The sequence below is a fragment of the Streptomyces sp. NPDC056361 genome, from assembly GCF_042262805.1.
In the GTDB taxonomy this organism is placed as follows: Bacteria; Actinomycetota; Actinomycetes; order Streptomycetales; family Streptomycetaceae; genus Streptomyces.
Map to the genome: position 1 here is coordinate 1 of NZ_JBHJQI010000050.1, position 52,601 is coordinate 52,601.

Here is a 52,601-nt window from a genome sequence, read left to right on the forward strand (position 1 = left end):
CGGTCGCTGGAACGTGGGTTCCGGCGACCGGGGGCACAGGGAGATCAGGATGGCGTCAAGCCACCGGCTCAGTCGATGCCGGGCAGGATGTGGGGCTCGGCGAGGTCGTCCTCGTAGCCCGCGAGCCGGATGGGGGCCGAGCGGGCCCACACTTCGAGGCTTCCCAGCTCGCCCTTGCGGCGGGGCCGGTCGACGGGTTCGGCCGGTCGCGGATCCTGCTTCGTCAGTTCGGGTGTCACCGCGCACTCCTTTGTGTCGCGTACCTGTAGGACAAGTGCCGGTCGGTCGCGGTGGCGCCGTTCGTCGGGCGGGACCGCGGCCTTGGTGGCAGGCCAGTCCCCGGGCCGGCTGTGAGGAAGGTGTGGCTCCTCGTGTCCGACCGTGGACATCAGACTAACCAAATGAGCGGATCCGCGCTCTACCGGGCTCCAAAGTGTGACGCGATCGGGTGACACAAGTCGAATGAGCGCCCTACCGGTCGGTAGAACGCTCATTCCAGACGCCTGCGGGCCGTGCGGGCCGGCTACCAGTTGGCGGGGGCGTAGTCCTTCAGGAAGCAGCCGTACAGGTCCTCGCCGGCCTCGCCGCGCACGACCGGGTCGTAGACCCGGGCCGCGCCGTCGACCAGGTCGAGCGGGGCGTGGAAGCCGGCCTCGGCCAGGCGCAGCTTGTCGAAGTGCGGACGCTCGTCGGTGATCCAGCCGGTGTCGACGGAGGTCATGAGGATGCCGTCCGTCTTGAACATCTCCTCGCCGCTGGTCCGCGTCACCATGTTCATCGCGGCCTTGGCGGCGTTGGTGTTCGGGTGGCCCGCGCCCTTGTAGCCGCGGCTGAAGACGCCCTCCATCGCGGAGACGTTCACGACGTAGGACCGGCCGCTCGCGGCCTTCCTCGCCGCCTCGGCCATCACCGGCCGCAGCTTGCTGATCAGGATGAACGGCGCCGTGTAGTTGCACAGCTGGGTCTCGAGGAGCTCCACCGGGGAGATCTGCTCGATGCTCTGCACCCACGTGTTGCTCTCGACGACGTCCGGCACCAGGCCGCCCGCGTCGATCGCGGTGCCGTCGAGGTGGCGGGCGAGGGAGGCGTTGCCCGCGACCAGGGCGAGGTCGGCGACCTGCTGCGGTTCGAGGCCGCTCACGCCGACGGGCAGCGACGAGCCGCTCACGAGCTCGCCGACCGCGCCGGAGTTGAAGGCGCCGATGACGTGGTGGGCGGGCAGCTCGCCGGCGGGCAGCGGCGCGTTCTCGCCGTCGACCAGGGCGGCGTACGCGGACGGCAGCCGGCGCACGGTCTGGGTCGCGTTGTTGATGAGGATGTCGAGCGGCCCGGCCTCGGTCATCTGGTCGGCGAGGGCCACGGCCTGCGCCGGGTCGCGCAGGTCGATGCCGACGACCTCGAGGCGGTGCATCCAGTCCGCGGAGTCCTCCATCGCCTGGAAGCGGCGGATGGCGTCCTTGGGGAAGCGGGTGGTGATGGTGGTGTGGGCGCCGTCGCGCAGCAGCCGCAGCGCGATGTACATGCCGATCTTCGCCCGGCCGCCGGTGAGCAGCGCCCGCTTGCCCGTGAGGTCCGCGCGGGCGTCCCGCTTGGCCCGGTTCTCGGCGGCGCACTTCTGGCACAGCTGGTGGTAGAAGTAGTCGACCTCGACGAACCGCGTCTTGCAGACGTAGCAGGAGCGGGGGCGCTGGAGTATGCCGGCGATCCGCCCCTCCTCGGTGACGGAGCTGGGCAGGATGCCCTCGGTCTCGTCGTCGATGCGCTGCGCGGAGCCGGTGGCGGTGGCCTCGGTGACCGCCTTGTCGTTGGCGGTCTTGGCCGCCCGGCGGTCCTGGCGGCGGCGCTGCTTCACGGTCCGGTAGATCCCGGCCGTGGCGCGCCGGACGAGGATGGCGTCCGGGTGGTCGACGTCGAGCTTGTCGAGCTCGTCGAGGACGCTCAGGCAGACGGCCAGGCGCTCGGGGTCGACGCCCGGCCCGTAGTCCTGGGTTTCTTCGGTCACCGTCATGGCCTTCGGGTTCCTCGTTCGCTCGTACGTCGCCGTTCGCGGGGCTTTCGAAGAAGCAACTTTACGGAGCGGGGGGCCGCCCCTCCAAACCCGTACGGGGAGCGTGGTCGAAGACACAGTCGCCGCACAGGCCGCCCCCGGCGCAGCGGTAGTACAGGCAGCAGCTGGCACGGCGCAGTCGCGGCCCGCGGACCGTGCCGGCGAGGTCGGGGTGGGCGAGGAGGCCCGAGACGAGCTCCGCGGCCCGCTCCGCCGCCTCCGGCCGCCGGCGGGCGGCCGCCCACCGGGTCAGCTCCCGCAGCGCGCCGGCGAGCGCCGAGCCCGCGTTGCCCCACAGCAGCCGGGGCGAGATGCCGCCGTCGCGCCGCAGCGCCGCGTGCAGCGGGACCAGGTGGGACTCCAGGACCACGGCGGCGAGATCGTCCACGGTGGCGGGACGGGTCGCGGAGCCGGACCACCACAGGTCGTCGGGCGAGGTGAGGGCCCCGTCCCAGTGCAGCTCGCCGGGGGCCAGGTCGGGGAAGCGCCCGGACAGCGCGGCCGGCCCGAGGGCGGTCGACCAGAGGCGGGCGGCGAGTCCGAGGTGGGCGATCGAGGCCGCGACGCGCCGCTCGGGGCCGCCGAGCCGGGCGGCGACCCGGTCCACGCGCGCGGTGAGGGGCCCGTCCTCCCCCGCGTACAACCGCGCGAGCGGGCGGTGTGCCCCGCCGCTCTCCGGCGGGGTGGTCCGCAGGGCGAAGAAGCCGCCCACCGCTCCGCTCTCCGCGAGATCCACGCGTCTGCCCCCGGTCCGTCGCCGTGCGTTCCGCCCGGGCCCTGCCGCGCGGACGGAGCCCCTGCCCGGGGCTCGCCGCCCACCGTAGCCGGGGAACTTCCGCACACCGGCTTCCCTGTCGCCCACATGATCGACAAGAGGACCGGAAAGCGGCTTTCCACCCGGTCCGACCTGCGAAGGCGTACATCCCGAGTCGTACGCGGGCCGCGTGTACTGCGCCGGTGGTACGTGCGAAGACGTCCCCTGGTACGACGACGCGATCGGCCGGGAAGAGAGATCGTGGAAGGTATGAGTCCTCTCATGCTGTCCGTCCTCCTGGCCCTGGTCTCGGCGGTCGCCTACGCGTCCGCGGCGATCGTGCAGGAGCGGGTCGCGGCCTCCACCACGGGCCGGGGCTACGCACCGCTGCGGAGTCCCGCCTGGTGGGGGTCCGTCCTGCTCAACGGCGTCGGCGCGGCGCTGCACGTCGCCGCCCTCGCCTACGGGCCGCTCAGCCTGGTCCAGCCGCTCGGCGCGCTCACCATCGTGTTCGCGCTGCCCCTGGCGGCCCTCTTCGTCGGCCGCCGGGCCGGACGGCGGGCCTGGCGCGGGGCCGTCATGGCCACCGCGGGCCTCGCCGGACTGCTGAGCCTGACCAGCGGCGCCGAGGCGCAGTCCCTGGCCGACGACGAACGCTGGCTGCTCGCGGCCGCGACGTTCGGCGCGGTCGCGGTCCTGTTCACGGTGGCCCGCCTGGTGGGCCGGTCGGTGCTGCGCAGCATCGCCCTGGCCGCCGCGGCCGGCGTCTCCTTCGGCATCGCCTCGGTCTTCACCAAGGCGGTCGCCGAGGAGTGGACGCCCGGCTCGCCGCTCGCCGAGTGGACGGCCCTCCTCGTCCTCTCGGCCCTCGCCGTGACCGGCCTGCTCCTCTCCCAGGCCTCGTACCGGGGCGCCGGACTCGCCGCCCCGCTGGCCACCGTCACCGTGGTCAATCCGGTGGTCGCCGCGGCCGTGGGCCTCACCCTCTTCGGCGAGAGCTTCCGCTACGGCACGGCCGGCACCGTCGCCGCCCTGATCTGCGGCGCGGTGGCCGCGGGCGGGCTCGTCCAGCTCATGCTGGACCGGATGACGGCCGCCCCGGACGCGCCGTCCGGGCCGTCCCCGGCGCCCCGTCCGTCGTCCGGGGCCCCGGCCCGGGACACGGGTGCCCGGGATCCGGCGCTCGGCCGCGAGCGGGTCGCCCGGGAGTCAGAGGGTGACGCCCCGGGCCCTGAGGTAGGCCAGCGGGTCGATGTCGGACCCGTACCCGGGACCCGTCCGCACCTCGAAGTGGAGATGCGGTCCCGTGCTGTTGCCGGTCGATCCTGAGCGCGCGATGCGCTGACCGGCGCTCACCCGTTGGCCTTCGCGGACACTGAGCGCGGACAGGTGCGCGTACTGGCTGTAGCGGCCGTCGTCGTGTCTCAGGACGATCTGGTAGCCGTACGCCCCGGCCCACCCGGCGGAGACGATCCGCCCGCCCGCCACGGCCTTGACCGAGGTCCCGGTGGGCACGGGGAAGTCCACGCCGGTGTGGTAGCCGCTGGACCAGGAACTGCCGGGCTTGCCGTACCGCGTGCCGATGCCCGCGGACACGGGGGCCGAGTAGCGGTCCTCCTCGGGCGCGGCGGCGGGCCGGGGCCTGGGGGTCTGCTTCGGGGCGGGCTTCTTCGCCGCCGGCTTGGCCGCCGCCGGCTTCGAGACCGGCTTGACCGCCGGTTTCGGCACCGGCTTGTGCACCGGCTTCGGGGCGGGCTTCGTCGAGGCGGCCGGCGCGGGGCGCGGGGCGGTGGGCCGCGTGACGGGCGGCTTGGCCGGCCTGGTCCCGGGGCGTGTCGCCCCGGCCGGCTGGGCGGTCCCGGCCGGTGGCGTGGTCGCGGCGGGTGGCATGGTCGTGGCGGGTGGCATGGTCGTGGCGGGCCGGGAGGTCTTGCCGGTGGTCTTCGCCGGGGCCGCGGTCTTCGCGGGGGCCGCGGTCCTCGCCGGTGCGGCGGCCTTCGCGGCCGGGGCCGTCTTCGCCCCGTCCGCCTTCCTGGGCGCGGCGATGCGGAGGGTGAGGCGCTGGCCCGGGTGGATGAGGTCGGGGTCGTCGCCGACGACCGACCTGTTCGTCTCGTAGAGGCCCTTCCAGCCGCCCTGGACGTGTTCGTCGCGGGCGATGGCCGACAGCGAGTCACCGGGTGTCACGGTGTACATCTCGCGGACGGTCGGCACGGCGGTGGGGCCGACGTTCCTCGCGGGCCGCTCGGGTAACGCGCGCTGCCCGGGCAGCGAGGCGGTCCGGGGCGCGTTCCCGGCGCGGGACGGCTTCCCTTCCGCCCCCCGCCCGGGCGTGACGTCGGGCGCCTGCCCGCCTCGGGTCAGACCCGCGTTCGGACCGCAGGACGGCCAGGCGCCGGGCCCCTGGCCCTTGAGCACGCGTTCGGCGACGGCGATCTGCTGGTCCTTGGAGGCGAGGTCGGCTCGCGGCGCGTAGTGCGTGCCGCCGTACCGCTCCCACGTGGACTGGCTGAACTGGAGCCCGCCGAAGTAGCCGTTCCCCGTGTTGATGCGCCAGTTGGAGGAGGACTCGCAGGCCGCGACCTTCTCCCACACGTCGAGCGACGCCGCCTGCACCGCACCCGCCCCGATGAGCGGCAGCGCCATCCCGGCGCCTCCCGCGGTCACGGTGAGCGAAGCACGGTTGATCCGGCTCGGCTGGTGGCGGCGATGACGTCCGCGTACGGCCATGGGCCCCCCTTGAACACAGCAGCAGCCGTCCAAGTTAGGGGTGGCACACACTCCGTGACAAGGCCTTCGCCCAACCCCAAGCCCCCAGCGTCAGCCCCCTGTTGACGCCCGCCCCCTCCCCGCCGGCCCCGGCTGCGGCTGAGGCTCCGGCTCCGGTACGGGCCCGCCCGGCTGCGGCGGCGGCGTCGGCGCGGGGTCCGGCGGCACCGGCACCGGGTTCGGCGGCGGCACCGGCGGCGGCACCGGCTGCGGGATCGGCGAAGGCGGCAGCGGATCGGGGTACGGCGGGTGCGTCATCACGGACCTCTCGCTCGACGGGTCCCCCTCCCAGAGTGGCCCGCCGAACGCACCCCCGCCCGCCGGATCCCGCCGCTCGGGGTCCACACGCCGGGGACCGTCCGTTCGGCCCTACGCCTCGGCGCCCGGCCGTTCGGGTGCAGCCCCGGAGGCCGGCCGTTCGGTCCCACACCTCGGAGCCCGACCGTTCGGGTCCCACGCCTCGGGGACCATCCGATCGGGCACCACGCCTCGGGAACCGTCCGTGCGGGCGCCGCGCACCCGGCGGGTCAGGCCCGGAGGCCTGACCGGCTCACCACAGCCCCGGGGTGGCCTTGAGCTGGAGCTTCGCCGCGCGGACCACGTCCGCCGCAGGCACGGGCGCCTCGTCGGGATGCCGCTCGGCCCACTTGGCTGCGTACGGGCACAGGGGCACGACGGGCACGCCCTCCCCGGCGGCGATCCCGTAGAACTCGCGCACCAGCGCCCCGGCGATCCCCTTCCCCTCGTGCCCGTCCTCGACGACGGTGTGGACGGCCACCAGGGCGTGGGGCTCCGTGTCGAGCACGAAGTAGACGATGACGCCCACGAAGGTCTCGCCCTCGAACGCCTCCAGACGCCCGTTCGCCCGGTCGTCACGCATCCTCAGCCCTGCTGCCACGCGGAGCTCTCCCTCGGCTCAGACCTGCACCGGCACGGCGGCGGGCACCGCCCCCGCACCGGGCACGGCGTGCGGGGCGCGCACCGTGTCACTCCCGGGAACCGGCGCGGACGCGTCGGCCCCCAGCTCCACGATGCGGTTCTCCGCGTCGACGTGCACGACACTCGGCACGAACGTCCGCGCCTCCGCGTCGTCCACCTGCGCGTAACTGATGAGGATCACCAGGTCCCCCGGGTGCACCAGGTGCGCCGCCGCCCCGTTGATCCCGATGACACCGGACCCGCGCTCCCCCTCGATGACATACGTCTCCAGGCGCGCCCCGTTGTCGATGTCGACGATGTGCACCAACTCGCCCGGCAGCAGGTCAGCCGCCTCCATCAGATCCGCGTCGACGGTGACCGACCCCACGTAGTGCAGGTCCGCCTGGGTCACGGTCGCCCGGTGGATCTTGGACTTGAACATTGTGCGTATCACTGAGGTACTCCTGGACATAGGCTCCCTGCCTGCGTTTTTGCAGGTCAAGGGCTGTTTCCACACCTTACAACGAGTCGCAAGTTCGGGCAGCTTTCCCCAGGTTTTTCAGGACTCATGCTGACCACTTGCTGACTTTCCTGACGCATCATCACGCAATGCCGGGGAACTTCGCCCACTCTCCCCGGCTCCACCGCGACGACCCCACAAGCCTACGCAGCACGCGCTCAAGAGCCCTCGTGATCACCGTCACTCTCGCAGAGCGGCGACGCCCGATCCGCGCGTGCACGAGGACTCGTCACCGCAAGAACCCTCGAAACGGCGCGACGACTTAGCAGCGAATCCCGGGCCAGCGAAACCGGCACTTCTCACGACCATGGCCATAGCCCGCCCGGTGACTCTTGGTAGTGACACAGGGCGGCCGCCGAGGACCTCGGAATCCGGCCAGAGCGGAGCTCGACTCGGCACTGCAATCACCCTCAGCCCAGCCTCGAAGGAGCCGTCTCACCCATGGAACCGCAACCCTCCGAAACCGTCCGACCGCGACGGCGCCAACCCGTCGATCCCGTCCTCATGGAAACTTCCGAGGTCGCCGTGATGCTCAGCATGTCAACGAGCTGGGTCTACAGGGAGGCGTCGAAACTGGGCTTGAAGGGGTACAAGCTCGGCCGAGGTAAGAACGCCAAAGTCCTGTACAAGAGGGCTGACGTCTTCAAATGGCTGGAGCAGCAGAAGATCCACTAGTATCCCGAGTCGAAAGTTCCTCGGTGGTTCTCCCCTTGGGAGCCACCCTTGCTTTGGGCCGGCGCATTCTGGCTCGACGTCGCTGGCGTAGGCCAGGGGTCGTTCCTTCAAAGCGGAGATCTACCGAGAATCTCCGGCTCAGGCCACTAGACCACCTCACCTGCTTCGTGGCGCCGCGCCCGTCTGCGATCAGAGAGAAGGCTCCGACGGACAAACACCGTCCAGAAATCGAACACCTGTCCGGGCTCATGCCTGTCATGAATCCAGTGCGTCAGCTGTCGGACCCGCTCGGTATCGCTCAGACAAACGCCTGGTCCCAATATCGGAACTACCAGGGGCCAGGCGTTTCGCGTCCAACGGCCGCCTACGCATTCGGGGCAGCCTTGGCCCGGTACTCCTCGACCAGGGCCTCCATACCGGTCAAACCGGCGTCCAGGCCAAGCTGCCGGAGCCAGTCGTCCACCTGCTCCTGGCGCTCGACGGCGACGCGCAGATCCAGGGCGGGGTTGGCGCGGAAGACGCCGCCGGCCGATGCGCCGGCATCCGGGATCTCCTTCAGCCCGCCAGGGTGGAGAAGGTTCTTGACCTGCCGGCCAGCGACGAGGTGAAGCTCGCGCGGCTGAGCCACCAGGGCAGCGTCGATGTCCGTGATACGGGCGATCTCCGTGACGACTTTGAGGTCGGCAACGGTCTGGAGGAGGCCGTCGAACAGGATCGCCAGGTTCGGCACCGGATACCGGTATTCCTCGCCGGGCAGGCCCCCTTTCTCGAAAGTGTTGGCGTACTGCCGGAGCCGGGAGATGACGTCGATGGTGACGGTCGCCATCAGAGCCGTGGAGGCAGAGCCGTAGACCTCGGGCAGCTTGACCGTCACAACGGCCTCGAGAGGATGCCGCACCAGGGTGCTGCTGACCGCCTGCCACACCAGCCGGGCCGTCCGTGACCTGTTGTGTCCAAGCGGCTGGAAGCCCATGAACTGGTCGAGTGCCCCCTGCTCAAGGTTGAGCAGGGCGCTGGGAAGCGCGGAGTCGTTCAGAGCCTGGGCAAGAGCGTTGATGGACCGCTCGGACAGCGGGCGCCAGGCGCCGGCCTCACCCATCGGGAGGTTGATGCCCGTGCGCAGGATGAAGTCCTCCGCGGGGTCCCCCTTGGTGTCCCGGCTCAGGTTCGGGGCCATGACGTTCTGGCCCATGGGCAGCACACCCGCGGAAGGCTCCTCACGGGCGAGCTGGAGGAGCCGGGCGCGGTCGGCGGTGGAGTTCTGTCCGCTCAGCCGGATCGGCGCCTTCAGATCTATCAGCAAAGGCCGTGGAGCGACGTTGGGGTCCACCCGGATGGCCACCACACTGAGCCCGGAGTCGTCGTCGAACGGGATAGGAATGACAGTCGGCTCCCAGGGCGGGTCGAACTTCTCGCGGCAGCTGCTGGCAATCTTGTCGATCGTCTCTTGGGCATCAACGCCGACGACGCGCTCGATGCCCGGCTCCGCCTTGTCAGCGATGCCCACCAGGATCATGCCGCCGTAGGTGTTGGCCATCGCCGCAATGGTCGTCACCAGACTCTTGGAGTACTGCTGCTTGAACTCCAGCGTCAGACTCTCCACCTGGTCCGGACGCGCGGCGAGGGCACGGATGCGATCGATCGTCAGATCCGCCGCCGAGGCGGCGAACAAAGAGTTGGTCATCCCCTCATAATCCATCAACCACCCGACACCCACACCGAATTACCACTTCACCTCAGACCCCGTCCGTCCCGGCCCTGCGCGACGGACCGCAGCCCGCCGGCGACCTCCTGCGGACGTCGCCGGTCGGTTGCGACGATCTGCTGGATGTCTTTGGCCAGATTCACCGGTTGGCCGGGCCCGGCCAGGGCGGACCGTTCGACCTAGGCCGTGTGTCGAAAGTGGGTCTTGGACTGTGGATGATCACGGTTCATGGGTCGGGGAGATCTCACGGACGAGCAGTGGGCGGTGCTGGAACCGCTGTTGCCGAAGGGTGCCAGGGCGGGGCGGCCACCCGTCTGGGCCTCGGCGGCAGCTGATCGACGGCATACGGTTCCGGGTCTGGACCGGAGTTCCGCGGCGGGACGTGCCCGTCGAGTACGGGCCGTGGAACCGGGTCTACGACCTGTTCCGCCGGTGGCAGCGGAACGGCACCTGGCAGCGGATCCTCACCCGGCTCCAGTCTCTGGCCGACGCGAAGGGCGCGATCGTCTGGGACCTGAGCGTCGACTCCACGGTCCGCCGCGCCCACCAGCACGCGGCCGGGGCCCGCAAGCAGGGCAACCTGCAGAAGGAGCCACCAGGCGGCATCTTCACCGAGCCCCATGATCACGGGCTGGGACGGTCGCGCGGAGGGTTCACCACGAAGCTGCACCTGGCCGTCGAACAGGGTCAGAAGCCCATGTCGATCGTGGTCACGGCAGGACAGCGCGGAGACTCGCCGCAGTTCGAGCCCGTGCTGGAGAAGGTCCGCGTTCCCCGCATCGGGCCGGCCACACGTCCGCCCCGACCGCGTACGGGCCGACAAGGCGTACGCCTCCCGCAGAAACCGCGCCTACCTACGCCGACGCGGGATCCGCTGCACCATCCCCGACAAGGCCGACCAGGCCCGCAACCGCCGGAAGCTCGGCTCCCGCGGCGGCCGACCACCGCGCTTCAACCCGGCCGACTACCGCCAACGCCATGCGGTCGAGCGCGGGATCAACCGACTCAAGAGACACCGCGCGGTCGCCACCCGGTACGACAAGCTCGCCGTCCGCTACGAGGCGACCGTGCTGATCGCAGCTCTCAACGAATGGCTTTGAACGGAGGTGGCCGCCCTCCCGTCCTGGTTCACCAGTCCCGGCCGGCGGTCAGCTCCTCCGCATCCGCTTCCGCGAACCCGTATGCCGACGCGACGAAGCAGAACTCGTCACAGATCCACTCCCGCGCCACCGTCTCGATCTCACTCCCGGCCACCACGAACTCGCTGTCCAACAGATTGAACTCCTCCGTCGCAGCCTGGGTGAGTGCATACAAACTCTCCAGGTCCGACGGCCGCTCTGCCTCGATGCGCTCGCACAGCCCCAGCAAGATCGCCTTCCCCTGGTCGACCACGTGATCAGGGAAGTACGAGTCGTCATACATCTGCCGCAGGAACGCGTGTCCCGCTACCTGCTGGTTTGTGATCGGCATGGCACTTCCCTACCTCCGCGAAAAGCTGATGCGCCGATCATGCACAGCACCACTGACAACGACGCCCCCACGGACGCCAGACCTCACGCGACCAGGACTTTCACAACAGGCCCTAGCCGCGCTCGACGGTCCGGCCGACCGCGCGTGAGCTCCTGGAGGGCGTCGGCATTGTGCCGGAGCTGAACGAGAAGCACGGAAGCGGCCGTCGCGGCGTCCTGCGGGCCCTAACCTCGGGGCCAGCAACATTGAGTGTCCGACCTCGCCGGTAGCGTCAGGTCATGGACCAGCTCAGAGCATTCACCACCGACCAGTGGGCGGTCATCGTCGCCGCCGTCGCGGCGCTCGTCGCTTCCGTCATCGCCCTCTGGCAGGCGTCCATCGCCAGGAAGGCTGCCCACAGCCAACTGGCACTTCAGAAGCGCATTCACCGGGAGCAGAACGAGCCGTACGTCATCGTCGACATCCAGCCCGACCCCTACGGGCCAATGCTGCTGGTCGTCGAAAACACCGGCCCAACCGTCGCCCGCGACGTCCGCATCTCCTGCGACCCGCCCCTGGAGTCTGGGTGGGCTCCCGAACCGGGCCAGCCGGACCTCACCCAGGTGCTCCAGGAGGTTCTGGGCCAGCCCATCCCCATGCTCCCGCCGCGCCGCCGGCTCACGTTCCTCTTCGACAGCGAGGAGCGCTTCCAGAACTCCAGCCTGCCCCGTCGTTACACCTTCACGGTGAACGCGAACGGCCCCGCGGGGCAAGTGGAGACGGCGCAGTACACCGTCGACCTCGACGCGGTGAAGTGGTCGCTCATCGCAGAGCGCCCCACCAAGAAGGTGGAAGACAAGCTGGCCAAGATCGAGGACGCGATCACCAAGACCGAGAAAGCGATCAAGGGCCTGGCACCCGGCTCCGAGCAACAGGGGCCCCGTCGGAGGACTCGCCCCCTGCCAGTGGGGCAGCAGCGCCAGGACCCCACCAGCGAGGCATAGCCCGTCTCAGCGTCCTTCGAGCCCATCGCACCCGTCGACACCTCTGTCGGCGCTTCCGCCACGTCCGCGGGGGGGGCGCAGTGGCGGCGCTGGGGCAAACTGCTCAAGCGGCGTACACAATTCCTGGAGTTCTGCCGATACCTGCGCATCGAGGAGACCGCGGGGTTCGAGGAACTGCGTCCGGCCCTGCAGAGCACACTCCAACGCCTTTCGAGCCGGGACGACCTGGCTGAGATCTGGACCACCTTGGCAAGTACCGTGGTCACCAAAGCGCACATCGAGCCGTCGGAAAGGCACAAACGGACACCCCGCAAGGCTCTCGACCATCTACGCATGCGCCTGGAGGTTTCGCACGAAGGACTGGTTCCCGGTCTGACCTGCCATCAGTCGAAGGGTAGGGAATGGAACAAAGTCGGGGTGAGGCTGGAACTCTCTGACGCGGCCGCGCTCCGCAAGGGTCTCGACTCCGACGACGAGGCCCACCGCGCGCTCTACGTCGCACTCACCAGAGCACGGCACCTCAGCGTCGCGGTGTGAGGGCTCGTAGTCACCGTGCATACCTTGCGCCCCATCTGCTTTCGCCTCTCTGGGGTGGACGAAGGTGCGGCCGGCGGGCCCATCAGGTGCATCCGCCGTCCAAGACGCATTTGATCGCGTCGAATCGTGACTAATCAGGCATCCCTGCAGCCCACCGCCCTCCGGCCGCCCCGTTCTCATCGACGATGTGGCAGACCACGCGGCTGAACGACCCGCCGTTTCGGTGCCCAGGCGGAATACCCCGAGCTCTCGGTCGATTGATCTTCGTGCGGAGAACACAAGGAGGGGGCGCTGGTGGCCGAGCTGATGCTGTTCCGGCAAGACGCGCGCGGGCGGGATGTCGAGCTGTCCGGGTCGACGGTAGCGCTGGAGGTCGAGCTGCAGCGGCGGGTCGAGGCCGGTCTGGAGCAGATGCTCGGCATCCGGTTCCTGGCGTCGGAGTACGCGACCGGGCCATGGCACCGGGGGCGGATCGACACCCTCGGGCTGGACGAGAACGGCAGCCCGGTGGTGATCGAGTTCAAGAAGGGATCCGACAGCGGGGTGCTGTCGCAGGCAGTCTCGTACATGTCGTGGCTGGAGTCGGCGCACGACGAGTTCGAGGCGCTCGTCCGGAAGGTGCTGGGCGCGGAGGCCGCCGAGTCCGTCGACTGGCGGCGTCCCCGGATGGTCTGCATCGCGGCTGGCTTCTCCCATCACGACCGGGTGGCCGTGCAGCGGCTGCCCGAGCGGATCGACCTGGTGCGCTACCGCATTTTCGAGGGCGGCCTGCTGAGTCTGCTGCTCGTGGACTCCTCGCCCAGCATGTCGAGCACGATGTCCCGGCGGAGCCGTGAGCGGGACGCGGTGGTCGGAACCGCGCCGGCGGTACCGGTGGCTCCTCCTCCGGCGAGCGTCGGTCTTGTCCCGAAGTCCCTGCGGGATCTGTACGCCGAGCTGGACGAGGCGCTCACGGCGTGGGGCGAGGTCGAGGTGGCTCCGCTGCGGCACTACATCGCCTACCGACGGCTGGTGAACGTGGCGTCCGTGCTCTTCCGTCCGAAGCGCCAGGTGATCCTGGTCTATCTCAGACTCGCCCCAGACACGGTCGTGCTGGAGGAGGGCTTCACCCGCGACATGCGCGGTGTCGGGCACCTCGGGACGGGGGACTTGGAGGTGCGTCTCGCCTCGGCGGCAGACCTGGAGAAGGCTGCGCCGTTGATCCGGCGGGCGTTCGAGGCGGCCTGACACAAGCGGAAGGACGGCTGGAGCATCGGTTTCTCGATGTTCCAGCCGCCCTTCGACGTCTACGGCTCGGCGGCCACGGGTTCTTCGTCCTCATGATCAGTTCTCCGGTCCGGCCAGGGCGAGGTCGTCCTGTTCCAGTTCGGTGCGCAGGCGCTGTTCGGCGACGTCGGCGTAGTGCGGGGACAGTTCGACGCCGATGAAGTTCCGGCCTTCTCGGAGGGCGGCGACGCCCGTGGACCCGCTGCCGGTGAAGGGGTCGAGGACGGTGCCGCCTTCGGGACAGATCTGGACGAGCTGCTGCATGATCTCGACGGGCTTCTGAGTGATGTGGACCCGGTCCTTGCGGGGCTGGGAGGCGATGTAGTGGCCGGGCAGGTAGAGATCGCGGGTGTTGTCTAGGGATCCCTTGACGCCCCAGACGATGAACTCGGAGTCCTGCTTCGGCCCGCCCTTGCGGGGGCGGCTGGCGGGCTTGATCCACGGGATGGTGCCGTTCCAGGTCCAGCCGGCCATCTGCAGGGCGTCGGTCGTGGTCGGTTCCTGGCGCCAGTCGGAGAAGACCATGGCCACCGCGTGCTCGGTCGAGGCCCGGTACGCCTCGGTGAGCAGCTCGGTCAGCCAGGAGCGGTAGGAGCGCTGGTCGCGGTTCTCGCCGGGGAAGTTGGCGAGGTCGTGGGCGCTGTTGCTGGTGACGTACTTGGCCCGCGCGGTGCGTCCGGTGCGCTCCGAGCTCGTACGACCGCCGGAGTTGTACGGCGGGTCGGTGATCACGGCATTGACGCTCTCGTCCGGGAGGGACTTCAGGACGGTCAGGGCGTCGCCTCGGTGCAGCGTGTAGCTCATGGAGAGGGCCTCTCTTCGTGGGCGTAGAGGGTCTTGGGCCCGTGCCAGGCAGCGCTCAACGGCGCTCGTCTCGGTCAGGGTCGTGCCGGAGGTTAGCTGTGGTTTCCGGCCGGACCTAGCGGGCCGGGCCGTGGCTCGGGGCTGGTGCTGGGGGTCGTTTGGTGTGGCCGGAATCGCCATCTACTGTCTCGCCGTGTCGCCCGGGCCAGAGCCTCGCTCCACCCCGTTGGCCTGTGTCTATCCGTGTTACCCGGCCCAACCGAGCAGCACAGGAAACACGTTCCTCCCTACGATTCCTCTGCCGCCAGGAGCCCCGATGTTCTGCCTGAGATTACGAGCGCGGCTGGCTGCCGCGCGTGACCTGAGACCGGTGTCCGGGAGCTACCAACTCCCCTGACCCCGGGCCCGCCTAAGCGGCGGATGCACATCGGCGCGGCGCCGGCGGCTATGCATGAGAAGTCGGCACCGCGCCTCCTACGAACGCCGAGGAGCCGCTGCGATGCAGCATGTCCTGATACCTCCGCGCCCCGATCCGACGCTGTCGCTTGGCAGGCCCCGCCCCACTGAACGGCGGCGGCGATGAAGAGGACCACCAAGGGCGTCGTCGGTCTGTTCACGGCCGGCTCGATGCTGCTGGTCGTGCCGGTCCTCGCCTTCGGCGCCGGGACCGCTTCGGCCTCCTGCCCGACCAGCGTTGCGCAGTCTGTGGATACCGCAGCAGTCGCCGACCAGGTGAAAGCCATCCTGGAGGGGGGCGACAAGGGGTCGCTCTCCGTGCCGGGGCTGAACAGTCCGGCCGAGCAGGTGCCTTTCGCCAAGACGATCCAGGCCACTGGCGTCGCAATGAACGTCCCTGCCCGGGGGCAGATCGTTGCCCTGGCGACCGCCCTGCAGGAGAGCGGCCTACGGAACCTGACCTGGGGTGACCGCGACAGCTTGGGGCTGTTCCAGCAGCGGCCGTCGATGGGCTGGGGCACGGCGAACGAGATCCTCGACCCGGTGCACGCCAGCACCAAGTTCTACGAGGGGCTCAAGAAGGTCTCTGGCTGGGAGTCCCTGTCCATCACCCAGGCCGCCCAGGCGGTGCAGCGGTCGGGCTTCCCGGAGGCATACGCCAAGTGGGAGCCGCTGGCCACGGCGCTGCAGAAGGCCATCGAGTCCCTGCTGCCGAAGGCCGGTGACGGTGCCGCGTCGCCGGACCCGGCACCGTCCGGCGCCGACGGTCCCTCGCCCGGCACCGCGGGCGGCTGCACTGCCGGAGGGGACGGGACCGATTTCGGCACCATCCCGGCCGGCGCGCTGCCGAAGGAGTACAGCCTCCCCGCCACTGCGCCGCGAGAAGTCCAGACGGCGATCCGGTGGGCGCTCGGCCAGCTCGGCACGCCGTACCAGTGGGGCGGTACCTGCACCGACTCCCACGGCGACACGGCGATGCGCCGGTGCGACTGCTCCTCCTTGATGCAGCAGGCGTACAAGGCCGCAGGGGTCACCCTGACGCGGACGACGTACACGCAGGTCAAGGAAGGCAAGCCGGTCTCGGCCGACGCCCTTCGGCCGGGTGACCTGATCTTCACCGAGGGCACAACCGTCTCGCCCGAGCACGTCGGCATGGCCATCGGGCAGGGCCTGATCGTGCACGCCCCGCGCACCGGCGACGTGGTCCGCCTCACGACCGTCGCCTCCTGGAAACCGGAGATCCTCACGGTCCGCCGAGTCGTCTGACCGGCGCTTCTCCCCCTCTCTCCTTCCTCCTCCTTTCCTCCTTCCTCCCCCCTCTCGCACCGCCGCTCCATCCCCACGGGCTTCGGCGCGCCTCGAATCGAACTGGAGTTCCTCATGTATCTCGCCGACCAGGTCATACAGCTCGCTTACGATCCCGGGATCAAGCCGAACGAGGGCGGGCTGCCGGGTCTGAACGTCCTCAAGCAGGTGATGGGCTCCATCAACCTCTTCGGCCTCGTCGCCGTGGTCGGCGCGCTTGCCGTCAGCGCGGGCGTGTGGGCCTGGGGCCACCACTCCGGCGGCCACCAGGCCGAGGCGAACGGGAAGAAGGGCGTCCTGGTGTCCGCCGGCGCAGCCCTCCTGCTCGGCGCAGCGAATGGCGTGGTCGCGTTCTTCAGCACACTCGGGACGCAGGTCCACTGATGCCTTCCCGCTCCTCGCACCCCGGCGGCGCATCTCACGTGCGCCGCCGGGTGTTGCTCGGCACTGTCGTCCTGGCGGTGCTCGTCGCCCTCGCCGGCCTGGCCGCCTACTTCACCCGCGATGGCAGGATCGCTGTCAAGGCCCCGGCTGTGCATCCGAGTTCTTCCCCGTCTTCCTCCACGGCCGTCTCGTCGTCCGGGCCGCCCATGGTGTTCACCCGTCCTCGTGCCCTGCCGGTTCCTCTGAGGACCACCGACCCGATCGCGTTCGGGAAGGCAGCCGCGGCAGCTCTGTGGTCATACGACACCCGCGCGTACTCACAGGCCGAACTGCGGCGTGCTCTGCACGCATGGCTGACAGGCGAGGCCAAGTATGCCGACGCGGCCTCGGTCGACAGGGGTATCCCCTCACGGGTGCTGTGGAAGGAGATGGCCGCCAACGGCCAGTTCGCCACCGCCACGGTGAACGAGGGGCACTTCCCGGACGCGTTCACCCGGGCCCTTCAGGAGGACCCGGGCGCGATCACCCAGGCGTACATCTACGCCGTCACGGTCTCCGGCAAGCAGACGATCGCCTGGAAGGGCTCGCCGGGCGGTGCGGAGAGCCGCTCCGCCACCCTCGCGGTCCAGTGCCGCCCCAACAAGCCCTGCACCCTGGCGGGCGTCATGCCGTCCGTCGCGCCCTGACCCCCGTTCACGAAAGGAGGTACCGCCATGGACGTCTGTGGGATTCCCATGATGGACAAGGTGTGCACCGCCATCGACTTCGCCACCAATCCGGCTGGGGCCGTCACCGACGGCATCGGCGCGTGGATCGCGAAGTCGGCAGGAGAGCTGGCGGCCAGTGCGGCGGACCTGGCTACCAAGGCCGTCAATGAGACGACTGCGATCGATCTCAACGCCGTCTGGTTCCGGGACAATTACGAGCTGCTGCTTCCCATCGGGCTCGCGCTGACTGTCGGTACGTTCTGCATCCAGCTCATGCTTGCGGCCTGGCGGCGCGACGAGCGAGCCCTGGCCCAGTCCGCGATCGGCACCATGACCGGCGTCCTGTTCAGCTTCTGCGCCGTCGCCTTCACCACCGTCGCCATCACCGTGGTCGACGCCCTGTCCGACGGTCTGTTCCAAGCGGCCAACACATCGGTCGACGACGCGATCCGCCGCGTCGTGAAGATCAATGAGTTGGGGGCGATGTACGGCCTGGGCTGGGGCGTTCCTGCCCTGGTCGCCCTGGGGTGCTCGATCGGCTCCTTCCTTTACTGGGGCGTCATGGTCGCCCGGAAGGTCGGCGTCCTGGTCATGGTCTCCCTCGCCGTCTTCGCCGGCGCCGGCGGCGGCTGGGAAGTCGCAAAGCGCTGGCGGCGCGGCTGGATCGAGGCCACCGCCACCCTGGTCGTGTCGAAGCTCCTGATGACCGTGGTCTTCCTGATCGGCGTCTCCGCCATGGGCAAGAGCGACGCGAACGACGGACTGTCGGCCCTGTCCGACGCGATGGCCGGCATCGTCGTGATGGTCCTGGTCCTCCTTTCCCCCTACGCCACATACAGGTTCATCCACTGGGCGAGCGACGGCAGCGGCCACGACGACCTGCACCGCACCAGCGTCGCCGGCATGGCCATTGCCGCCGGGGCAGCAAAGACCGCTGGCAGCCTGGCGATGCGGGTCGGCACCGGAACCCCCGTTCCCCAGGGACCGAGCCAGGTTCCCGGCGCGGGTGCCGACGGTGTCGCCTCGGGCATCAACCCCGCCGGCGGCGACCTCAGGAAGCAAGGCATCGACGCCGGCCCGACCAAGCCCCAGACCCACTTCCGGTACGGCGAAGACCCGAACGCCTCTGGCGACAAGGGCCGGGCCCTGATCCAGCGACCCGGCATCCCGCCGCTCATCACCCGGCCCGGCGGAAACGAAGCAGCCAGTTCCGCCGACGAAGTCCAGGGCCCGGCCGTTCCTTCCGGTATGCCCGTCAGTACGTCGGTTCCGGGCGGCAGCATGACCTTCCTGCCGTCCGTCGCCCCCGGGTTCTCGGAGACTGCTACCCCGGTTGCGTCGCCGCCGGCCGCCGGTTCCCCGACGCCGACGACTTGGGTGTACCCCACCCAGCCGCCCTCGGGTCCCTGACCCATCACCGCCGGGGGCGGGCTGCCCCTTCACAGCCCGCCCCCATGACCCGACCTCCAAGGGAGTTCCGTCATGTCTTCCAGAAGAGCGCCGCACACCCTGCCCTCCGTTCGATCCCACCGTCTGGAACCACCATGTCCGGCAAGCACCAGGCCGAAGTCCCCTCGGCCACCGTGAAGTTCCCCCACCGCAGCAGGCGCGGCGTCTTGCTCGGCCTGACCGCCCCGCAGCTACTCGTCGCCGGCCTCACCGGCCTTCTCCTTCTCGCCGTGATCCTGGCCCGCGGCGTGGTCGGTGCTCTCGCGCTCATCCCTCTGTGGGCCGCCATCGCCCTGTTCGTCTTCGTCCGCCACCGGGGCCGTGCCCTGGCGGACTGGGCCCCGATCGTCGTCCGGTACGCCCTGCGCCGGATGCGCGGCCAGCTCGTCTGGCTCACCCGCCCCTCGCGCCGGTCGACCCGTGAAGGGCTCCTCCATCTGCCCGGCACCGCCGCCAGCCTGCGCGTGGCCACCGCGCCCGACGGCCGGTACGGCGCGGTCCACGACCCGCACAACGGCACGCTGACCGCTGTGGTCAAGGTGTCCTCCCGCGCCTACGCCCTTCTCGACCCGGGCACCCAGCACACCAACGTCAGCGGCTGGGGACGGGCCTTGGCCGCGCTCGCCCGGACCGGGCAGATCGCCCGCATCCAGGTGATCGAGCGCACCGTCCCGGACTCCGGCGACAGCCTGCGCCGCTACTGGGAGGAGCACGGCCACCCCGACACCCCGATGGCCGGCGCGATCTACAACGAACTGATCCAGAGCGCCGGCCCGGCCGCCGCCCCGCACGAGGCATACGTCGCGGTGTCGCTGGACACCAAGGCTGCACGTCGGCTGATCAACCAGGCCGGCGGTGGTCTGACCGGATCCTTCAGCGTCCTGGCGCAGCTGACTTCCACCTTCGAGCAGGCCGCGCGGACTGCCGGGCTCAACCCCAGCGGCTGGCTCACCGCCCGTGAGATCGCGGCCGTCGTCCGCACCGCCTACGACCCCAAGGCGCTCGCGGCGCTGGACCGTTGGTCCGCCGCTGGCCGCCCCGAGGCCGAGGCCGCCGGCGGAGGGCCCGTGGTGGTCGTGGAGAAGGCGGACCACATCGCGACCGACTCGGCCGTCCACGCCACGTACTGGGTGGAGAACTGGCCGAGGACCGAAACGTCGGCGGGCTTCCTCCACCAGCTCCTGTTCACCGGCGGAGTCCGGCGCACGCTGTCGCTGTCGTACGAGCCGAAGGGTCTGGACGCCGCCCTGCGCGACGTCCAGCGCAAGAAGGCCAGCGTGATCGCGGACGCCGCCGAGCGGGCTCGGCGCGGCCAGGTCGACTCTGAGGCGGACTCGATCGAATACCAGGACATCAAGGCGCGCGAGCGGCAGCTCATCGCCGGCCACGCCGACGTCGCTCTGACCGGCCTGCTGACCGTCTCGGCCGACTCCGAGGAGGAGCTGCGCACCGCGTGCGCGGTAGTTGAGACCGCCGCCGTCGGCGCCCAGCTCGACCTCCGGCCGCTCACCTGGCAGCAGGCCGAGGCGTTCACCGCCGCAGCCCTGCCGCTCGCCCTCGCCGTGTGACCCCGGCGCTCCCCCTGTCGAAAGAGCACTCCCGTGTCCCGCACTCCCAGCCCGACCGCGCAGGACTTCGTGCCCTTCGCCACCGCCGCGCTCGACTTCCACCGCGCCCTCAACGTTCCCGGCGGCCCGCTCGTCACCAGCCGCGTCGAGCTGGACGCCCTGCACTCCCATCTCGTCTCGCTGTACGGGCTGCTCGACGCCCACGCCATGCGCGTCGGACAGCTCCTCCCGGCCGAGGGCGACCACCTGTGTGCCGCCCGAACGCGGATCTGGCAGGCCGCCGACCACCTCCACGCTGCCTACCACGCAGCACCCCGGACTAACTCCGGCGAGGTGCCCGACCGCGAGGCGTGCCGGGCCGGTCTTCCCGAAGGCGCGCCGGAGCTGACCATCTGTCAGCGCCATCAGCGCACCGCGCACTTGGTCCGCCGCCGTACGACGCCGGCCGACCTGCATGCCCCGTTCACCGGCCTCGTCCGCCGCTGACCCGCCGTTCCTAGTTTGGAGAAACGTTCATGCCCCGTACCCGCGCCAGCGCCTCCCACCTGTTCGTGCCCCACAAGGCATCGCGCACCGAGCGGAGGGCTGCCCGAGCCGGCTTCGCCGACGCCCACCGCCAGGCCCGCCTCGCCGGAACGCCGCCCAAGCGCCTCGCCGAGGAGACCGCCGACCCGGAGCTGCGGCCGGCCTACCCGCTGTCCGGACGCCCCGGCCCGGCGTCGGCCCGCGGCGGCAAGCTCAGCCTGCCCGCCCACCGGATGACCACCGCCACCGCCTCCGGGGCCTATCCGTTCGTCGCCGAGGGCGGCCTGGGGGCGGAGGGCGTCTTCATCGGCCGTGACGTCCACGCCGAAGCCGCCTTCTGCTACGACCCGTTCTCCCTGTACGGCAGCGGCCGGATCGAAGGCTTCACCAACCCCAACGCGGTTCTCGCCGGGATCATCGGCATGGGCAAGTCCGCGCTGGCAAAGTCCATCGCCACCCGGTCGATCGCCCACGGCTACCGGATCTACATCCCGTGCGACCCGAAGGGCGAATGGACCGGTGTCGCGCAGGCTCTCGGCGGCTACAGCATCGCGCTGGGCCCCGGTCTCCCGGGACGGCTGAACCCGCTCGACGCGCCGGCCCGGCCCGCCTCCATCAGCGAGGACGACTGGGCGAGCGAGGTCCGAAAGCGGCGCCTGCTGCTCCTGGCCGGCCTGGCGCGCACCGTCCTGAAGCGGGATCTGCTGCCGATGGAGCACACCGCCCTGGACCTCGCCCTCGACCTGGTCGTCGCCGAGGCCGCCGCCCGTGGCACGGTGCCGCTGCTCGGCGAGATCGCGTACGTCCTCGGCTCCCCCGAGCATCTCGACCGGGCCCTCGGACAGCAGTCCGGGCACCTGGGGACAGCCGCCCAGGACCTCGCGCACGCCCTGCGCCGCCTCGTGCACGGCGACCTGAGCGGCATGTTCGACGCCCCTAGCACCGTCACCTTCGATCCGACCTCGCCAATGCTGTCCATCGACCTCTCCCGCCTCGGCGGCTCCGGCGACGACACCGCGTTGGTGTTGGCCATGACCTGCGCGAGTGCGTGGATGGAGTCCGCCCTCGCCGACCCCGCCGGCGGTCGGCGGTGGGTGATCTACGACGAAGCGTGGCGGGTGATGAGGCACGTCGGCCTGCTGGAGCGGATGCAGAGCCAATGGAAACTCTCCCGTGGGCTCGGCATCGCGAACCTCATGGTCATCCACCGGCTCTCAGACCTGCTCTCGGCGGGCGACGTCGGCTCACGCGGCCGGGTCCTGGCCGAGGGCCTCCTGGCCGACTGCTCGACCCGCATCATCTACCGCCAAGAGCCCGACCAGCTCGACGCTGCCGCGTCCCTACTCGGCCTGACCGGCGTCGAGACCCAGGCGGTGTCCGCCCTGACCAAGGGCCGGGGCCTGTGGAAGGTCGCGGGCCGGTCTTTCATCACGCAGCACATCCTCCACCCGGCCGAACGCGAGCTGTTCGACACCGACGCCCGCATGTCGGCCTAGTCCAGCCGCTGCCCGGAGGATCGATCATGTCTGCTTCCCCCAGTTCTCCCACCTCAGCCGAGAATCGGCAGTCGGCGGCGACCGACCATCTGGCGTGGCGGAGGCACGTCCCGGCGCTGGCCTCCGCCACCGCCGGGATCAAGCGGGCCTCCGACGCCTGGGACGCGGTCTCGGGCTCCTTCTGCGACCACGACGGCTGGCCCGTCGACGAGCAGGGGTACGAGGACGGCAAGGTGAAACGCGATGCTGAGGTGTGGAATCACGTCGAGGTCTTCATCGCCCACGGCCCCGAGGTTCTGGCCGGCGTCCGCGCCGCCGCCCGTGGTGCCGACTACGTCGAGGGGCCGGTCAGCGAAGATCTCCGCTGGCTACGCGGGATCGACACCACCCTGGAGCGAGCAGGGCGGCTCCAGCGCGAGTGGGACCAGGTCATGGCTCTCATGGACGCCTCGCTCCCCGGCTCACGGAAGCTCTACGAGAGCCAGGCGGAGGAGAACCGCAACGCCGACGGCTGGCACTACGCCGACGAGCTGTCCATCCGAGGCCCGGCCCTTGTCCGGGCTGCCGACTACCTGGCCGACCGAGCGGACCCCGAGCAATCCTCGCGGACCGAACGGGCACGGGTGGCCCTCGCCCGATCCGCCTCCGGCCAGAGCGGGACCCTGCCCGCTTCTCCCCCGGCGCCACCGGCACCCGGCCCACCGGTGCCGGTCCGCTCCCGCTGACGCCCGTAGCACCGAGTCCCGGTCGGACCAAACCGTCCGATGACCAGATCCTCGTAAACCACCGCCCGCCCGGCACCGCATGACCTCGGCCCGCGCCGCCAGCCGTAGGGGCGTCCTACCACGGAGAAAAGCCCATGCACCAAGACAACCCCCTGATCACCTTCGAGCAAGAGGGCTCACGCATCACCGCGTGGACCAAGACCCGCTCCTCCCTTGTTCTCTCCGAGGATCCGAAGCGGGATCACGGGTACGGCTACCTCACCGCTCCCCTCCGCCAGCGCGGCCTGGAGGTCACCGTCGAGTACGGCCTGAGCGACTACATCGTCCACGCCGCCCTCCCCGACGGCAGCTCGATGATCATCTCGCCACCACAAGAACCGCCGACCGAGGACCCCGAGAGCTGGACGGTGATCCGCCACCGGGAAGCCGGGCCTGCGGTGTACGAAGTGATCTACGACTCGGAACCCGGCGGCCCGCACGCCCAGCACGGCGGCAGCATCCCGAGTCTGCTCGCCGCCGTCGACGCCCGCCTCGACCAGCTCGGCGTACCGCCACGCCCCGAGCAGCAACGCTCCTCCCGGGAGCGCGCCGCCGACGCCGTGCTCCACCCCGCGGGCTTCATCCCCGCCGTGGCGTTCGGCGGAGAGTGCTACCACCGGCTGCCCACGGGCATGACCGACCCAGCCGAACAACGGCAAGCGATGACCCGGGCCTTCACCACGCTGAAGGCCGAGGACTTCGACGTCCTGCGCGATTCGACCCTGCTCAAGCCCGGCATCCCCCTACCCGCTCCCACGAAACAGGTCTCGGCGACCGCCACACCGCCCATCCCGCCAAGGCCCGGAATCCGGTAGACCAGGCCGCCCTGCCGGCCTTTGCCTCGCCACGGGTGAGCGCTGCTCTCACGCCCTCGCCGTCGGCCGGACCGCGCACGGTCCGCACACGCCTGGCGACAGACCCGCCCCCGCGCCCCGTGCTGCCGCCCGCGCGTCCCTCCACCACCCCTGGCCGCTGAACCTCTTCCCGCCTCGGAGTACGCCGTATGCCTCTCAACAGCAGAACCGTTCCGGCCCTCGACCTCCCCCGTCATCGAGCCCGCACCGGATGGATCAGCCGTGTCGCCCACCTCCGCCGAAGAACCGCTTGCCGACGTCACCGTCGGCCGCCACCCCGACTACGGCATCGTCGCCGCGAACCCCAAGAACCTCGCCGCCAGCACCTGGATGCTGGAGCGGCTCGACTTCCACCCCGTCCTGGGCGAGCCGACCCTGTACGCCCTGACCGACCAGCAACGTGACGGACAGGGCCGCGCCACCCGAGCCGTCGCGCTGCTACGCAACGCCGGCTTCCGCGTCGACACGGACGCCGTGTTCAACCCCTCCCTCGTACCTGACACGGAGCCCATCCCGTCCCGGGCTCCGCTCGGCCAGCCCGATGTCGCGCTCGCCGAGCATCCACGGCTCGGCATCATCGCGGCCATCGACAGCCGCGCCTCCGGACTCACCGGACTCGCACTGCTCGACCGCGGCTGGCGGCACGATCCCCGCCTGGACATCTACACGCTGCCCGCCACCACCGGCCGCGACGAGGCCCTGGGGAAGGTCGCCAGCGCCACGCTGGCCCTGCACCGTTCCGGTGTCCGGGTCGCGGTGCAGCCCCGCCTGGCCCAGGACGTAGCGGCCCGCCGCCCCGCGCCCGCGCCAGCCCCGTCCCGCGACCTCATCCAGGGCGCCGGCGTCCGAAGCTCGCCGATCAGCGCCGTCGCGCTCGCCGCCAGCCCGGCCCTCGCCGGCCTCCCGGGCACGGCACCGGTGACCACTCCCGCCACCTCCGTCGCGGCAGCCCGGCCGGTCGACCCGCGCATCGCGTTCTCCCGCGACCGCTAACCCAACTCCCGTAAGGAGACTCCCCCATGGCTGTGAAGACCATCTGGCCGATCAACCACTCTTGCGGTCACCACACCGAACGGGGCCTGTCCGATCGGCCGGCCGGCTCCGCAAGGAGACCGACCCGGACCGCCAATGCGTTAAGACATCGTCTCGACATACCCCTTGGGGTCGCCGTCGAAGCCTCCGCATGCCTGGACCGACACATGGGCGACCAAAATTGTGTACGCGCCCAGCAGCGTCGCGGGCTCCCTGGTCGCATAGGGATCCGACAAATCTGCCGTCTTGAGGACATCGGGCCATCGGAAGGACCACTCTGCCTTGCCCTTGGGCATGGTGAGGGGAACCGTCTCCCCCTTGGGGAGCTTCAGATGAACGGCCACCGGTTCGTCGAGCGGCTGAGCATGCGAGGCTCTCACCTTTATCACCGCCTGAGAGACGAAGCGGCCACGGAAAGATACGGGAGTCACCGAAACCGAGTAGTCGTTACTGGGGTTCTCCACGGGCATACCGTCGCCCGACATGCCGTCCCCGTCCAGAACACACTTCCCCAGCACAGGGCTGAACGTGAGAATGCCAAGCCGGAATTCCTCGTAGTCCGACAAAGGGTCGCTTTCGTCTGCCGGATCCGACGCCGACTCGGTGCCCGGTGGCTCCGATGCCGCTTCCTCCGCCGACGAGCCGGCGCCGGGGATGGCCGAAACGGTCGCGGAGGCGATCGGGTCACGGGGACCCGCGTCCGCCTGCCCCTCGTGGCCGGGGACCAGCCAAGGGCCGATGGCCGCTCCGGCGAACATCAAGGCCACGCCTGACGCGGCAAGGATGACCCGTTTGCCCCAACGGCTCCGGCGGGTCGCTGCCAGTACGGTGGGGGAACCCACGCCGGGTTCTGTTTCCGCAGAACGTGAAGGAGCCCGACGGAAGGCGGATCTGGTCTTTTTGTGGCCGTAGGAGCGCAAAGAGGTCAGGTGGGCGAGGACCACGTTCAGGGTTGGCCTCTCGCGGGGGTCCTTATGCATGCACCCTGCGACGAGGTCCCGCAGTTCTTCGGGCACGTCCGAGAGCCAGGGCTCTTCATGGACGACGTGGTACTGAGCGGTGAGGGCGGTGGCGCCCCGGAAGGCGTGGTCGCCCGACGACGCGAAGGCCAGCACTGCGCCAAGGGCGAATACGTCGGAGGCTGGACTGATCGACTGCCCTTGGACCTGCTCGGGCGAGAAGTAGCCCGGGGTGCCCACCACCGCCCCTGTGTGCGTGGCATGGCTGAAGTCAGTGGCATAGGCGAGCCCAAAGTCGATGATCTTGGGGCCGGCTTCGGTGAGCAGCACGTTGCCGGGTTTGAGGTCGCGGTGGACCAGACCTGCTCTGTGGATCGACGCCAAGCCGAAGGAAAGACCGAGAGCAAGCTCCACGGTTGCCGGCAGCGTCAAGGGGCCGTGGCTCTGCACATGGTCACGAAGCGACAGGCCTTCGACGTACTCCGTGGCCAGCCACGGCTCGCGGGCCCGAACGTCGAAGCCAATCACGCGAACCGTGTATGGACTCCTGACCGAACTTGCTGCTGTCGCTTCCCTGGTGAACCGGCGCCGGAAGCCCTCCTCTTGGGCGTAATCGTTCCTGATGGTCTTCACGGCCACGTGGCCGTCCCGCCCCTCCTGCGCGGCCAGGTAGACCGTTCCCATCCCACCACTGCCGAGCCGTGCCACGAGTCGAAACGAACCGATTCTCCTCGGATCGCCTTCCTGCAGATCCCACACGCAGGCACCGCCTTCCCTTCGGGTTTCAAGGGCAGACGATAACTCTTCGCTCCCCCGGACCTATCCGCTTCTCAACCTTGAACTTGACGCACACAAAAGGCATTTCATAGAAAACGGGCGCCACTGGGTAGGGGTGACACGCTGCGCGAGGCTGGCGTCCGACGCCGATGGTGATCGCCTGCCCTAGCCGCTCGCTGCCCCGCTGCGGCGGGGCACGGGGCCCTCCTCTCCCGCCAAGGTCTGGGCCGGATGAACGCGGCGTCTATCAACGATCCCCGGCCGGGCCAAATCCCGAATCCTGCGGATTCTCTCCCTGTCGGCCCAACCTCCCGGGTCCTCGCTTGCTCCTTTCTCTTTCGAGGTAGAGACCGTGATCGCCCACTTGCAGCGCGCCAGCGACACCGCCGGCCTGCTCTCGTACCTGTACGGGCCTGGTGAACGCGGCAACCACGCCCGCCCCCGGCTGATCGCGGGCGACGGCCATGGGGCGCCGATCGAGCTGCTCGCCGAGCCGGGCTCGCTTTCCGACTTGGCCCAGGCGCTCGACGCTCCCGTCGAACGTCTCGGGGCCCGTGCTCCCACTCGGCCAACGTGGGTCTGCTCGGTCCGGTCCGACCCCCGTCGGCCGGACCTCACCGACTCGCAGTGGGCCGTCGTGGCCCGCCGGCTGGTGTCCGCCACCGGCATCGCCCCGGACGTTGATCCGGACGCCTGCCGGTGGGTTGCCCTGCGCAACCAGCCCCGGCAGCTGCACATCGTGGCCACCCTCGCCCGCGAGGACGGCGGCCTGCACCACGGCTATCGCGACGCCTTCCGCCTCCAGACGGAGTGCCGCCGGATCGCGGCCGACCTGGGGCACCTGGCCACCGCCTCCCATCCAACCGCCCGTGCCCAGGAGACCTCTGTGCCCGCTCCTCCGATCACCATCTCCTCCGAGTTCAGCGGCAGCGTCGTGGCGAAGGGCGCCAACGACGATCTCTCCGCCATGATCCTCAAGCACGCCGGCTTCCAGCAGATCCAGGACTGGCACGGCCGCCGCCACCGGCTTCCCACCACCACGCTGGCCGCCGACCAGGTCGTCATCGCCAGCCACGCGGCCGAAATGCTCCGCGCCGCCCGCTACGACGTCGATCTCGATCCCTCTCTGGACTCGGCCCGGATGAGCACCCCTGTGAATCTCCTTGGGTCCTACGCCGCCGGAGCCGCACTCCTCCAGATCACCGACCAGATCAGGTCGGCCGAGAACGGTGAGGACCTTCAGCGAGCGGTCGACCAGCTCCTCCACCCCGACCACGGTGCCCTGGAACGTGTCCGGGAAGCGTTGGAGGCGGCGGGCGAGCACATCAACGACCTCGACGACGAGGCTTACGCGCTGGCCGACCGGTTCGGCTTCGCGGCGGAGTTTGTCAGCTCGGCGCAGTCGGAGCTCGTCGACTCGGAGGACGCGGTGCGCCGTGTCGGCGCCCCGCCCCGGCCCCAGGCCGAGATACGGACACACTCCTCCAAGCTGCCTATTTCTCAGAGCGCGGCGCTGGCCGTGTCGCCTGCGGCGGCCAAGGCCGGAACGGGCACCAGCGCCTCGCCGCTCGCCGCACCGTCTCCATCCGCGGCACGTTCCGCACCCCGCTCCCGCTGAAGTTCCCGTTCGATCCGCAAGGAGTAGGCCCGTGAGCCGCACGAGAGCCGAGCGTGCCCCGCCCCTGCCCGCTCGCGCCCCAAGGAACTGGCCTTGCCCTCCCCACGCACCAGTGCACCGTCGACCACCACCGGCTCCGACGTGCTCCTCTATCTCCTCTTCGGCGTTCTCGGCGCCGCTATGGTCTACGGCTGCCTCGCCTGGCTGACGGGCAACCTCACCAACGCCGTTGTCGGTAGCGACCCGTGGACCCCGTTCCGTGCCACGGATGCCCTGTTGCACCCCGAGTTGCTGTGGCCGGCCCTGAGCACCACCGCGCTGCTGGTCGGCGTCCGTGTCGTACCCGGCCTGCTCAGCCTGGCCCTGATCACCACCGTTCTAGTGCTGTGGACCCGCTCGCGCTCCGGTGCCAAGACCGGTCTCGCCCGCAAGAGCGATCTGGCGCCGCTGCTGGACAAACAGATCACCGCCAAGGCGAAGAGCCTGCGGCCGTCGCTGGGCGGCCGGGAGTGTAAAGAGGTCGCCCCCGCTGACCGTGGCATCCTGCTCGGCACTCTTGACCCGGGTCGGGACGCGGTCCGCGCGTCTTGGGAGGACGTGATCGTCGCGATCATGGCCCCGCGTTCCGGCAAGACGTCCGGGCTGGCGATCCCGGCGATTCTCGCGGCACCCGGCCCGGTCCTGCTCACCAGCAACAAGGCCGCGAACGACGCCTTCACTGCCACGGTGGACTCCCGTGCGGAGGTCGGCACGGTCTGGACGCTCGACCCCCAGCAGATCGCCCACCATCCGCGCGAGATGTGGTGGGACATCCTGGCCGACGCCCGCGACCTGGCCGGGGCGAAGCGGCTGGCCGGGCACTTCGTCGCGGCGAGCGTGGATGAGTCGAGCGGCTCCGATTTCTGGTCCACCGCCGCGTCCAATACGCTCGGCGCGCTGTTCCTGGCCGCCGCGAGCCACCGGCGGCCGATCACTGACGTGTTGGCCTGGCTTGCCTCCCCCGCCGACCGGACCCCGGTCGACCTGCTCACCGACGCCGGCCACGACGCGGTCGCCGCCCAGCTCCAGGGCACCGTCTCCGGCGCAACCGAGACCCGCGACGGCATCTATGAGACGGCGAGGCAGTACGCGAGCTGCCTGCTCGACCCGGAGGTCGCCGCCTGGGTCACCCCGAGCGAGAACCACCCCGAGTTCAAGCCCCTCGCCTTCGCCACCTCCCGCGACACGCTGTACCTACTGAGCAAGGACGGCGGTGGCAGCGCGTCCGCGATCATCGCGGCTGCGGCCGATGCCGTGATGCGCTCGGCCGTGATCGTCGCCGAGCGCTCCGGCGGACGGCTCGACCCGCCCGCCCTGTGCGTCCTCGACGAGGCCGCCAACGTCTGCCGCATCTCGGACCTCCCGGACCTGTACAGCCACCTGGGCAGCCGGGGTGTCATCCCGATGACGATCCTGCAGTCCTACCGGCAAGGCCAGCGGTGTTGGGGCGAGGCCGGGATGGACGCCCTGTGGTCCGCCGCCACCGTCAAGATCGTCGGATCGGGTATCGACGACGCCGACTTCGCCGACCGCCTCAGTCGGCAGGTCGGTGACCACGACGTCCAGACCGTCTCGGTGTCGACGAGCGAAGGCAGCAAGTCCACCTCGGTGAGCATGCGCACCGAGCGGATCCTGCCGCCCGACGCGATCCGTGCCCTGCCCAAGGGGAAGGTGCTGCTGCTGGCCACCGGCCTGCGGATCGCCATGCTCTCCATCCGGCCCTGGTACAAGGAGCCCTCCGCCAAGGCGATCGGGCCGGCATCCGCCCGCGCCACCATGGCGATCACCGAGCGGGCACTGGCGAAGGCCGTCGGCCACGACGACTTCGGGCTGTCGGCATGAGCGCGCCCACGTCGCGTTCCGCGCGGCTGGCGCAGTCGCCGGTCGTCCTGCGCGATGGCCGATGGTGGCTGGTCGGCGAGGCCGGGTCGGTTCCGCTCTCCGATCCCGCGTTCACCACCGTGCTGGACGGCTTTGCCGAGGCTGTGGCCGCCGCCGACCGGGCGGTCGCCGATCTGCATGCCCGGCCGGATGTGCCGTCCGCTTCCGGTACGGGAGGCGGTCGGTGAACCCGCTGCTTGACGCCGAGCAGGCGGTCCTCGGGGCGGTGCTGCTCGACCCGGGCCAGCTCTCGCCCCTGGAGTGGCTCGCGCCGGATCACTTCTACCGGCCGGTCCACCGGGCCCTGTTCGCCGCGCTGCGCAAGCTCCGGGACGAAGGCCACCCGGCGCTGGAGGGCGAGGGGCCGGTGCCGCTGTCGTGGGTGACCGACGCCGTCGACGAGGCCGGCCTCCACGTTCGGGGGCTGACCGCCTCGTACGCCCACATCCTGGTCTCGGCCTGTCCGCGTTCCGCGCACGCTCCGGTGTACGGCCGCATGGTGCTGGAGGGGGCGATCCACCGCACCGTCACCCAGCACGCGATCCGCCTTCACCAGGAGGCTCGCACGGGCGCCCTGCGAGGCGAGGTCGACGGGGCGCTGCGCTACGCGGACGTCCTCGCGGGGGTGCTCACCGATCTCGCCCGGCGGTGGGGCACCGAACCGCGACCGGTCGCGCCCGCAACGCCGCCGGCCATCGCCCCGTCCGCCCTTCCGCCGGCTCAGGCAGATCGGGTTGGCGAAGACGAGGAGTTCCTTCTGTCCCTCCTCGTCGAACGGCCAGGGGCCGTGGGCGAGGTGGTGGATTGGCTGCGCCCAGGGGACTTCGCCGACCCCGTCCACGGACAGCTCTACCGGTGCCTCGGGGCGCTGCACCACCGAGGCGAGCCCATCGACCGGATCACCCTGCTCTGGGAGGCTCAGCGGCGCGGCCTGCTGGCCGACGGCACGCTATCGGACGACCGGTTCGCCGCCATCTGCGACGGCGTGGGGGCCGGCGACGCCGAATGGCTCGGCACGCAGGTGATGCGTTCCTCGATCACGCGCACCGCCGCCGCCTCCGCTCGCGCCGTCCGTGCCCTGGCCGAGCATGAAGCCCTGGCCCCCGGGCAGCTGATCAACCACGCCCTGCACGCGCTCGGCCCGCTCGACGAGGTCCGCGCCCGCTGGGAATCCGCGCACGGCAGGCCCGCCTCCCGGGCGTCGACCCCCACGCCTTCCCCGAGCGGGCCGCCGCCGGCGCGGGTGCACGCGGCCCTCACCCGCAGTACGCGGCGCGCCGCTCCGTCGCCTGCGGAACGGCTCGGCCCTGGGCCCTCCCCGCCCGCCGCGCGCCCGCCCTCGCGCAACCACGGCTGACGCCCCTTTCCACCGCTCCTCCTCATGTACGGGAAATTCATCTTGACCACGAACTCTCTCTCCGATGCCCTGGCCATACGTGCCACGGCCTCGGCCTTCGACGCCCAGCGCGGCAAGCTCCCGATCCCGGGCGACCTCCATCGCCTCCCGGGCAGCGCGGCCGTCGCCCAGCAGATCTCCGAACTCGGCAAACTGATCACCGAGCTAGGCGACGAGGTCCTCTTCCGCACCGTCAACAGGGAACACGGCTCCCGCACCAGCCTGGCCGTCTCCAGCTTCTCCGCCGCCGTACGGCCTGCCGGTGAGGCGGCGTCAGCCCTCGGGGAGGTGGCGGAGCAGCTCGCGTTCCTGGAACGGACCGAGCACCTGCACGAGCGGCCCGACGCCCGGGATGCCCGGGAGACGGCTGGGCGGGTGATCGACGAGGCGCTCGGGACGGCGGACACGGCCCTGCGGGAGGCGGGCGACTCCTTGCACGCCGCCTCGACGGCAGTCTCGCCGCCGTCCTCGCGACTCCGGGCAGCCCTCAACCGGACCACCACCATGTGCGAGGCCGCGCCCACTGCGCCCGCGGCGCCGGCGTCGGCGATGGCTGTCGCGCCCCCGACCGTACGGGGCCGGTGACATGCCCGCCACCGTCTCCCGTCCTCCGCTGATCGGGTCGCTCTGCTCCGGGTACGGCGGGCTCGACCTGGGGGTGCAGGCCGCTCTCGGCGGCACCCTGGCGTGGCGTGCGGAGATCGATCCGAACGCCTCGCGCATCCTGGCCCGCCACTGGCCCGGCGTTCCAAACCTGGGCGACATCACGACCGTCGGTTGGTCCGCCGTCCCTCGGGTGTCGGGCACCGCACCGGCGCGAGCGGACCTTCCTCACGGCCTGGCCCGCCGGAGACCCTGCTCAATACGCCGACCAGCAACATCGGCAAGAACGGCGGCTCCCAGCACCTGTCGAAAAGGAAGCGTGGGGGCACGGTCCGAACTTGGCCGACGGGGTCGAGTGGCTCCTGCTGCCGACCCCGAAGGCGTCGGACGGGATCAAGGGCTCTCCCAACCAGCGGCACGGGAATGGGGACATGACCCTGCCCCGTGCGGCGGCCTCGCTCTCCCCCGCTCGGCGGATCGTCGGCACGGACCGTCGCTCCGGCGAGGAGCGGCGCCCTCCCCGGCCGACGTCGGTCCTGCCGCTGTGGGCGGATCCGTCTCCGGACGCGGAGGAGGCGACCGGCGGTGGGGACCGTACGCAGCTGCCATCACCCGATGGGAGACGCTCACCCGTCCGGCACCCGCGCCTACTGACGCGGCCGGGCGGCTCCGCGCCGACTTCGTCGAGTGGATGCAGGGCCTCGACGCCGGCTGGGTCACCGCCACCCCCGGTCTCGGTCGTCCGGCCCAGCTCACCGCGCTCGGCAACGGTGCCGTCTCCCAACAGGCTGCTCGAGCCCTGGAGTTGCTGGCGCCGCCGTTCCCGCGCTGTCCGCGTTGCGCGGCCGGGTAGCGGCTGCCTACCGGGTTCTTCCGGCAGGGCCAAACCGCGGTTTCTCCGCATCCTCTCGGGCATGTCGCCGTCTCACAGATGGAGCACGCTCTCATGTCCGACACCAGCCCGACCGCCCCCGCTCCCGGCCCGGAGCCGTTCCGGGTTTCCGACGGGGACCTCGATGACCTTGCCAGCATCCTCGCCAAGACCGTGGCCGAGGTCAGGCAGCACGGCGTCATCCTCGACCGCCTCGGCTCCGAGCCCGATCCCGTACCTGCTGCTGACCGGCAGGCGGACGGCACTGCGGAAGCCGGGGCGGCCGGCCCCGAGAAGACCGACGGCCCCGCCTCGGTGTTCATCCTCGCCCTGGGTGCCGAGGCGTACGCCGTCGAACTCGCCGCCCTCAGCGACTGGGTGAACTACCTCCTCCTGCCGGTGTACGGCCGGGAGATCAGCACGACGCGCCCCTGGTGCGCGCAGTGGCACGAGCACCCAGAAGCCGTCGCCCGGCTGCACGCCCTCTGGCTCGCGTGGCAGCAACTCACCGACACCGAGGCCGGCCTGGCCGGTCCGTCGACCTGGCACCGCGACCACCTGGACCAGGCCCTCGTCCACCTCCGTGCCCCGGACGGTCCGTTCGCCGCGTGCACGACGAGCCCGACCCGACCCAACCACCGGGTCCTGGCCACTCCCGCCTCTGAGCAGTCGGGGGTGATGACATGAACGGCGGCTTCGACTTCGACTTCGATCTCGACGAACTCGCCCCCGCCGATGCCGCGTCCGAGGAGGCAGTGGAGAGGTTCTGGTCCGGTGACCTGACGGCGCTGTCCCAGCACCACACCACGCCCAACGGCTCCCACAGCTTCGTCCTCGCCCACGACCAGTCGACCACGTGGGGAATACCCGGCGCTCCCCAGGTGATGGTGATCGCCGTCGCCCGGGACCTCACCCAGTTCACGTACACACTGGAGACGAGCCACCACGCCACGGTGTCCTTCGCCCAGAACTGGCTGGTCGAGCGCGGCTGCCCGCCCGAGGAAATCGCCGAGATCCACGGTGGCTCCTTGAAGCCCGCCGACGGCCTCACGGTGTGGGTCGAGCGGCAGATCCGGGAATCGGGCACCCGGTACGAGGTCCTCGACAACCACACCTCGGATTCCGACCCGAGCGAGACGTGGACGCTGACCCGCGACTCCCGTGCCGCCGAGGCGCCGATCCGGGTCTTCCACGAAGAGTGGGACCAGGGCACCGGCACGTACACGATGCACGAGGGCGCCTTCGCCGACGTGGACGCCGCCCGCTCCTGGCTGGACGAACGCAACGGCCCGCTGCCACTGCCGCCGGAGTACCGCGGTGAGGTCAACATCCTCCGCTCCCGCGCAGCCCTCTCCCGCTCAGCCGGCGCCGCCACGGCACGGAAGACCGGTCCCGACGTCCCCCGTACGTCACCGGCAGGGCCGGTCCGGCACCCGATCCAGGGGAGGCTGATGTGAGCCGCGCCCGGTTCGCCTTCGCCGCGCACCCCGACGCCATCGCGGACCTGCGGGAACTTCCCGACGACATCCGCGACCTGGCACTGCTGGAGCTGCAGAACCTGGTCCACGGCAGCGACGACTGCCTGCCGCTGAAGGGCCGTCTCGCCGGCTACCACAAGGTCTACGTCGACCCCTCCGTGTCCTACCGGCTGGTCGTCCAGTTCCGCCCGGCACCGCCGGCCTCGAACCACCAGCGCGAGATCTACCTCGTCGCCGCCGGAAGCCGGAAGGACTACGCGGTCTACCGCACGGCCCACCTGCGTACCGGCCCACCGCAGAACACCGCGGCGGCCTCCGCCACCAAGGCCCGTGTACAGGCTGCCTGGTCCCGTTCCTCCCTGACCACCGGCCGCCCGACCGCGTCCCCGGCAGCTCCTCCCGCAGCGGCCCACTCCACGGCCGCCACCTCCCGAAAGGTCCCCCAGCGATGACCACCGACCGAGCCCCGCTGTCCCGTACCGACCTGGCCAGCCTCCTCACCAAGGCTGCGCAGAGCGTCTCCGGAATCCTCACCGTCGAATACCCGACGGCCGCCAGCCGCTCCTACCTGCACCCCGTACTGGGCCCACTGTCCGCCGGTCCGCAGGTAGTTGGCGAACTGACCGACGGACTAGAAGAGTTCATATCCGCCGAGCCGCGTCCCACCACGCCTGCGGGACTGTTCACCCTGGCTTCCTACGCCTCCGCGCTGGGCTGGCTCACCGAGTCCCTCGCCGAGCTGACCACAGCCGTCGACCAGATCTCCACACGCGCGGGCATCCCCGCGGAACCCGGGGACCTGGCCTTCTCCGCGACCGAAAACGCCGAGGAGGAGAACGCGTTCGACTTCACCCCCAGCGCGCTGGAAGTGGCGGCGATCCGCACCGCCGCCGAGGCCGCCGATCTCCCGCCGGGCAACTACGTCGACGTGCTCTCCCAGTCACTGCTCGCGGCCTCCCGGATCACCGACGCCTGCATGGAGATCTCCAGCGGCCTACTCGAAGACGCCGCCTATGTCATCGACGAGGCGGCCGACCGCATCTGGATTGGTGGCGAACCAGGAGGTCTGCCCACCTTGGTCCGTTCGCTGCTCGCTCGGATGGAGGCGGCCGAATGAACCCGCGTGAGACGCCTGACTGGCCCGCCGTCATTCCCATCGATTCGTTCGACGCTCAGCGCATCGAGGACGCGTTTTCCCTGATGGGACCCAAGTGGACCACCTCGTCGGTGATGACCATGCCCCAGGAGGGCCGCCCCCTGCGGGTGCGAGATGTCGCCGCCAGGCTCCCTTTCGTCAGCGAGCAGCTGGTCAGCAAGCGCCTGGTCACCATGCACGCCGACGGGTTGGTCCTCCGAACGGGCCCGCGCCACGGCGACTCCTACGTGCTGACCGACGCCAGCCGGGAGCTGGGCCCCGTTTACGCGATCGTCGAGCACTGGAGTGCTTCTTTGGCCAAGCAGTGGACCCCGTCGCCCCCTGTCCCCGTCTCGACGGCCCAGCGGACCCACTCCGGTATCCCGTTGGGGTCGGACGGCGCCCGGACCGTAGCTGCCCTGTGCCGGAGCGCTGCCGTGCCGAACTCCCTGTTCAGCCATGCTCCCCAGCCGCAACCGCGGGTGCCGACGGTCGTGACCGCTCAGTCGGCCCCGGGACGGTCGCGGTGACCCGGGTGGCACTGAGAACCGAGGCGCCCCTCCACCGCCACGGCGTCCGCGCGCGTTCCAGCCGTTCACTGCGCTGCGCACGCGGGCCCCCTCCCCATTCTGCGGGCGGGTCTGGTGTCAGAGGGCGTCGCCCGCGGCCTCGGCGTGCAGGGCCTGAGTCGCGTGCTTCTCGACGACGCGGGCGAGGGCCCAGCAGACCGCCGCGTCGAGCTTCTTGTACGTGGCTTCCGGACGCGCTTCTACGACGACGGCCGTCTCTTTCGGTCCGGTCGTGACGCGGACGCTCACGAAGACCATCGTGTCCGACGGTCCGCGCAGGGTCAGGTCCAGGACGCCGTGCCCGAACGCAGTGACCTCCTCCACCCGCAGGACGGGGTCCTTCTCGACCACGTGCCGCACGCTGTCCGTCAGCTGGAAGGCGGTTCTGCCCTCGATGGCGGGTATCCGCACTTCGCGGACGCAGGGCAGGGACACGGCTTCGGGGCCGAGCGCGATCCCGTACCGGCGAGCCGTGCGGGCGGCGCCCACCACTGTGGTGAGGACCAGTACGGTGGCGAAGACGAAGGCGACCGCCGCGCCCGCGGCCAGGGCCTGGGGAGCGGCTTCGCTCCACGGCGTGCCGTCGTCCAGGACCGGCACGGCAGTCGCGGCTGCCGCAAACACCACGCCGATCGCCAGCGCGGGCAGGGCCAGCCGGCGGACGACCGCCAGGCGGTAACCGAGCATCACATCGCTCCTTTCGCAGGGGGTCGAACCATAGGTGCGGGCGCTGCCGCCGCGTCCACACCTGCGGACAGCCCGGATTAACGCCCCGCGGCAACAGCAACGCAGGCCTGGCCCACGGCTGTTTATCAGAGCCGCACGCCCCCAGGGCGCGATCATGAACGAACAAGATCCACTTCTGCAACAGGCCCTAACACGGAGGCAAGGAGATGGACGATCGCCAACGGGATATGGAGGCGGAGTGGCCACCTGCCAGGATGGGGCTGCTCTGTCCGCGCATCGTCTCGGGAGTTCCGCTCATGCGCCGCCTTCCCGTTGTGTTCTCTCTCGCCACCGCAGTCGTCACAGCAGCGGCTATATCTGGCTGCTCCACCAGCCCGTCCGCTTCGGAGCAGGACGCCAGTTGGGAAGTGAAGGTAGGTGTGTGCGCATCCGACGGACCTTATGAATTGGAGGGCCAGCAGTTCCAGTCGCCGTCCTGTGCCATCACGGTCGACAACCGGGCCGGGTCCATGCGGGCGTACACAATCGATCTCACCTGCACCACCGCCAAGAGGGGCACCCCCTTCGCGGCGGGCTTCGCGCTGTACTACGTGCCGGCCGGCCAGCACACCATCGCCAGCAACGGCATAGCAATGAGCGGCACCGACCAGTCCATGTCCTGCCGACTGGGGTCGGCTACGGTCCGCGACCTGACGTCCGACGAGGGGAGCCCTGAACCGGCGCGGTCACCCGCGGGCGCTCTGGCCGACGCCGTGGCAACAGTCAGCCCAGACCCCGAGGACACCGCCGCCGAGGCAACTGCCTCCGCGCGAGCCGAGGCATCCCAGTCCGCCGCCGCTGCGGCGTCCGCCTCGGCCAGCGCGGACCTCGCCGCTGCCCGGCGTCGAGCCCTGGACCACACCTATGTGCTCGGCGACTACGCGGTGAACCTCACCAGCGTCGCCCCCTCCGGGTACGACATCGACGATCAGCACATGTACATCGCCGGCACGGTGACCTCACACTCCTCCGACACCGGCAGGATGAAGCAGTTCGGCCTCATCGTCACCCTGCTGCATGCGGACGGATCGGTTGGCACCAGCGGAACACTCTGTGTCCAGGTCATGGGCGGCATGTCCGAGATGGTCGAGACCACTACGGACGGCGGCACGCCGGACTGGACCTCGATCCGCATCACACGCAGCCCCACAACGCCGTGCTGAACGAAGCCAGCGGTCGGCGACGTACGGCCTGACCCTGGAAAGTGTCGGGCAGGCCGACGTCGCCTCGCGCAAGTTGCGCTCACTGGTGACAGCTCTCCAGCGGGGCAACGGAGCTGCGCCTCGTCTGTGCGAGGCCGGGGTCACTCGTCCTTGGGCTCGACATAGGTGCTGTCGAACCAGTCGATGAACTCGCGCACGGTGCCGATCTTCGAGATTCTGGCGTGAAGGGCTTTCTGGTCGTGGCCGATCACGAACCAGCCGCTGGCCACCAGTTCGCCGCAGCCGCAGTAGCAGGTGCGGGCGCCGTATGGAGAGTCGAAGTAGGTGATCGGATTGCGAGTCGTCTCGACGGGGGTGGGCTTGCCGACATAGGCGTCGTAGACCTCATCTCCCGGAGTGAGGTACCTGCCCTCCATCGCCTTGCGTCCTCCGGCCACCGGAACAAGCTTGTCGATCTCGATGACCATGCGGACCTGGCCCTCGTGGGAGAGCAGGGCGTAGCGCTCCTTCTCTGCACGCTCACCGAGCACCCAACAGCCGCGGTTGGCATGGAAGAGGGCCTCGTCGTCCATGACGGGATCGAAGCCGACGATGTTGCGGCCGAGCTGGTCCTCTTGCGGGTTGACGTAACGCCTCTCACCGAGAGTGATGTGGATCATCAACTGCCCCCAATAGGTGGATACCCAGGGCTCCCAGCCCTGCGGACTATTGGGATCCTGACGCAACGTCCGAATACCTTCAACCCCGGGATGCCAGGTCTTCAAGTATGTCGATGGGGAGAAGATCACCGCGATTCGCGCGATCGTTGACGACGCCAGCCTGCTCGACCTCTCCCGAGCGGTCCTCGACTCCGCCCACGTCCGCGCTAAAAAAGGGGGCGGACTCACCGGTCCGAACCCCGTGGACCGGGGCAAGCCGGGCTCCAAGATGCACATCTTGTCGGAAGCGAACGGACTGCCCCCTCGTCGGCACCTCGGCCGCCAACACCCACGACAGCCAAGCTCTGAAGACCATGGTGCTCGGTCACCAAACGAGACACGACCCCCACCGCGGCCATCATTTCAAACCCCAACGCCTGTACGCCGACAAGGCCTACGACATCCCTGAACTGCGGAAATGGCTCCGCGGGAAACGTATCGGCGTCCGCATCGCATGCAAGGGCATCGAGTCGTCCGAACGACTCGGACGCCGTAGATGGGTGATCGAGCGGACCATGTCCTGGCTCACCGGCTACCGCCGGCTCAACCACCGCTACGAGCGCCATCCCCGCAACTACCTGGCCTTCCTCGACCTTGCCACAGGCATCTGCTGCTACAAGCGACTCCTCCGCCTCACCACATAGGACACGGCCTAAGCGAGTGGCCTGTAGCGTGGATGCCTGGTCCAGGGCGCGAGTACCGGTCTGCTGATTCGGTCAGCTCGCGGGTGTCGTGGCTGACGCCGCGGACCTGGGGCCTGTGGTCGGACATCGGACGGCGTGGCCACACCCGGGGCGGGCTTGCGGAGCCTGGGTGGATGTTGCGGACGGAGATGAGGAACACGAGCTTCATGTAGCTCGTACTCCGCTCGGGACTGCGACGGCAGGAGGGCGGGGCTCAACTGACGTTCGAGCTGCCCGCCCGTCCAGCGTCTTCGCCACGGCCGCTCGTGCCCGTCGGCGGTTTTTCAGGCGGCCCCGCCGCATCGGCGCGTCGGTGGCGGTCGTGCTGCGAGCGAGGCCGAATGAATGCAGAGTCGAGGTCAGGTCTCCGGAGCCGAGGTGGGCGAGGGTTTCAGTGGGCCTGGCTTCCGCCACTCGAACGGACCTCATGAGCTGCCTGTCCGACCAACCCCCCTTAGGTTCTGGACCATGGCCGGCAACAAGCTCCGCCAGTTCTGGGACCGGTACTGGTCCATGCGTCACGTGGTGCCTCTGCCGCTTTTGATCCTGGCGGACCTGGTTCCGTTCGTGATTCTCGGGATCGCGATTCTGTTTCTGGGTGCTCACTTCCTCGGCTGGAGCCAGGCTTTTGATGTTTTCACGCTAAATACGTCACCAAAAGACTCGTCGATCAAGAATCAGGCTGTTGCGTGGATGCTCTGGGCTCTGGGATGGGGCATGGTCCCTGCGTTCATCGGTGCTGTTACTGGCGAGGCGGTTGGCGCGCTAGTCGGGAGGCGCGAAGCCGCTGAAGCCGCTAAAAAGCCCAGTGCTGCCACCGTGCGGGAGGCCGCTAAGTTGGCAGCGGAAGAGATCCGCAAGAAAAGGGGGCTCCCCACCCCACCGCCTGGGCCGCACATCCCTGACGGCAGCCTGCCCTCACAGGAACCAGACCAATGACGGGGACAAGACCGATCCGCACTTTGGGTGACCTTCAAGAGGCGGAGAATCCGCGACTGGCTGAACTCGCAGCCGTGCTTCCACGCGTGCACAGCGGGAACAGGGACGTTGCCCAAGATTGCTGGATCCAGTGGGTGAAGAAGCTGCTAGACAAGGATGCCTTCCAAGGTCATCCGCGCTCCGAGATCATGGATCGAGCCGAGGACTTCGCAGGTAGTTGCTTCATGGCCATGCTGATGCTTACGGATCAGTGTTTTCTGTGTGCTGGCGCTCCAGACTGGATTATCGACATGTTGCTAGGCTGGACCGATGGGGACTAAAGACGTCCGGACTCCTGACCAGGTAAAACGGGCTAGGAAGCTCGCGAAGATCGCCCGACCCTGGATGACCGATGCCGACATCCTCGAGTGGGAAGCACGGTGGAGCGAAATCTGCCGGAAGGCCTACCACGGCGAGATTGACCGAGAACTGTCAGATCTTGTCGTCGGTGAGCTTGAGGAGATGCGCGACCGTCTGGATGGCAAGCTCCCTGCCAAAGTCAAATTCCTCCACAGACTCACTGGTGCTTCCCTGCTGGACGCCGCGCGAGCGGTGGCCGAGGCAGGGGGCGACGTCGACAGGGCAGTCCAGATTCTGCGTGCAAAGCGCCTGCCAGGTGCTGTCCGTCCAGAGGCTCGGCCCGCTAGCGGCGCCATTGTCGCCTGTGTCTCCGAAGGCAACACCTCCGGCGTGCTGCTCGAGCTGAGGTGTCAGAGCGACTTCGTGGCCAAGGGCGAAAAATTCCGTGCTCTTGCTCAGGGAATCGCCGAGCACGTCGCCAAGACCTCCCCAGCCGATATCGAAGCCCTACTCGTCTCCGAGATTCACCCAGGAGAGACCGTGCAGGCGCTCATCGAGGTAGCCTGCGAAGCGCTCAGCGAGAAGATCACCTGCAGCCGTTTTGCGCAGTTCACAGGCGGCTACGTTGCCGCAGAATTGCGCCGCACCATGCCAGACCATCCGCCGCAAATTGGTGCCCTGGTCCAGTTCAAACAAGGTAACGCCAAGGTCGCCAGGGACATCGCGCAGCACATCATTGCCTTCGGGCCCAAGTACCTCAGCCGCCAGCACGTCCCTGAAGAAACGGTTGAGAGTGAGCGTCTCCTAGCCGAGACCAACGCGCGCCACGAGGACAATCCCGAAACTGCCCTATCAGATATCGTCGATGGCCGAATGAATGACTTCTTCCAAAGGTACGCCCTTCTTGAGCAGCCCTTCATCCATGCGCCCGAGAAGACCGTTCAGACGGTCTTGGACGAGGCCGGCGTCAGGCTGACGCGCTTTGCGCGCTTCCGCGTCGGCCTCGAAGAAACTTAGCCCACGAGGCTGTTCAGGTCGTCGTAGCGCCTGCCTTCCCATCCCGACTTCGCCGATCGCCTGCAGAGCTGACCAGAAGGACCGGACAGGGAACCGTGCGTCACGGCGGTGGCCGTGCCGAGAGCGAACCTTCCGCCGCACACCGGGCAGTGCGCGACAAGGTCGGTCGCGACGCCTAGGTGGTACCAGAAGCCGATGGCCACGGCCTCGGCCCGATGGCGCCGCCACCGACGGTCCGCCTGCTTGCACGCCGGGGAGCAGCACTGCTTGTCGCTGCGGGAGCGTATCGGCAGCGGCTTGAAGCAGAAGACGTACGCGCAGCGGCGTACCCGCCCAGCCATGTCTCCACCGTACGCCGGGGCGCCGGGCACGGCTGGTGCGTGGCCGTGTTCACGCCGGACAGGCTCCGGGGCGGCCCGAAGCTCCTGATGCGACCCCGACGCCGGGCGTGGGATCGGGGCTGCGGACTGTCACGGGCCCGCCCGGGCGGCCAGACCAGTGCACACGGCGCAGGGCTCAACGTGTCCTTGCCGACCAGGACACGCCGGGCGTCAACACGGCGGTCTCCCGTCGCCTCCCTGGGAGGATATTTCCCATGGAGCCGCTGCCGACCCCTTGCCCCGCGGAACGGATCCCGGACGCGAGCGGCCCGAACGGGTTCCACACCGCGTACGGGGCGGCCATGCAGCAGCGGCCGTGTTCATCGCCTTGGAGAGCGAGGGCTCTCGATGGAGGATCAAGGCCGACACCCTCACCGCTCCGGAGCACACCGTCGACACCGGCGTGTACGACGCGGTGCGCGACGCCATCATCCGGCTGATCCGCACCGGACAGATCCGCCCCGACTCCTACACCGGCCCGGTCTACTTCGTGCTGCACGACGTGGACAACGAGTCACGGGCGCGCGAACTGGCCGCCGCGCTGCACGCCGCCCTCTACGGCGACCTCGCACCCCTGGCCCGCGCAGTTCCCCCACTGCCTTGAGGACGCATACCGTCGGCGGCCTGTCACTGCGCGGTGGCGCGCCATGAGGCTGCGCAAGGGGAGGCAGGAGACCCGGGCGTGGTCGTGTCGCCTCGTATCCCCAGGAGCCGGGCCCCGGCGTCCTCCAGCAGGAGTCTCAGCGCGAGGCGGGCCAGGTCTCCGCAGTAGGCCCCGCCGCCAAGGGGACTCTGCGTGCCCTGCTCCTCCCCGTCAAGGCGTTGCTCACCGTGTACTCCCACACCGTGGACAACGACAGCACCACGGTCACGACTCCTGGCGAACGGGTGGACCTGAACGTCGACCGCCGGCCCTGTGTCGCCATCGGCGGACCAGTCGCACGTGCAAGGCCGAAGCGGGGCGGCGATCATGACGCGCTGTGATCTGTGCGGGACCTTGATTCCGGTCGGCTCGGAGATCTACTCGCTGGTCTCCGACTCCTCCGCGGTGCACGGGCACGATCCCTCGCTCGACGGCAGACGGATCCTCACCGCCTGTTCGGTCGAGCACCTGGCCGACCTCCAGCACGACTACAGGCAGAGACCCTTCGTCAACGCCGAGCTCTGGGCAAGCAAGATCGCTCTGGCACTGCAGGAGCACCCGGACGGCCTGAGCACCCAGCGTCTGGTTGAGGAGACCGGGCTCAACACCGTCCAGATCGAGCGCGCCCTCGCCTGGCAGCACGAACGCCGACGAAGCGAATACGACCCTGACCCGCCGCCCGCCGCCCGCCGATCCAGCCGACGTCGACGGCGAGTGATTGAGCATTTTCCAACCTGGTTTCTGTGATGGCCAGTTGGGCTGACAGTGCAGTGAAGCCCCTGGTAGATGGGTTTTAGACCAAGAGAACCATCTCCACCAGAGGCTTCACACGCTTGTGTACCCATCGGGGATCGACGTGTCCAGTTCCGCTCTGCGCTTCCCGTCCGCCCGGCTGCGTGCATCAGGCAACAGGCTCACCCTCACGGCCTTCGTCTCGGTCACATGCACCTTGGTCGGAGCACATGATCAGACGAAGACCGCCCCCACGTCCGGCGGATCCCCATGTGAGCGACCCAGTTCGAGACGCCTTCGAGGGGTCCTGTGACAACGAACCTCGAGCAAATTGCTGCTGGCGCCCTACCAGCCCATGTTCTTGGCCACCTCGGCCTGTGCTGCGGCGATCTCTTCGTCGGTGGACTCGATGACGTCCACCTCCTCCAAGCGTGCAAGCAGGTCCGCGAGAGCCTGCTTCTGAGCCGGGTGCGTGATCGGTACGGCGTTCAGGTCGGTGCTCATCAGCCAGTCGAACAGCACGATGGCGTCAGAACGCCACAGACGGAGATCGACGGTTGGTGTTGACCCCCAAGAGAACCCAGTTTCCATGTGGGCATCTTGCCAGGTCAGTGCGCTGTGGATCGTCACAGATCAATGGTCACGCGGCTGCCTGCCTCAACCCTTCGGTGACACAGCTTCACGCTCGCCCGTCAAACGTCGACAGTAATGACCAAGGTCCAGTTTCATAGGACGAGGCCGGAAGATAAAGAACAAGCTCAGCGCAGGAAACCCCTGTCGCGGACAGCACTGGTCTCGAGGGCAAGGACGTTGAGTACAAGGTCGTGCTCCGCTTCCGTCCGGGGGGCCGGGCATCTTCGGCTTGCGGGCGGCGTTCTACGAGTTGGACCGGATCGTCAGCTCAGCATCCGCCCTTCGCCTCGCGCTCGCAGAGAGTGGTACGTACGTGCCGGCGATCAGACGCGTGGTCGAAGCGCGCGAAGCCGCCTCGACCACGGACCGGCTACCCGGCGAACCTGTCCAGAGCCGCTGTCGCCCGCTCGGGGCTCACTCCGCGTGCTCCGGGCCAGGTTGCCCGATCAGCCCGTTCCTGCGACCGTCGTCGGGCCGTCGGTGCCAGCCCCGGGGCCACGCCGCTGAACATTCAGGTGAGGTCCTCGTCGCGGTGGGCGTCCTCGGTGCGGGCGCCCACCGCGCGGGCCAGCTCCTCCACCGTCAGCTCGACGCACCGACCTTCCGCGACCCGGTGCTCCACCACCACGTCCTCGTCCGGCCACCTGTCGGACTGTGCGCCGACGCCCCACTGGCCGTCGGCGACCATCGCAATGTCGCTGGCGGTCCACGGCCGCCCGGCGGCACGGATCTTGCGCTCCAGCCGGGCTCCGTCCCAATGTCTGCCCGACTCCGCCATCCCTGCTCCCCCTTCGGCTCCGCACGGCTCGCTGCCGTAACTCGGTTACGACAACCCCCGCCGCCGTTCCCTTCCCGGGCCAACGGCGTCCTGGGCGCCTGACCACGATCAGTTCGCCCACGGCAGACGGGGCATCCGCGGAAACGACTACGGACTTCGGCATACCCCATGTCAACGTACAGGTGTCGGGAAAACCACAGGTCAACGAAGGGATCGTCCAACCGTGAACGCCTCCGCCACCCTCCTGCCCGCCGTCGTCCTCCCCACAGTGGAAGACCGCCGCTGGCTCTCCTCAGATCACTGCGCGGGCCTGGTGCTCGAACTCCTCCACTCCCTCGGCTGGACGGTCGTCGACACCCCGGAGGCCAACGTCCACGCGACGAGCCCGGACGGCCGGGTCTACGTCGGCTGGCTCCCCGAGGACCCCGCTGCCTGGACGCGCGACATCGTCTGGCGGGTCCAGGTACAGCCCGCCGAAGGCGATTCGTGGGTCCAGGAGTTCGGTATCAACACTCCCCCCGAGGCGGTGGCCGGATTCGTCGCTGCCCTCGTCGCCCGCTCCTCCTACTGAATCGGTGGTCGGGGCGGGCCCGCCCCCTACCGCCCGTTCCTACCGACTGGCCCTCTGACTCTCCACCTCAAGGCCAATCAGCCCCGTTCCCACTCAGTGTCCCAGCACGAGGTTCCGATCGCGCGCATGCTCCTAGCCACCCGCCCCGCTGACCAACCATCACGCTGACGGCACTCTCTGCCCGGCGGACCACAAGCACACCAGCTCCGGCAAGCCGCTCCACGCCGACTACCCGGGGCGCTCGTACACCCAGGCCGTCTGCTCGTGCGGCAGCTGGGAGATGAAGCAGCGCGGCAAGGGCTACGTCAGCGAGTGCCGCAAGCGCCACCTCGCCAGCCATGCCCAGGAGCCGAAGGTCCCCCGAGACCTGCTCCGCCTCGACTCGCCCTGACATTCCGACCCCGCCTGTCCGCACCGCTCCCGGAGGCCTCCATGCCCCAGTACCTGACCGTCGGCCACCTACTCCGCCAGCTCCAGGACCTCGACCCCAACCTGCCGATCCGCCTCGCCGTCAACCCCGATTTCTCCTTCACCCACTACGTGGGGACCGATGTCGTCGTCCGGGATGGCAAGGCGTTCATCGCCGACGACGGTCAGGAGGACTACCTACCCACGTCGGTGCGCGACGCCCTCACCTGGTCCTGACCCTTCCCCGTATCTCCGGAGGCTTCCATCTCATCGCACATACTCCCGCTGCGCGGCCTCGCCGTACGCCCCATGCCGGACGGCGTCCGCGGCGTGCTGGTACAGCGCGTCTCTCTCCCCCCGGTACGACGGCCCGCTCGACGTCACGTGGCTCACCGCCGAAGCCCTGCGGCTCGCCCTCGGTCGCATTCGCCTCCACTGGGAGACCGCTTCTCGCTCTGGTTGGGACGTGAGTGCCCACCTGGGCCTAGCCACCACCGAGGTGCACCTCACCTCCTGGCCGTCCGCCCCGGACCGCTGGTGGCGCCTGGTCCGCCCGACCCTCCACGAGGTGACCGGCCTCTGCGTCGCCCTCGCGTTCGCGACCGACGCCCTCGATCGATCGAACCGCCTCGCCGAGGTATGACCGAGAACCGCAAAAGGCCGCCTCTCGCCGAACAGGCAGAGGTGGCCTTGCCATACAGCTGGTCGCAGACGCGTACGCTCATCCCCGACGAATTAGAGGGACACCTTGGTCAACGACCAGCCGCTCTGGGAGTACCCGGAGGCCGCCACCTACAACGTCCCTCCGGGAAGTTCGCTTCCGATTATGCTCGCGATACGAACACGGGAACACGCCTGGGGGAACGGCCATGAGTCGAGTCGTCGTGGTGCACGGGGTGGGGCGGCAACTGGACACCGCCGAAACGTTGCTGACGGAAGTAGGGCCCGCGCTGCGCGGCGGAGTCGAACTCGCGCTGCGCCGTGATCCCGCCCTCGGACGGCTGGCGGACGGCGACTTCGTCTGTGCCGGGTATGGGGACCTGTACCGGAAGGCTGGCACGCGGGGCGAACCGTACTACCGGGCCGAGGACGTGGAGCCCGGGTTCGAGGCCGAGCTACTGGAAGCCTGGTGGCGGGAGGCCGCCCGACTCGACCCCCGCATCCCGGGACCGGTCCCCGCCAGCCAGGACGGTACGCACGCAGGGGCCGCGCCGCGCGGGGCCGTCGGCCACCTTGTCTCTCGCCCTCTGGCCGTGGACCGGATCCGCCGCGCCCTGAACGCCCTCACCCGAACCCGGTTCTTCGGCGCCGTATCCGACCGGCTACTCGTCTCGGACCTCAAGCAGGTGCGCCGCTACTTCACCGAACCCGACTTGCGCGCCGCCATACGAGCCCGGGCTGCGGAGCTGATCACGCCCGAGACCCGGGTGGTCGTGGGCCACTCACTGGGCTCGGTAGTCGCGTACGAGGTGCTGTGCGCGCTCCCCCCGGAGCGGCCGCCGCTGACCCTCGTGACCCTGGGCTCCCCGCTGGGCCTCGCTGGACTGGTCTTCGACCGGCTGGAGCCCGCCCCGAAGCCGGGCGGCACCGGAGTTTGGCCGACTGTCGTTGACCAGTGGACCAATCTGGCCGACAACGGGGACGCGGTCGCCCTCGTCCGCGAGCTCGCCCCCCGCTTCGGGCCGGGGGTTGTGGATGTTGCCGTCGACAATGGCGCCCAGATGCACAGCATGCGCGCCTACCTCACGGCGGTAGAGACTGGGACTGCGATCGCCGCAGGGCTGGCCAGGTGACAATGCCGGACATGGGGGCCGGCCGTCCGAACGCCGACGACGGCCTCAACCGCTACCTCTTCGCCTTCGGCACAGGGACGTTCACCGCCGACCCGCACCTCGAGGACCTGCCCGGCGTGTCCGAGGACCTGCGGCGGGTCAAGGACCTCTTCGGCTCCCTCGGCTACACAGAGATCCTCCCGGAGATCGCTGGCGCGCCCGATGCCCAGCTGGTGCGGGCCGGTCTGGAGGACTGGCTCAAGGCCGACGAGCGCGGCAAGGACGACGTGCTCGTCGTGTACTACGCCGGGCACGGCCTGCGGGGCGAGCGGCACCACCGCCTCACCTGCCGCAACAGCCTCAGCAACCGGATGACCACCACCCTCGCCTCCCGCGAGCTCGCGGACCTGCTGGCCGACACCCCGGTCGGGAACGTCCTGCTGCTGCTCGACACCTGTTACGCCGAACTGGGCGCGGCCGACATCACGCATGTCGCTGGCCAGCTGGTGGACTACCGGCCTCCGGACGCCGACGGCTTGTGGTTGGTGGCCGCTGCCCGCTCCCGCGAACTCGCCTACGACCACGCCTTCGTGACCGGCCTGGAGACTGCCGTGCGCTCCGGCACGGCCGGGATGCGGCAGCGGTACCTGGACATCCCGACGGTGACCGACCAGGTCAACGAACACCTACGTGAGCACCGCCCCGACCAGTGCGCCAACTATCACGCCGTCTCCGGCCGGGCCGTCCCGCCTTTCCTCCCCAACCCCAAGTACCGCCCCGGCCTGCCCGCCGACGCGATGGACGTGGAGTCGCAGCGCGAGTGGACCGCCCACTTCGGCCCTCGGGGCCGCGGGGTGGAGTACGCGAGCGAGCCCGGCGACTGGTTCACCGGCCGCCGGCAAGCCCTGGCCACCCTGGCCGGCTGGCTGCGCGACCCCGTCCACGACGCCCGGGCCCGCGTGGTCACCGGAGACCCCGGATCCGGCAAGTCGGCCGTCCTCGGCCGCCTGCTCGCGCTGACCCGCCCCGACCACCCGGAGGAGCCCGCTCACCTCCTGCCGCCGGTGGACGCAGTGACGGTCTCCGTCCACGCCCACGGCACCACCCTGGAGAAGCTCACCTCTCGGCTGGCAGCAGCGCTGGGCGTGGACGCAGACAGCCCGTCACAGCTCCTCGCCCGGCTCGCGGAGCACGAGGGCCCCCGGCAGACCGTACTGATCGACGCGCTGGAGGAGGCGGGCACGGGCGTCGGCGGCCGCGAACCGCAGCGCATCGCCCGCGAACTCCTCCGCCCCCTGTCCGTGCTCCACAACATCCGCCTGCTAATCGGCACGCGCCGGACGATGATCCCCGACCTCGGCCGCGCCGTCGAGATCATCGACCTCGACACCGACACGTACACCGGCCGCGACGACATCGAGCAGTACGCCCGCCGCACCCTGGCCGAGATGCCCGGTGCCCTGACGGAACCCGACCGCGAGGCCGTCGCCGCCGCGGTCGCCCGCCGCGCTGGCCGCTCCTTCCTCGTCGCCCGGATGACCGCACGGGCCCTCCTCCACGGAGACCTGACCCCGGACGTGTCCCGGCCCGGCTGGGAGGAGCAGCTCCCCTCAGAAGTCGGCCAGGCCTTCGACGCCTATCTGGCTCGGTACGGCGACGACGAATCCCTGGTACGCCGCCTGCTGCGACCCCTGGCATACGCGGAGGGCGCTGGCCTCCCGTGGGACTCCCTGTGGGCCCCACTGGCGACTGCCCTTTCGGGCGAACGGTGCACGAACGACGCCGTGGACTGGCTGTTGCGGCAGGCAGGCGCGTACGTGGTGGAGGTACCGGTCAGCGAGGACCGGTCGGTCTTCCGGCTATATCACGAGACGCTGGCCGAGCACCTGCGCGATCCGCGGCGGAGCATGGAAGACCATCGCCGGATGACGGCCGGGCTGATCGAATCCGTGCCTGCGAGACCCGATGGGGACGGCCCGGACTGGGAGCGCGCGCATCCCTACGTCCACGCCCATCTGGCAGGTCATGCGGCGGCCTCGGGCGACCTCGAACGGTTGTTGGAGGACCCGTGGTTCCTGGTGCATGCAGAGCCGGACGGCTTGTTGGCTTCGATGGAAGGCTTGCTGGGCGGACAGGCGCAACGCGTTCGCGCCATGTACCGAACCTCGGCCCATCTATATAGGCATCTGTCCGTGGACGAACGGTCCCAGACGATGGCGGTGGACACGGCGCGGCACAGGATGGAGAAGCATCGCAGACGGCTGGGACAGAGGTTGCAATGGGCGCCGCGGTGGGCGACCGGGTCTCAGACGAGCAGCCTGTTTCGGACGGAGCTGAGCTCGGATTCCGGTACTCCGTTGGTCATGGTGAAGCTGAATGGAACGCCTGTCGTGCTCAGTGCACAGCGGGGAGGGCCAGTGCAGATTTGGGACCCGGCACAGCAAAGCTGTGTGGCCTCCCTAATCGGCCACACCGGCACCGTATCGGCGATGGACAGCGTCGAGTCAGACGGTCTAACGCTCATCGTCACCGCCTCCGTCGATGGCACTGTACGGATCTGGGACCTGGCGCGCACCACTGAACTTCGGAAGTTTGAGGTGCAGAGCGAGGTCGAGGTGGCTCGCAACACCACAGGAGGGCAGAGGCAGGCTTCTGTGGTCGGTTTGGCATGCATCCGAGTTCATAAAGAATTACTGATCATCGGTTGTTCTCCTGATAGTTCCGCTTGGGCCCGAGAGCTGATGTCTGGAAAGGTCAGGCATAATCTTCCGCGACACTCCAGGACGAGAGGCCTTGGAGTTCCTTTCCTCTGCACGGAAGTAAATGGAGTACCTACTGCCTTTGTCGGCTCTATTTCAGGACCGTTGCGGCGTTGGAACCTCGAGACCGGGAAGTGGGAGGCTCTCTCCGACTCCGAAGGCTGTGAGGTGGCGGCGATCGTCGCGCAAGATGCTCGCGATCATATTTTCCTCGGCTTTCGTCGAAGGAAAATTCAGTTCCGTGACGCAACCACGAACGCCATTGTCTCGTCCTTCTCTGTTGGGTCGGGTTGGGTTACGGCCGTCGCATTTATGGAGCTTGATGGACGAACCGTCATGGTGATGGGTTATGGAGACGGTTCGATGGAGGTGAGGGAACGCGAAGCAGGTCGACTGCTCGCTCGTTTGAACGGCCACACGGACTGGGTGCACTCCATTCGGATCACAAGTGTCGAGGGTCGACCGGTTGCCATAAGCACCGGCGGCAGCTCCGTTCGGCTTTGGAGCGTGGAGGAACAAGCCGAGGCGGTTGAGCTGCCTGGTCATTCTAGTCAAGTGACAGCGGTTGCCTGCACCGTGGTGGACGGAGCCGCCGTCGCGCTGTCAGCAAGCCACGACAACACTGCAGTAATCTGGGACGTGGCCTCTGGAAGAATATTGCAGAGCTTCGAAGGGCATACCAAATGGGCGAGAAGGGCGACTTTTGCCACGGTCTCTGGCATGCCGATTGCAGTGACCAGCGACGGCGCCGGCATCGTACGTATGTGGAATCCAGTGGACGGCACGGAGACCGGGAGAGTCGAGGCGAGTCACTCAAGACTGGAACTGATGGCTTGTGGACATCTCGAAGGTGATCCGGTTGCCCTGCTCGCGCAGCATGGCACTGGATGGACTCGGACGAGTATGTGGAATCTGAATAACCTGCAGATCAGTGGGGCCTTTCAGGCGCCGGTATCCTATACTCCTGCCACTGCCTGGGCTCTTGTGGATGGACGTCAATTGGCTGTGATTGCGGAGCACGCTCACGTAAGGCGGGACGATCGGCAAGCGGGAATCTGGGATCCTGCCGATTGGACGAGATGGGGCGGATTGGAGGGTCTGGCCGATCAGATCAACGCCCTGGCCTGTGGCGTCGATAGACGCGGGCCGGTGGCTGTGACAGCCACCGCCACAAAAGGAGCTCAGGTTTGGGACCTCCGCACCCGGCGACTGCGTCATCAGATTGGTGCCGGTTGGGTGTCCGATGTGGCGCTCGGCCTGCTGGATGAGGCGCCGGTGGCCGTCACTGCAAATACCGATAGCCTGGGCATCTGGGACCTTGGCAGCGGCCTGCTGCTGCATCAGATCTGCTTGCCCCTCCGCCCCAAAGCGGTCGCGTTCGCCCCCGGTGGTGAACTCGTTGTGGGTGCCGGGTATGAAGTGATCGTCCTCGAACGCTGAGGTAGCCGGTACCTCCATGCACACGCTGTAGCAGTCTCTGGAGTCGGCTGAGCTGAACGAGCCGGGAGCGTTTCCCTAGTCCACCGTTCACCCACACCCTCAGCCCGCCGAAAATTCACCAGCCCGTCCTGCGTGTACGACGCTGCCAGCTCCCCTACCTCCGCCAGGACGTCGCCGAGTCCGGGGCAACAGCCGCGGGCCGCGATCGGGTTGTGTCGACGTAGGAGCACAGCCACGAGTCGGACGGCAGCGGTTGATGTAACCAGTTCATGTCGGAGATGACCACCGAGACGAACCAGTTGGCCTGTGTCCGTCTGTGTCAGCCTTGCCGTCAAGCGCACGGAACCGCCCCGATGAGCGTCCGGACGATGACGTACGCGAGGAGGACGGCGGGGACGGACAGGGTGCGTGACCGGAGGCCGTACTCCGGTGGTCCACGCCGGGTACGAAACGATCGCTCTGGAGCACTGAGATGTTCGCGGCCCGTTCTCGGGTTCTGGCACACTTTCCGGGCTCTGTCGCTATTTTGGGGGTGGGCAGCTTCTTGATCATGGTGAGAGCAGGATGCGGCGCCGTAGGAGATCGAAGTTCGCGCGGCCATACATT

General features: G+C 69.4%; 50 protein-coding genes and 2 pseudogenes. 38 read left to right on the top strand and 14 right to left on the bottom strand.

What is annotated here, in order from left to right:
* Positions 1-68: 68 nt before the first annotated feature.
* From ACFCY7_RS18230 to ACFCY7_RS18240, 3 genes are all read right to left on the bottom strand, one after another.
* Entirely contained in the window at positions 69-239 is a 171-nt protein-coding gene (locus ACFCY7_RS18230; protein WP_017240713.1) for a hypothetical protein, read from the bottom strand.
* Between the two features lie 284 nt (positions 240-523).
* Positions 524-2,008 (bottom strand): SDR family NAD(P)-dependent oxidoreductase, encoded by a 1,485-nt coding sequence (locus ACFCY7_RS18235; RefSeq protein ID WP_376486094.1) that lies wholly within the window; start codon positions 2,006-2,008, stop codon positions 524-526.
* Between the two features lie 61 nt (positions 2,009-2,069).
* Positions 2,070-2,783 (bottom strand): (2Fe-2S)-binding protein, encoded by a 714-nt coding sequence (locus ACFCY7_RS18240; protein ID WP_376486097.1) that lies wholly within the window; start codon positions 2,781-2,783, stop codon positions 2,070-2,072.
* Positions 2,784-3,071: 288 nt separating this feature from the next.
* Here ACFCY7_RS18240 and ACFCY7_RS18245 point away from each other — a divergent pair, with 288 nt between their 5' ends.
* Positions 3,072-4,130: a DMT family transporter gene (locus tag ACFCY7_RS18245; RefSeq protein ID WP_376486099.1), complete on the top strand. Its 1,059-nt coding sequence runs from the start codon at positions 3,072-3,074 to the stop codon at positions 4,128-4,130.
* On the opposite strand, the gene ACFCY7_RS18250 is transcribed toward ACFCY7_RS18245, so the two are convergent.
* The 3 genes from ACFCY7_RS18250 to panD all read right to left on the bottom strand — a co-directional run bounded on the left by ACFCY7_RS18250 (position 4,011) and on the right by panD (position 6,942).
* Positions 4,011-5,531: a transglycosylase family protein gene (locus ACFCY7_RS18250; protein WP_376486101.1), complete on the bottom strand. Its 1,521-nt coding sequence runs from the start codon at positions 5,529-5,531 to the stop codon at positions 4,011-4,013. The genes ACFCY7_RS18245 and ACFCY7_RS18250 overlap by 120 nt on opposite strands.
* Positions 5,532-6,120: 589 nt before the next feature.
* Complete coding sequence (locus ACFCY7_RS18255; RefSeq protein ID WP_376486199.1) at positions 6,121-6,450, bottom strand: GNAT family N-acetyltransferase; 330 nt, start codon at positions 6,448-6,450, stop codon at positions 6,121-6,123.
* Positions 6,451-6,486: 36 nt separating this feature from the next.
* Positions 6,487-6,942, bottom strand: coding sequence for an aspartate 1-decarboxylase (gene panD / locus ACFCY7_RS18260; protein WP_376486104.1), 456 nt, complete (start codon positions 6,940-6,942; stop codon positions 6,487-6,489).
* Positions 6,943-7,512: 570 nt separating this feature from the next.
* Between panD and ACFCY7_RS18265 the strand changes: the two genes are divergently transcribed.
* Positions 7,513-7,683 carry a helix-turn-helix domain-containing protein gene (locus tag ACFCY7_RS18265; RefSeq protein WP_376486105.1) on the top strand — a complete coding sequence of 57 codons (171 nt, stop codon included), beginning with the start codon at positions 7,513-7,515 and terminating at the stop codon, positions 7,681-7,683.
* A gap of 364 nt (positions 7,684-8,047) precedes the next feature.
* Here ACFCY7_RS18265 and ACFCY7_RS18270 read toward each other — a convergent pair whose 3' ends face one another.
* The gene (locus tag ACFCY7_RS18270) at positions 8,048-9,367 is read right to left on the bottom strand and encodes a helix-turn-helix domain-containing protein (RefSeq protein ID WP_376486107.1); all 1,320 of its coding nucleotides are present in this window, start codon (positions 9,365-9,367) and stop codon (positions 8,048-8,050) included.
* Between the two features lie 249 nt (positions 9,368-9,616).
* On the opposite strand from ACFCY7_RS18270, the pseudogene ACFCY7_RS18275 reads away from it, so the two are divergent.
* A pseudogene (locus tag ACFCY7_RS18275) lies at positions 9,617-10,488 on the top strand (IS5 family transposase).
* A gap of 28 nt (positions 10,489-10,516) precedes the next feature.
* Here the strand turns inward: ACFCY7_RS18275 and ACFCY7_RS18280 are convergent.
* Positions 10,517-10,858 carry a DUF5713 family protein gene (locus ACFCY7_RS18280; RefSeq protein WP_376486109.1) on the bottom strand — a complete coding sequence of 114 codons (342 nt, stop codon included), beginning with the start codon at positions 10,856-10,858 and terminating at the stop codon, positions 10,517-10,519.
* Between the two features lie 278 nt (positions 10,859-11,136).
* Here ACFCY7_RS18280 and ACFCY7_RS18285 point away from each other — a divergent pair, with 278 nt between their 5' ends.
* The 3 genes from ACFCY7_RS18285 to ACFCY7_RS18295 all read left to right on the top strand — a co-directional run bounded on the left by ACFCY7_RS18285 (position 11,137) and on the right by ACFCY7_RS18295 (position 13,605).
* Positions 11,137-11,841: a hypothetical protein gene (locus ACFCY7_RS18285; RefSeq protein ID WP_376486112.1), complete on the top strand. Its 705-nt coding sequence runs from the start codon at positions 11,137-11,139 to the stop codon at positions 11,839-11,841.
* A 333-nt stretch (positions 11,842-12,174) separates the two neighbouring features.
* Complete coding sequence (locus tag ACFCY7_RS18290; RefSeq protein ID WP_376486114.1) at positions 12,175-12,378, top strand: ATP-binding domain-containing protein; 204 nt, start codon at positions 12,175-12,177, stop codon at positions 12,376-12,378.
* 294 nt (positions 12,379-12,672) lie between these two features.
* Positions 12,673-13,605, top strand: coding sequence for a DUF5655 domain-containing protein (locus ACFCY7_RS18295; RefSeq protein WP_376486116.1), 933 nt, complete (start codon positions 12,673-12,675; stop codon positions 13,603-13,605).
* Between the two features lie 96 nt (positions 13,606-13,701).
* Here ACFCY7_RS18295 and ACFCY7_RS18300 read toward each other — a convergent pair whose 3' ends face one another.
* On the bottom strand, positions 13,702-14,448 hold the full coding sequence (locus tag ACFCY7_RS18300) for a DNA-methyltransferase (RefSeq protein WP_376486117.1): 747 nt from the start codon (positions 14,446-14,448) through the stop codon (positions 13,702-13,704).
* 579 nt (positions 14,449-15,027) lie between these two features.
* Here ACFCY7_RS18300 and ACFCY7_RS18305 point away from each other — a divergent pair.
* The 10 genes from ACFCY7_RS18305 to ACFCY7_RS18350 all read left to right on the top strand — a co-directional run bounded on the left by ACFCY7_RS18305 (position 15,028) and on the right by ACFCY7_RS18350 (position 24,949).
* Positions 15,028-16,170 (top strand): C40 family peptidase, encoded by a 1,143-nt coding sequence (locus ACFCY7_RS18305; RefSeq protein ID WP_376486119.1) that lies wholly within the window; start codon positions 15,028-15,030, stop codon positions 16,168-16,170.
* Between the two features lie 114 nt (positions 16,171-16,284).
* A complete protein-coding gene (locus ACFCY7_RS18310; RefSeq protein ID WP_142201145.1) occupies positions 16,285-16,593 on the top strand; it encodes a DUF6112 family protein in 309 nt (102 codons plus the stop codon).
* Positions 16,593-17,279, top strand: a complete 687-nt coding sequence (locus ACFCY7_RS18315; RefSeq protein ID WP_376486123.1) for a hypothetical protein — start codon at positions 16,593-16,595, stop codon at positions 17,277-17,279. The genes ACFCY7_RS18310 and ACFCY7_RS18315 overlap by 1 nt, the downstream gene beginning before the upstream one ends.
* Before the next feature lie 27 nt (positions 17,280-17,306).
* The gene (locus tag ACFCY7_RS18320; protein WP_376486125.1) at positions 17,307-18,710 is read left to right on the top strand and encodes an ATP-binding protein; all 1,404 of its coding nucleotides are present in this window, start codon (positions 17,307-17,309) and stop codon (positions 18,708-18,710) included.
* A 134-nt stretch (positions 18,711-18,844) separates the two neighbouring features.
* Complete coding sequence (locus ACFCY7_RS18325; protein ID WP_376486126.1) at positions 18,845-20,317, top strand: SCO6880 family protein; 1,473 nt, start codon at positions 18,845-18,847, stop codon at positions 20,315-20,317.
* Between the two features lie 33 nt (positions 20,318-20,350).
* Positions 20,351-20,803: a DUF6238 family protein gene (locus ACFCY7_RS18330; RefSeq protein ID WP_376486128.1), complete on the top strand. Its 453-nt coding sequence runs from the start codon at positions 20,351-20,353 to the stop codon at positions 20,801-20,803.
* A gap of 29 nt (positions 20,804-20,832) precedes the next feature.
* Positions 20,833-22,338: an ATP-binding protein gene (locus ACFCY7_RS18335; protein ID WP_376486129.1), complete on the top strand. Its 1,506-nt coding sequence runs from the start codon at positions 20,833-20,835 to the stop codon at positions 22,336-22,338.
* A gap of 26 nt (positions 22,339-22,364) precedes the next feature.
* Positions 22,365-23,063: a hypothetical protein gene (locus tag ACFCY7_RS18340; RefSeq protein WP_376486132.1), complete on the top strand. Its 699-nt coding sequence runs from the start codon at positions 22,365-22,367 to the stop codon at positions 23,061-23,063.
* Positions 23,064-23,197: 134 nt separating this feature from the next.
* Entirely contained in the window at positions 23,198-23,917 is a 720-nt protein-coding gene (locus ACFCY7_RS18345) for a hypothetical protein (RefSeq protein ID WP_376486134.1), read from the top strand.
* A 261-nt stretch (positions 23,918-24,178) separates the two neighbouring features.
* Positions 24,179-24,949, top strand: coding sequence for a hypothetical protein (locus tag ACFCY7_RS18350; RefSeq protein ID WP_376486136.1), 771 nt, complete (start codon positions 24,179-24,181; stop codon positions 24,947-24,949).
* Between the two features lie 140 nt (positions 24,950-25,089).
* Here ACFCY7_RS18350 and ACFCY7_RS18355 read toward each other — a convergent pair whose 3' ends face one another.
* The gene (locus tag ACFCY7_RS18355) at positions 25,090-26,706 is read right to left on the bottom strand and encodes a serine/threonine-protein kinase (protein WP_376486139.1); all 1,617 of its coding nucleotides are present in this window, start codon (positions 26,704-26,706) and stop codon (positions 25,090-25,092) included.
* 370 nt (positions 26,707-27,076) lie between these two features.
* Between ACFCY7_RS18355 and ACFCY7_RS18360 the strand changes: the two genes are divergently transcribed.
* From ACFCY7_RS18360 to ACFCY7_RS18410, 11 genes are all read left to right on the top strand, one after another.
* Positions 27,077-28,342 carry a hypothetical protein gene (locus ACFCY7_RS18360; protein WP_376486142.1) on the top strand — a complete coding sequence of 422 codons (1,266 nt, stop codon included), beginning with the start codon at positions 27,077-27,079 and terminating at the stop codon, positions 28,340-28,342.
* Between the two features lie 93 nt (positions 28,343-28,435).
* Complete coding sequence (locus ACFCY7_RS18365; protein WP_376486144.1) at positions 28,436-30,223, top strand: type IV secretory system conjugative DNA transfer family protein; 1,788 nt, start codon at positions 28,436-28,438, stop codon at positions 30,221-30,223.
* A complete protein-coding gene (locus ACFCY7_RS18370; RefSeq protein ID WP_376486146.1) occupies positions 30,220-30,450 on the top strand; it encodes a hypothetical protein in 231 nt (76 codons plus the stop codon). Before ACFCY7_RS18365 ends, ACFCY7_RS18370 begins: the two co-directional genes overlap by 4 nt.
* Complete coding sequence (locus ACFCY7_RS18375) at positions 30,447-31,619, top strand: DnaB-like helicase N-terminal domain-containing protein (protein ID WP_376486148.1); 1,173 nt, start codon at positions 30,447-30,449, stop codon at positions 31,617-31,619. Before ACFCY7_RS18370 ends, ACFCY7_RS18375 begins: the two co-directional genes overlap by 4 nt.
* A 42-nt stretch (positions 31,620-31,661) precedes the next feature.
* Positions 31,662-32,243: a hypothetical protein gene (locus ACFCY7_RS18380; protein ID WP_376486150.1), complete on the top strand. Its 582-nt coding sequence runs from the start codon at positions 31,662-31,664 to the stop codon at positions 32,241-32,243.
* A gap of 562 nt (positions 32,244-32,805) precedes the next feature.
* Positions 32,806-33,114, top strand: coding sequence for a hypothetical protein (locus tag ACFCY7_RS18385; RefSeq protein ID WP_376486153.1), 309 nt, complete (start codon positions 32,806-32,808; stop codon positions 33,112-33,114).
* 93 nt (positions 33,115-33,207) lie between these two features.
* Complete coding sequence (locus ACFCY7_RS18390) at positions 33,208-33,819, top strand: DUF4913 domain-containing protein (protein ID WP_376486155.1); 612 nt, start codon at positions 33,208-33,210, stop codon at positions 33,817-33,819.
* A complete protein-coding gene (locus tag ACFCY7_RS18395) occupies positions 33,816-34,589 on the top strand; it encodes a glycosyl hydrolase (RefSeq protein ID WP_376486158.1) in 774 nt (257 codons plus the stop codon). Before ACFCY7_RS18390 ends, ACFCY7_RS18395 begins: the two co-directional genes overlap by 4 nt.
* A complete protein-coding gene (locus ACFCY7_RS18400; protein ID WP_376486159.1) occupies positions 34,586-35,062 on the top strand; it encodes a hypothetical protein in 477 nt (158 codons plus the stop codon). The genes ACFCY7_RS18395 and ACFCY7_RS18400 overlap by 4 nt, the downstream gene beginning before the upstream one ends.
* Positions 35,059-35,727, top strand: coding sequence for a hypothetical protein (locus tag ACFCY7_RS18405; protein ID WP_376486161.1), 669 nt, complete (start codon positions 35,059-35,061; stop codon positions 35,725-35,727). The genes ACFCY7_RS18400 and ACFCY7_RS18405 overlap by 4 nt, the downstream gene beginning before the upstream one ends.
* A complete protein-coding gene (locus ACFCY7_RS18410; protein WP_376486163.1) occupies positions 35,724-36,275 on the top strand; it encodes a winged helix-turn-helix transcriptional regulator in 552 nt (183 codons plus the stop codon). The genes ACFCY7_RS18405 and ACFCY7_RS18410 overlap by 4 nt, the downstream gene beginning before the upstream one ends.
* 117 nt (positions 36,276-36,392) lie before the next feature.
* Here the strand turns inward: ACFCY7_RS18410 and ACFCY7_RS18415 are convergent, their stop codons facing one another.
* The gene (locus ACFCY7_RS18415; RefSeq protein ID WP_376486165.1) at positions 36,393-37,001 is read right to left on the bottom strand and encodes a hypothetical protein; all 609 of its coding nucleotides are present in this window, start codon (positions 36,999-37,001) and stop codon (positions 36,393-36,395) included.
* Between the two features lie 206 nt (positions 37,002-37,207).
* Between ACFCY7_RS18415 and ACFCY7_RS18420 the strand changes: the two genes are divergently transcribed.
* A complete protein-coding gene (locus ACFCY7_RS18420; protein ID WP_376486167.1) occupies positions 37,208-38,203 on the top strand; it encodes a hypothetical protein in 996 nt (331 codons plus the stop codon).
* Positions 38,204-38,343: 140 nt separating this feature from the next.
* Here the strand turns inward: ACFCY7_RS18420 and ACFCY7_RS18425 are convergent, their stop codons facing one another.
* Positions 38,344-38,862, bottom strand: a complete 519-nt coding sequence (locus tag ACFCY7_RS18425) for a hypothetical protein (RefSeq protein WP_376486169.1) — start codon at positions 38,860-38,862, stop codon at positions 38,344-38,346.
* A gap of 145 nt (positions 38,863-39,007) precedes the next feature.
* Here ACFCY7_RS18425 and ACFCY7_RS18430 point away from each other — a divergent pair.
* The 5 genes and pseudogenes from ACFCY7_RS18430 to ACFCY7_RS18450 all read left to right on the top strand — a co-directional run.
* Positions 39,008-39,545: pseudogene (locus ACFCY7_RS18430) on the top strand (IS5 family transposase); the annotation flags it as partial.
* A 507-nt stretch (positions 39,546-40,052) separates the two neighbouring features.
* Positions 40,053-40,523: a DUF6313 family protein gene (locus tag ACFCY7_RS18435; RefSeq protein WP_376486172.1), complete on the top strand. Its 471-nt coding sequence runs from the start codon at positions 40,053-40,055 to the stop codon at positions 40,521-40,523.
* Positions 40,524-41,024: 501 nt separating this feature from the next.
* Positions 41,025-41,879 carry a translation elongation factor Ts gene (tsf, locus tag ACFCY7_RS18440; RefSeq protein WP_376486201.1) on the top strand — a complete coding sequence of 285 codons (855 nt, stop codon included), beginning with the start codon at positions 41,025-41,027 and terminating at the stop codon, positions 41,877-41,879.
* A gap of 696 nt (positions 41,880-42,575) precedes the next feature.
* Positions 42,576-42,863, top strand: a complete 288-nt coding sequence (locus ACFCY7_RS18445; protein WP_376486174.1) for a hypothetical protein — start codon at positions 42,576-42,578, stop codon at positions 42,861-42,863.
* Between the two features lie 366 nt (positions 42,864-43,229).
* Positions 43,230-43,649: a hypothetical protein gene (locus ACFCY7_RS18450; protein WP_376486177.1), complete on the top strand. Its 420-nt coding sequence runs from the start codon at positions 43,230-43,232 to the stop codon at positions 43,647-43,649.
* A gap of 330 nt (positions 43,650-43,979) precedes the next feature.
* On the opposite strand, the gene ACFCY7_RS18455 is transcribed toward ACFCY7_RS18450, so the two are convergent.
* On the bottom strand, positions 43,980-44,264 hold the full coding sequence (locus tag ACFCY7_RS18455) for a hypothetical protein (protein ID WP_376486180.1): 285 nt from the start codon (positions 44,262-44,264) through the stop codon (positions 43,980-43,982).
* A 514-nt stretch (positions 44,265-44,778) separates the two neighbouring features.
* Positions 44,779-44,955: a hypothetical protein gene (locus tag ACFCY7_RS18460; RefSeq protein ID WP_376486183.1), complete on the bottom strand. Its 177-nt coding sequence runs from the start codon at positions 44,953-44,955 to the stop codon at positions 44,779-44,781.
* Between the two features lie 313 nt (positions 44,956-45,268).
* Between ACFCY7_RS18460 and ACFCY7_RS18465 the strand changes: the two genes are divergently transcribed.
* The 5 genes from ACFCY7_RS18465 to ACFCY7_RS18485 all read left to right on the top strand — a co-directional run bounded on the left by ACFCY7_RS18465 (position 45,269) and on the right by ACFCY7_RS18485 (position 51,995).
* Entirely contained in the window at positions 45,269-45,616 is a 348-nt protein-coding gene (locus ACFCY7_RS18465; protein ID WP_376486185.1) for a DUF317 domain-containing protein, read from the top strand.
* A 432-nt stretch (positions 45,617-46,048) separates the two neighbouring features.
* Positions 46,049-46,261 (top strand): hypothetical protein, encoded by a 213-nt coding sequence (locus ACFCY7_RS18470; RefSeq protein WP_376486186.1) that lies wholly within the window; start codon positions 46,049-46,051, stop codon positions 46,259-46,261.
* A gap of 229 nt (positions 46,262-46,490) precedes the next feature.
* A complete protein-coding gene (locus tag ACFCY7_RS18475) occupies positions 46,491-46,667 on the top strand; it encodes a hypothetical protein (protein WP_376486189.1) in 177 nt (58 codons plus the stop codon).
* A gap of 226 nt (positions 46,668-46,893) precedes the next feature.
* Entirely contained in the window at positions 46,894-47,817 is a 924-nt protein-coding gene (locus ACFCY7_RS18480; protein ID WP_376486192.1) for a hypothetical protein, read from the top strand.
* An 11-nt stretch (positions 47,818-47,828) separates the two neighbouring features.
* Positions 47,829-51,995, top strand: a complete 4,167-nt coding sequence (locus ACFCY7_RS18485; protein WP_376486195.1) for a caspase family protein — start codon at positions 47,829-47,831, stop codon at positions 51,993-51,995.
* The last annotated feature ends 606 nt before the right edge of the window (positions 51,996-52,601 follow it).

Excerpts from the sequence above, each read along its gene's own strand:
- ACFCY7_RS18235 (WP_376486094.1), bottom strand. The coding sequence starts at position 2,008 with ATGACGGTGACCGAAGAAACCCAGGACTACGGGCCGGGCGTCGACCCC.
- ACFCY7_RS18245 (WP_376486099.1), top strand. The coding sequence starts at position 3,072 with ATGAGTCCTCTCATGCTGTCCGTCCTCCTGGCCCTGGTCTCGGCGGTC.
- ACFCY7_RS18250 (WP_376486101.1), bottom strand. The coding sequence starts at position 5,531 with ATGGCCGTACGCGGACGTCATCGCCGCCACCAGCCGAGCCGGATCAAC.
- ACFCY7_RS18255 (WP_376486199.1), bottom strand. The coding sequence starts at position 6,450 with ATGCGTGACGACCGGGCGAACGGGCGTCTGGAGGCGTTCGAGGGCGAG.
- ACFCY7_RS18265 (WP_376486105.1), top strand. The coding sequence starts at position 7,513 with ATGGAAACTTCCGAGGTCGCCGTGATGCTCAGCATGTCAACGAGCTGG.
- ACFCY7_RS18270 (WP_376486107.1), bottom strand. The coding sequence starts at position 9,367 with ATGACCAACTCTTTGTTCGCCGCCTCGGCGGCGGATCTGACGATCGAT.
- ACFCY7_RS18280 (WP_376486109.1), bottom strand. The coding sequence starts at position 10,858 with ATGCCGATCACAAACCAGCAGGTAGCGGGACACGCGTTCCTGCGGCAG.
- ACFCY7_RS18285 (WP_376486112.1), top strand. The coding sequence starts at position 11,137 with ATGGACCAGCTCAGAGCATTCACCACCGACCAGTGGGCGGTCATCGTC.
- ACFCY7_RS18290 (WP_376486114.1), top strand. The coding sequence starts at position 12,175 with ATGCGCCTGGAGGTTTCGCACGAAGGACTGGTTCCCGGTCTGACCTGC.
- ACFCY7_RS18300 (WP_376486117.1), bottom strand. The coding sequence starts at position 14,448 with ATGAGCTACACGCTGCACCGAGGCGACGCCCTGACCGTCCTGAAGTCC.
- ACFCY7_RS18305 (WP_376486119.1), top strand. The coding sequence starts at position 15,028 with ATGAAGAGGACCACCAAGGGCGTCGTCGGTCTGTTCACGGCCGGCTCG.
- ACFCY7_RS18310 (WP_142201145.1), top strand. The coding sequence starts at position 16,285 with ATGTATCTCGCCGACCAGGTCATACAGCTCGCTTACGATCCCGGGATC.
- ACFCY7_RS18315 (WP_376486123.1), top strand. The coding sequence starts at position 16,593 with ATGCCTTCCCGCTCCTCGCACCCCGGCGGCGCATCTCACGTGCGCCGC.
- ACFCY7_RS18320 (WP_376486125.1), top strand. The coding sequence starts at position 17,307 with ATGGACGTCTGTGGGATTCCCATGATGGACAAGGTGTGCACCGCCATC.
- ACFCY7_RS18325 (WP_376486126.1), top strand. The coding sequence starts at position 18,845 with ATGTCCGGCAAGCACCAGGCCGAAGTCCCCTCGGCCACCGTGAAGTTC.
- ACFCY7_RS18335 (WP_376486129.1), top strand. The coding sequence starts at position 20,833 with ATGCCCCGTACCCGCGCCAGCGCCTCCCACCTGTTCGTGCCCCACAAG.
- ACFCY7_RS18340 (WP_376486132.1), top strand. The coding sequence starts at position 22,365 with ATGTCTGCTTCCCCCAGTTCTCCCACCTCAGCCGAGAATCGGCAGTCG.
- ACFCY7_RS18345 (WP_376486134.1), top strand. The coding sequence starts at position 23,198 with ATGCACCAAGACAACCCCCTGATCACCTTCGAGCAAGAGGGCTCACGC.
- ACFCY7_RS18370 (WP_376486146.1), top strand. The coding sequence starts at position 30,220 with ATGAGCGCGCCCACGTCGCGTTCCGCGCGGCTGGCGCAGTCGCCGGTC.
- ACFCY7_RS18390 (WP_376486155.1), top strand. The coding sequence starts at position 33,208 with ATGTCCGACACCAGCCCGACCGCCCCCGCTCCCGGCCCGGAGCCGTTC.
- ACFCY7_RS18395 (WP_376486158.1), top strand. The coding sequence starts at position 33,816 with ATGAACGGCGGCTTCGACTTCGACTTCGATCTCGACGAACTCGCCCCC.
- ACFCY7_RS18405 (WP_376486161.1), top strand. The coding sequence starts at position 35,059 with ATGACCACCGACCGAGCCCCGCTGTCCCGTACCGACCTGGCCAGCCTC.
- ACFCY7_RS18410 (WP_376486163.1), top strand. The coding sequence starts at position 35,724 with ATGAACCCGCGTGAGACGCCTGACTGGCCCGCCGTCATTCCCATCGAT.
- ACFCY7_RS18415 (WP_376486165.1), bottom strand. The coding sequence starts at position 37,001 with ATGCTCGGTTACCGCCTGGCGGTCGTCCGCCGGCTGGCCCTGCCCGCG.
- ACFCY7_RS18420 (WP_376486167.1), top strand. The coding sequence starts at position 37,208 with ATGGACGATCGCCAACGGGATATGGAGGCGGAGTGGCCACCTGCCAGG.
- ACFCY7_RS18425 (WP_376486169.1), bottom strand. The coding sequence starts at position 38,862 with ATGATCCACATCACTCTCGGTGAGAGGCGTTACGTCAACCCGCAAGAG.
- ACFCY7_RS18435 (WP_376486172.1), top strand. The coding sequence starts at position 40,053 with ATGGCCGGCAACAAGCTCCGCCAGTTCTGGGACCGGTACTGGTCCATG.
- tsf (WP_376486201.1), top strand. The coding sequence starts at position 41,025 with ATGCGCGACCGTCTGGATGGCAAGCTCCCTGCCAAAGTCAAATTCCTC.
- ACFCY7_RS18450 (WP_376486177.1), top strand. The coding sequence starts at position 43,230 with ATGACGCGCTGTGATCTGTGCGGGACCTTGATTCCGGTCGGCTCGGAG.
- ACFCY7_RS18460 (WP_376486183.1), bottom strand. The coding sequence starts at position 44,955 with ATGGTCGCCGACGGCCAGTGGGGCGTCGGCGCACAGTCCGACAGGTGG.
- ACFCY7_RS18470 (WP_376486186.1), top strand. The coding sequence starts at position 46,049 with ATGCCCCAGTACCTGACCGTCGGCCACCTACTCCGCCAGCTCCAGGAC.
- ACFCY7_RS18480 (WP_376486192.1), top strand. The coding sequence starts at position 46,894 with ATGAGTCGAGTCGTCGTGGTGCACGGGGTGGGGCGGCAACTGGACACC.
- ACFCY7_RS18485 (WP_376486195.1), top strand. The coding sequence starts at position 47,829 with ATGGGGGCCGGCCGTCCGAACGCCGACGACGGCCTCAACCGCTACCTC.